At 38.1% G+C, this 57,671-nt stretch carries 51 protein-coding genes, 1 tRNA gene and 1 pseudogene (2 of these 53 cut by a window edge); 14 read left to right on the top strand and 39 right to left on the bottom strand.

The window, feature by feature from the left end; translation table 11 throughout:
• Window positions 1-395, top strand: the 3' portion of a protein-coding gene (locus O1450_RS11525; protein WP_269228523.1) for an SPFH domain-containing protein. 457 nt of this gene lie to the left of the window's left edge; the window shows 395 of its 852 coding nt (coding positions 458-852); the start codon falls outside the window, past its left edge; its stop codon occupies window positions 393-395.
• Window positions 396-789: 394 nt separating this feature from the next.
• Here O1450_RS11525 and O1450_RS11530 read toward each other — a convergent pair whose 3' ends face one another.
• The 6 genes from O1450_RS11530 to prpF all read right to left on the bottom strand — a co-directional run bounded on the left by O1450_RS11530 (window position 790) and on the right by prpF (window position 8,215).
• Complete coding sequence (locus O1450_RS11530; protein WP_269228524.1) at window positions 790-1,155, bottom strand: MmcQ/YjbR family DNA-binding protein; 366 nt, start codon at window positions 1,153-1,155, stop codon at window positions 790-792.
• 47 nt (window positions 1,156-1,202) lie between these two features.
• Complete coding sequence (locus tag O1450_RS11535; RefSeq protein WP_269228525.1) at window positions 1,203-2,114, bottom strand: polyprenyl synthetase family protein; 912 nt, start codon at window positions 2,112-2,114, stop codon at window positions 1,203-1,205.
• 254 nt (window positions 2,115-2,368) lie between these two features.
• Window positions 2,369-3,046 (bottom strand): hypothetical protein, encoded by a 678-nt coding sequence (locus tag O1450_RS11540; RefSeq protein WP_269228526.1) that lies wholly within the window; start codon window positions 3,044-3,046, stop codon window positions 2,369-2,371.
• 9 nt (window positions 3,047-3,055) lie between these two features.
• Window positions 3,056-5,122: a hypothetical protein gene (locus O1450_RS11545; protein WP_269228527.1), complete on the bottom strand. Its 2,067-nt coding sequence runs from the start codon at window positions 5,120-5,122 to the stop codon at window positions 3,056-3,058.
• Entirely contained in the window at window positions 5,113-6,621 is a 1,509-nt protein-coding gene (locus O1450_RS11550; RefSeq protein ID WP_269228528.1) for a hypothetical protein, read from the bottom strand. The genes O1450_RS11545 and O1450_RS11550 overlap by 10 nt, the downstream gene beginning before the upstream one ends.
• Window positions 6,622-7,021: 400 nt before the next feature.
• Window positions 7,022-8,215, bottom strand: coding sequence for a 2-methylaconitate cis-trans isomerase PrpF (gene prpF / locus O1450_RS11555; RefSeq protein WP_269228529.1), 1,194 nt, complete (start codon window positions 8,213-8,215; stop codon window positions 7,022-7,024).
• Between the two features lie 368 nt (window positions 8,216-8,583).
• Here prpF and O1450_RS11560 point away from each other — a divergent pair, with 368 nt between their 5' ends.
• From O1450_RS11560 to O1450_RS11570, 3 genes are all read left to right on the top strand, one after another.
• Complete coding sequence (locus O1450_RS11560) at window positions 8,584-9,942, top strand: amino acid permease (RefSeq protein WP_269228530.1); 1,359 nt, start codon at window positions 8,584-8,586, stop codon at window positions 9,940-9,942.
• 70 nt (window positions 9,943-10,012) lie between these two features.
• A tRNA-Arg gene (locus tag O1450_RS11565) sits at window positions 10,013-10,088 on the top strand.
• 176 nt (window positions 10,089-10,264) lie between these two features.
• A complete protein-coding gene (locus tag O1450_RS11570) occupies window positions 10,265-11,479 on the top strand; it encodes a tyrosine-type recombinase/integrase (RefSeq protein ID WP_269228531.1) in 1,215 nt (404 codons plus the stop codon).
• Between the two features lie 98 nt (window positions 11,480-11,577).
• On the opposite strand, the gene O1450_RS11575 is transcribed toward O1450_RS11570, so the two are convergent.
• The 7 genes from O1450_RS11575 to O1450_RS11605 all read right to left on the bottom strand — a co-directional run bounded on the left by O1450_RS11575 (window position 11,578) and on the right by O1450_RS11605 (window position 16,189).
• Window positions 11,578-11,904, bottom strand: coding sequence for a hypothetical protein (locus O1450_RS11575; protein ID WP_269228532.1), 327 nt, complete (start codon window positions 11,902-11,904; stop codon window positions 11,578-11,580).
• Window positions 11,905-12,212: 308 nt separating this feature from the next.
• Window positions 12,213-12,647, bottom strand: a complete 435-nt coding sequence (locus O1450_RS11580; RefSeq protein WP_269228533.1) for a hypothetical protein — start codon at window positions 12,645-12,647, stop codon at window positions 12,213-12,215.
• Window positions 12,648-12,649: 2 nt separating this feature from the next.
• A complete protein-coding gene (locus tag O1450_RS11585) occupies window positions 12,650-12,784 on the bottom strand; it encodes a hypothetical protein (protein WP_269228534.1) in 135 nt (44 codons plus the stop codon).
• 104 nt (window positions 12,785-12,888) lie between these two features.
• The gene (locus O1450_RS11590) at window positions 12,889-13,809 is read right to left on the bottom strand and encodes a hypothetical protein (RefSeq protein ID WP_269228535.1); all 921 of its coding nucleotides are present in this window, start codon (window positions 13,807-13,809) and stop codon (window positions 12,889-12,891) included.
• 2 nt (window positions 13,810-13,811) lie between these two features.
• Window positions 13,812-14,036: a hypothetical protein gene (locus O1450_RS11595; protein ID WP_269228536.1), complete on the bottom strand. Its 225-nt coding sequence runs from the start codon at window positions 14,034-14,036 to the stop codon at window positions 13,812-13,814.
• A 107-nt stretch (window positions 14,037-14,143) separates the two neighbouring features.
• Window positions 14,144-14,839: an IS1 family transposase gene (locus tag O1450_RS11600; RefSeq protein ID WP_269228537.1), complete on the bottom strand. Its 696-nt coding sequence runs from the start codon at window positions 14,837-14,839 to the stop codon at window positions 14,144-14,146.
• Window positions 14,840-15,029: 190 nt separating this feature from the next.
• Window positions 15,030-16,189 (bottom strand): IS3 family transposase gene (locus tag O1450_RS11605; RefSeq protein WP_269228538.1). Its coding sequence is split into 2 segments (ribosomal slippage): window positions 15,030-15,955 and window positions 15,955-16,189, totalling 1,161 coding nucleotides; the frame shifts between segments, so codons are not numbered across the junction.
• A 72-nt stretch (window positions 16,190-16,261) separates the two neighbouring features.
• Here O1450_RS11605 and O1450_RS11610 point away from each other — a divergent pair.
• Window positions 16,262-17,098 (top strand): annotated as a pseudogene (locus O1450_RS11610) (Fic family protein); the annotation flags it as partial.
• Window positions 17,099-17,285: 187 nt separating this feature from the next.
• Here the strand turns inward: O1450_RS11610 and O1450_RS11615 are convergent.
• From O1450_RS11615 to O1450_RS11630, 4 genes are all read right to left on the bottom strand, one after another.
• A complete protein-coding gene (locus O1450_RS11615; protein WP_269228539.1) occupies window positions 17,286-18,089 on the bottom strand; it encodes a metal-dependent hydrolase in 804 nt (267 codons plus the stop codon).
• A gap of 289 nt (window positions 18,090-18,378) precedes the next feature.
• On the bottom strand, window positions 18,379-19,791 hold the full coding sequence (locus O1450_RS11620; RefSeq protein ID WP_269228540.1) for a glutamine synthetase family protein: 1,413 nt from the start codon (window positions 19,789-19,791) through the stop codon (window positions 18,379-18,381).
• Between the two features lie 132 nt (window positions 19,792-19,923).
• Complete coding sequence (locus O1450_RS11625; protein WP_269228541.1) at window positions 19,924-20,487, bottom strand: phosphatase PAP2 family protein; 564 nt, start codon at window positions 20,485-20,487, stop codon at window positions 19,924-19,926.
• A gap of 111 nt (window positions 20,488-20,598) precedes the next feature.
• Entirely contained in the window at window positions 20,599-21,663 is a 1,065-nt protein-coding gene (locus O1450_RS11630) for an AraC family transcriptional regulator (protein WP_269228542.1), read from the bottom strand.
• A 128-nt stretch (window positions 21,664-21,791) separates the two neighbouring features.
• Between O1450_RS11630 and O1450_RS11635 the strand changes: the two genes are divergently transcribed.
• On the top strand, window positions 21,792-23,252 hold the full coding sequence (locus O1450_RS11635) for a coniferyl aldehyde dehydrogenase (RefSeq protein ID WP_269228543.1): 1,461 nt from the start codon (window positions 21,792-21,794) through the stop codon (window positions 23,250-23,252).
• Between the two features lie 52 nt (window positions 23,253-23,304).
• Here O1450_RS11635 and O1450_RS11640 read toward each other — a convergent pair whose 3' ends face one another.
• From O1450_RS11640 to kdpA, 5 genes are read right to left on the bottom strand one after another with little or no spacing between them, the layout of a single operon-like run.
• A complete protein-coding gene (locus O1450_RS11640) occupies window positions 23,305-24,009 on the bottom strand; it encodes a response regulator (RefSeq protein ID WP_269228544.1) in 705 nt (234 codons plus the stop codon).
• Window positions 24,010-24,020: 11 nt separating this feature from the next.
• Window positions 24,021-26,669, bottom strand: a complete 2,649-nt coding sequence (locus tag O1450_RS11645) for a sensor histidine kinase (protein ID WP_269228545.1) — start codon at window positions 26,667-26,669, stop codon at window positions 24,021-24,023.
• Between the two features lie 12 nt (window positions 26,670-26,681).
• Window positions 26,682-27,317, bottom strand: coding sequence for a potassium-transporting ATPase subunit KdpC (kdpC, locus tag O1450_RS11650; protein ID WP_269228546.1), 636 nt, complete (start codon window positions 27,315-27,317; stop codon window positions 26,682-26,684).
• Window positions 27,318-27,326: 9 nt separating this feature from the next.
• Complete coding sequence (gene kdpB / locus O1450_RS11655; RefSeq protein ID WP_269228547.1) at window positions 27,327-29,339, bottom strand: potassium-transporting ATPase subunit KdpB; 2,013 nt, start codon at window positions 29,337-29,339, stop codon at window positions 27,327-27,329.
• Window positions 29,340-29,355: 16 nt separating this feature from the next.
• Complete coding sequence (gene kdpA / locus O1450_RS11660) at window positions 29,356-31,053, bottom strand: potassium-transporting ATPase subunit KdpA (protein ID WP_269228548.1); 1,698 nt, start codon at window positions 31,051-31,053, stop codon at window positions 29,356-29,358.
• 489 nt (window positions 31,054-31,542) lie between these two features.
• Here kdpA and O1450_RS11665 point away from each other — a divergent pair, with 489 nt between their 5' ends.
• Together O1450_RS11665 and O1450_RS11670 are read left to right on the top strand one after the other, a co-directional pair.
• Window positions 31,543-32,991, top strand: a complete 1,449-nt coding sequence (locus O1450_RS11665; protein WP_269228549.1) for a long-chain fatty acid transporter — start codon at window positions 31,543-31,545, stop codon at window positions 32,989-32,991.
• A gap of 286 nt (window positions 32,992-33,277) precedes the next feature.
• Entirely contained in the window at window positions 33,278-34,507 is a 1,230-nt protein-coding gene (locus tag O1450_RS11670; RefSeq protein WP_269228550.1) for an OmpP1/FadL family transporter, read from the top strand.
• Window positions 34,508-34,592: 85 nt separating this feature from the next.
• On the opposite strand, the gene thrH is transcribed toward O1450_RS11670, so the two are convergent.
• Window positions 34,593-35,210 (bottom strand): bifunctional phosphoserine phosphatase/homoserine phosphotransferase ThrH, encoded by a 618-nt coding sequence (gene thrH, locus O1450_RS11675; protein ID WP_269228551.1) that lies wholly within the window; start codon window positions 35,208-35,210, stop codon window positions 34,593-34,595.
• Window positions 35,211-35,382: 172 nt separating this feature from the next.
• On the opposite strand from thrH, the gene O1450_RS11680 reads away from it, so the two are divergent.
• Both O1450_RS11680 and O1450_RS11685 read left to right on the top strand, forming a co-directional pair.
• On the top strand, window positions 35,383-36,117 hold the full coding sequence (locus O1450_RS11680) for a phosphoadenylyl-sulfate reductase (RefSeq protein WP_269228552.1): 735 nt from the start codon (window positions 35,383-35,385) through the stop codon (window positions 36,115-36,117).
• 449 nt (window positions 36,118-36,566) lie between these two features.
• Window positions 36,567-37,928, top strand: a complete 1,362-nt coding sequence (locus O1450_RS11685; RefSeq protein ID WP_269228553.1) for a WS/DGAT/MGAT family O-acyltransferase — start codon at window positions 36,567-36,569, stop codon at window positions 37,926-37,928.
• A gap of 62 nt (window positions 37,929-37,990) precedes the next feature.
• Here the strand turns inward: O1450_RS11685 and O1450_RS11690 are convergent, their stop codons facing one another.
• From O1450_RS11690 to O1450_RS11715, 6 genes are all read right to left on the bottom strand, one after another.
• The gene (locus O1450_RS11690) at window positions 37,991-38,164 is read right to left on the bottom strand and encodes a PA1571 family protein (protein WP_004664584.1); all 174 of its coding nucleotides are present in this window, start codon (window positions 38,162-38,164) and stop codon (window positions 37,991-37,993) included.
• Window positions 38,165-38,298: 134 nt separating this feature from the next.
• Window positions 38,299-39,753 carry a ribonuclease G gene (gene rng / locus O1450_RS11695; protein WP_269228554.1) on the bottom strand — a complete coding sequence of 485 codons (1,455 nt, stop codon included), beginning with the start codon at window positions 39,751-39,753 and terminating at the stop codon, window positions 38,299-38,301.
• 48 nt (window positions 39,754-39,801) lie between these two features.
• Window positions 39,802-40,362: a Maf-like protein gene (locus O1450_RS11700; protein ID WP_269228555.1), complete on the bottom strand. Its 561-nt coding sequence runs from the start codon at window positions 40,360-40,362 to the stop codon at window positions 39,802-39,804.
• On the bottom strand, window positions 40,350-40,841 hold the full coding sequence (mreD, locus tag O1450_RS11705) for a rod shape-determining protein MreD (protein WP_269228556.1): 492 nt from the start codon (window positions 40,839-40,841) through the stop codon (window positions 40,350-40,352). Before mreD ends, O1450_RS11700 begins: the two co-directional genes overlap by 13 nt.
• Complete coding sequence (gene mreC, locus O1450_RS11710; protein ID WP_269228557.1) at window positions 40,828-41,685, bottom strand: rod shape-determining protein MreC; 858 nt, start codon at window positions 41,683-41,685, stop codon at window positions 40,828-40,830. The genes mreD and mreC overlap by 14 nt, the downstream gene beginning before the upstream one ends.
• A gap of 17 nt (window positions 41,686-41,702) precedes the next feature.
• On the bottom strand, window positions 41,703-42,743 hold the full coding sequence (locus tag O1450_RS11715) for a rod shape-determining protein (RefSeq protein ID WP_004664594.1): 1,041 nt from the start codon (window positions 42,741-42,743) through the stop codon (window positions 41,703-41,705).
• Between the two features lie 133 nt (window positions 42,744-42,876).
• Here O1450_RS11715 and gatC point away from each other — a divergent pair, with 133 nt between their 5' ends.
• The 3 genes from gatC to gatB are packed head-to-tail and all read left to right on the top strand — an operon-like array spanning window position 42,877 to window position 46,195.
• Window positions 42,877-43,194, top strand: a complete 318-nt coding sequence (gene gatC / locus O1450_RS11720; protein WP_004664595.1) for an Asp-tRNA(Asn)/Glu-tRNA(Gln) amidotransferase subunit GatC — start codon at window positions 42,877-42,879, stop codon at window positions 43,192-43,194.
• Between the two features lie 53 nt (window positions 43,195-43,247).
• Window positions 43,248-44,726, top strand: coding sequence for an Asp-tRNA(Asn)/Glu-tRNA(Gln) amidotransferase subunit GatA (gene gatA / locus O1450_RS11725; RefSeq protein WP_269228558.1), 1,479 nt, complete (start codon window positions 43,248-43,250; stop codon window positions 44,724-44,726).
• The gene (gene gatB, locus O1450_RS11730) at window positions 44,726-46,195 is read left to right on the top strand and encodes an Asp-tRNA(Asn)/Glu-tRNA(Gln) amidotransferase subunit GatB (protein ID WP_269228559.1); all 1,470 of its coding nucleotides are present in this window, start codon (window positions 44,726-44,728) and stop codon (window positions 46,193-46,195) included. Before gatA ends, gatB begins: the two co-directional genes overlap by 1 nt.
• A gap of 49 nt (window positions 46,196-46,244) precedes the next feature.
• Here the strand turns inward: gatB and O1450_RS11735 are convergent, their stop codons facing one another.
• From O1450_RS11735 to O1450_RS11755, 5 genes are all read right to left on the bottom strand, one after another.
• Window positions 46,245-46,826, bottom strand: coding sequence for a HEPN domain-containing protein (locus O1450_RS11735; protein WP_250751543.1), 582 nt, complete (start codon window positions 46,824-46,826; stop codon window positions 46,245-46,247).
• A 1-nt stretch (window position 46,827) separates the two neighbouring features.
• Window positions 46,828-48,096, bottom strand: a complete 1,269-nt coding sequence (locus O1450_RS11740) for a GmrSD restriction endonuclease domain-containing protein (RefSeq protein WP_250751527.1) — start codon at window positions 48,094-48,096, stop codon at window positions 46,828-46,830.
• Window positions 48,097-48,263: 167 nt separating this feature from the next.
• Entirely contained in the window at window positions 48,264-48,779 is a 516-nt protein-coding gene (locus O1450_RS11745; RefSeq protein WP_269228560.1) for a hypothetical protein, read from the bottom strand.
• Between the two features lie 122 nt (window positions 48,780-48,901).
• Window positions 48,902-49,672: a hypothetical protein gene (locus O1450_RS11750; protein WP_269228561.1), complete on the bottom strand. Its 771-nt coding sequence runs from the start codon at window positions 49,670-49,672 to the stop codon at window positions 48,902-48,904.
• Window positions 49,673-49,709: 37 nt separating this feature from the next.
• The gene (locus O1450_RS11755; RefSeq protein WP_269228562.1) at window positions 49,710-50,783 is read right to left on the bottom strand and encodes a DUF1176 domain-containing protein; all 1,074 of its coding nucleotides are present in this window, start codon (window positions 50,781-50,783) and stop codon (window positions 49,710-49,712) included.
• Between the two features lie 125 nt (window positions 50,784-50,908).
• Here O1450_RS11755 and O1450_RS11760 point away from each other — a divergent pair, with 125 nt between their 5' ends.
• Window positions 50,909-51,658, top strand: coding sequence for a DUF4850 domain-containing protein (locus O1450_RS11760; protein WP_269228563.1), 750 nt, complete (start codon window positions 50,909-50,911; stop codon window positions 51,656-51,658).
• 57 nt (window positions 51,659-51,715) lie between these two features.
• Here the strand turns inward: O1450_RS11760 and sbmA are convergent, their stop codons facing one another.
• The 5 genes from sbmA to O1450_RS11785 form a co-directional block, all read right to left on the bottom strand.
• Window positions 51,716-52,915: a peptide antibiotic transporter SbmA gene (gene sbmA / locus O1450_RS11765; RefSeq protein WP_269228564.1), complete on the bottom strand. Its 1,200-nt coding sequence runs from the start codon at window positions 52,913-52,915 to the stop codon at window positions 51,716-51,718.
• 229 nt (window positions 52,916-53,144) lie between these two features.
• Window positions 53,145-54,122, bottom strand: a complete 978-nt coding sequence (locus O1450_RS11770; RefSeq protein ID WP_269228565.1) for a patatin-like phospholipase family protein — start codon at window positions 54,120-54,122, stop codon at window positions 53,145-53,147.
• A 163-nt stretch (window positions 54,123-54,285) separates the two neighbouring features.
• Complete coding sequence (locus O1450_RS11775) at window positions 54,286-55,761, bottom strand: alanine/glycine:cation symporter family protein (protein WP_269228566.1); 1,476 nt, start codon at window positions 55,759-55,761, stop codon at window positions 54,286-54,288.
• A gap of 94 nt (window positions 55,762-55,855) precedes the next feature.
• Window positions 55,856-57,091: a sodium/glutamate symporter gene (gene gltS, locus O1450_RS11780; protein WP_269228567.1), complete on the bottom strand. Its 1,236-nt coding sequence runs from the start codon at window positions 57,089-57,091 to the stop codon at window positions 55,856-55,858.
• A gap of 181 nt (window positions 57,092-57,272) precedes the next feature.
• A protein-coding gene (locus O1450_RS11785; RefSeq protein ID WP_269228568.1) for a DcaP family trimeric outer membrane transporter crosses the window boundary here: on the bottom strand, window positions 57,273-57,671 show its final stretch. It continues 939 nt past the right edge of the window; only the last 399 of its 1,338 coding nucleotides appear in the window; its start codon lies beyond the right edge, outside the window; the stop codon is at window positions 57,273-57,275.

Below are 57,671 nucleotides of genomic sequence, written 5' to 3' on the forward strand. Positions count from 1 at the left end.
GGGGCATCACCCTTAAAACAGTTGAAATTCAAGATATTCAACCATCTCACACCATGCAAGCTGCGATGGAAGCACAAGCAGCGGCTGAACGTCAACGCCGTGCAACAGTGACGAAAGCGGATGGTGAAAAACAAGCTGCAATTTTAGAGGCGGATGGTCGTTTAGAAGCTTCCCGTCGTGATGCAGAAGCTCAGGTAGTCCTTGCTGAATCTTCACAACGTGCGATTGAAATGATCACCACTGCTGTAGGTGATAAAGAAATTCCTGTTGCTTATTTATTGGGTGAGCAATATGTGAAAGCAATGCAGGATCTATCTAAATCAAGCAATGCAAAAACTGTGGTACTCCCATCGGATGTACTTAATGCTATCCGTGGAATTATGGGGAAACATTAATTTTAATAACTCAAATGTGTTACTGTTTGTAGTAGCACATTTGATCACATAAAAATTTTAAGCTCATGATTTATATTATAGGTTTAATCCTAAGTTTCATTTATTGTGGGCAAATTTTATCCTCAGAAATACAGTCTCGTAATACTTGTCATATGAAAAATGGTGACAAACCAAATGCATTTGTTACTATTTTCCCAGCTATTCCCTTTTTCCAAATTATATTTTTAATAATCAGTTGGCTATTAAATTATTTTTTCGATCCAATTGCGATCAAAGTTTTATGTACCTTATTTATCTTCCAATTTATTTTTTGGGTTATCAATTTTAAAAAGAAATCAAAAGAGCGAATAAAGAGTTGAGTATAACTGTACTTAAACTCATGATTTCAAAAAAATTATTGATTAATCAATTTTCGATCTTTGACTGGTCGCTGTTTTACGATCAAATCATAAGAATCTTGAATGAGATCCTGAACTAAATCAGCTGTGATATCTGAATTACTGGCAATCGAAATCCAATGCTTTTTATTCATATGATAACCCGCTGAAATTGAGGCATAGAGTTCTTGATATTCTAGACTTTTTTCAGGCTTACATTTTACAGTGATGATCAATTTTCCTGAGTAAGAACCAATCAACATAAACATCTTGTCAAAAATTTTAAATACTTCACAATCTGGGCCAAAAGGTTGTGACTGGATCGAAAAAGCAAGTTTTTGTCCATACTCCAGTGCCAATTGTTCTAGTTGATCTTCATTCATAAACCGTATCCTATTTCATTTTTATGGGTATACAGTCCTAGCTTAGATTAACTTTGACGTGCTAACAAGAATTGTGAAATCTCAACTAATTCTTTGGCATCATCGCCAAAATATGCCAATGCTTCAAAGGCTTGATCATGTAAATTTTGGGCATAAGCTTGAGCCTGTTGCAAACCCATCAAGGCGGGATAAGTAGATTTTTGTACTTGCTCATCTTTACCCGCAGTTTTACCTAAAATTTCAGTGCTCGCGGTAACATCAAGAATGTCATCTTGTACTTGAAAAGCTAAACCAATGGTTTGCCCAAATTGACGCAATTTAGGAATTGCTTGATCTGTCCCATTAAAGATGGTCACAGCACCCATCATAATCGCGGCTTGAATCAACGCACCCGTTTTATTACGGTGAATATTTTCTAATTCAGTTTGATCAACTTGTTTGCCTTCAGCCTGCAAATCCAAGACCTGACCACTTACCATTCTCGAACTGGCTGTCGCTAAAATCTGCATTTGTTTCAAGACAACTGCTGCATCTGTGCCCTGTCCCTGTTCATCAAACAAACGGCTTCCCAAAATCTCAAATGCCATTGACTGCAAAATATCGCCTGCCAATAATGCTGTATTCTCACCAAATGCGACATGACATGTTGGCTGACCACGGCGAAGCAAATCATTGTCCATACATGGCAAATCATCATGCGCCAACGAATAACAGTGAATTAACTCAACCGCAACAGCAGCACGACGTGCCGCCGCAAAATTGTGGTTCGACTGTAACGAAGCTGCTGCGTAGCATAACGCTGGACGGACACGTTTCCCCCCCAACATCACCGCATGATGAACCGCTGACTTTAAAGGTTCTGGAATGGAAAATGCAGCCAATGCTGTCAATAAATCTTGTTGAATACGTTGTTGGGCTTGTTGTAAAACATCCGCATTAACTTGAGAAATAGATGACACGATTGCCTCGGGAAATGATCTGATAAAATAGGTTTAACTCTTGCATCATAACACTATTTAGTTATGACAGGTAATTCAGCCGTTTTTAATGATTTTGTAATTTATCAATTTTTATTGTTTAGCTTACTTATAATAACCGAACCAATAAATTGGCTCGGCTTTATTAAAAACTAATGCTTATCCCACCAGTAACAACTGTTATTGGTGTTTTAAATATTAGTAAAAATTTTAAATTAATTTATCAATTACTTAGTTCAGAGCTCAATATCTTGCGGTTTACTTTTCGAACTAGTAGGAGGTGTGAATTCAACGCCGGCCTTTTTAAAAAGTTGTGGTAATTCAACCAATGCCATTGATGAGTTCTTAGCGATTCCTGTCACATCACCTACTAAGTTTTTAGCCCCACTTACTGTAAATCCACTTGATGTTAAAGATTGTGGATTTGAAATAATCGCTGTAGAAATCTGTGAAGCCCCACCAGCCAAATCTTTGGCCATTAATGTTGCAATACCAAAATTTTGTGCAGCAGCAAGTAAATATTTTTTCTTTTCTGCACTTAAATTTTTAATTTTTTCAATTGTTTCAGCTTCATCTTTTTTACTTGCAGCCATTACTTCATCAGTTGGTTTTACCAAAGAAGCTAGAATAGCCTCTTTTTCTTGTAAATTAGTTGTAGATTTAAGTGCTTTTAATTTAGCCTGAATCTCACCACTCATTTTACTTGTTGAAATCGTAGCAGCTAAAGCTGCTCGGCTTTCTTGAAAAAGTAAGTTAGTCGCACTAGCTTGTGTTAAAAAATCGGTAACATTAACATTGCTAGATGCTGATGTACCAATTACATTTTGGGTCATCTTAGACGCAAAATCTCCAAAACCTGCATGTGCATTTGAAATTGTACCCACTATAATTGTTGCAATTATAAGTTTTTTCATAAGATTTCCTTATTGAGTTGAATCTGCTTTTTGAACAGTTTGTTGAAGTAATGGAGGTAAATCATTTAATAATTGCAAAAGATAAGTTTCCTTATTATTTTGCATCGAAAAGCCTTTTAAATTAATTTCTTGTTTAACACCCTGAGTTCCAATTTTTTGTTGGCTCTCATTAAAAAAACGTACACCTGTCGTGACATCTAAAGTTACACGACAATTTTTATCATTTGCATCACATATAAGAGAGCTAGGTTCTACATTGACTTTAAATACTGGTTGCATACAAGTTTTTGGTTCAAACAATTTAAGATTTAACTGTTTTTTAAATCCTGCATTCTCAGTCATATATTGAATATTATCTTTCAGTGATCGACCTTTTTCTGACTGTACACCTGCGGCATAAAAAGGGTATTTGGAATATTTAGCAAATCCATAATATGTCATCATCGTAAAAGGTTTAAATTGAATGTCACCACTTTGTTCTGTGGGTAAAAATGTACATATTGAACGTGATAGATTTGAGTCTATCGCATTTTGTTGAGTATCTACCTGAATAACATCTCCCGACTTAACAGGAATCTGATCACTTTTACCAATAGGTGCATCAAGCTGTGCCGTGACTTCATTACCATCTCGAGAAATAACAGTTGCTTCCCAAATCGGAATCAAGACCTGTCTAGCAGAAATCGTTTGTGAGTTATAAATATTAATTTTTAACCCTATACTCAATTGTTTACCTTGATCTTGAATAGTAATGATTTGATTATTTGATTTGCTTACTTTTAAATCAGTACGAGTAAATTTTAAATCTTTTTTAAACGTCTCTGCCAATTTAATTAATGCATTTTTTAATGCAACTTCTTTCTGATTTTCAAGTGAAAATCCCATACCATCTGAAATAACATCCTTGATCTCATCATTTGCACGTGCAACATGAATAACTCGACCAGAACTATCAATCATTTCCGCCATGACATCACTATACACAAATTGCTGCTGAGTCAGTTGTCCAACTTTTTGTTCATAACCTATCACAGGTGTGACATATAAACGAATAAAAAATTCTGGTAACTCTCGGCGATTAATATCCTCAGCCTGTGCTAATTTAGTTTCTTCACTAATCGACTGAGCAAGCGCACTATAACGACGATTAACAGGTACTAGCGTAAATGCAGCATTATCTCCAGTTGCATCAGAAAAAATTTGTTCAACCAATTCTTTTGGCTCGTCTCCAAAGCGAATAACATCCATAACAAGTGCTTTAGGTTTACGGATAGACTGTCTAACATTAGAAGTTATTTTACTAAATTCTTTAGCATGACCACTTAACATGATAGGAATAGCAACTGCATAATCTCTATCCGCATGAACCACTCGAATAAGATCACCTTCACTTGAGCTCAATTCATCATTCTTACTAATGCCCTGATCAAATCCCTTATCCAAAATAAGATAAGATTTCCAGCGATCTATAATGGTTGCTTTAATTTCTGAAAGCTTTAATTTACTCTTTGTACTTTCTACAAGTTGTTGTACCAAGATGAGTAAATTGGCTTGGTATTGTGCAATAATTTTTTGATCAGTCGCAGTTTGACCCACATCACTACTTACAACTTTAATAGGCTGAACAAGTGTTTTACTTTCACTAAAAATAACTTCACCTGTTAAAATATTAGTCAGCTTAAATGACACTGTTAAAGGCAAGAATATTTCAGTTGTCGATTGTTTTTGTACAGAATATTCACTTGCACGTACCACATCCAAAGATGCAACATAAGTACGATTTTTGGTATTCTGCTCAATTTGTGTCACAACCTGATTTGGAAAAGCCTGTTGAAGAGCTTTTTCAAAATTTGTTTGTAACTGGGCTCTTAACTCAGGTGTAACTGCCTTTTCAAAATTACAAGATAGTGAAGACTCAATCATTTCTGATGGAGAGCTTAAAAGGCTCTTACATTTATGATGAGCATCATTTAAACCAAATAATCCCTTTGATGGATAAATCTGTAAGTTCGCATAACTATTTATACTGATGAGACTCAATAACCCTAAACTGAATAATTTAGTCTTTATTTGCATTGTGAACCACCAATACATAAAGTAATGGTATTACCCTGTTGTATTCTTTCAGCAGACGCCAATGTTTGATTTACTTGTCGAAGTGCTTTATTTAACTCCACAGTAAGAGGCTTATCACTTTTATAACCCATCGTGATTTCAACTAACTTTCCATCCTGACTTCGAATATTGATATTTTCTGTACCAGTAATCTGATCAAGGGCTTCATATAAATCGTCTCCTAAACGTGTAGATACATTATTGGTGATGCTTTTTACAAAAATCGTGATTTCTTTACCGTACATAGAACGGTTCTTGGCATAGTTTAAAATTTGTGGCCCGACATTACTAACTGCTAACTCTCCTAATTTAGCCGCAACATTGGTACGGCAAGCCTCAGCCGTCGCTCCTGATGCTGATTCAGTCCGTGTTTCCCCACCCATTAATGTCGCATCATCTACAGAATAGACTTTAAATGTCACTGCACCATCACATACATATTGCCCTGTTGCTGATGAACGACCACGATCAAAAATATTACTTGAACCTGCCATAAACCAGTCTGCTTTTGCTTCACGAGCAGCAGCAGCAAATTTAGCCAATTCAGCATCACTTAATAATTGTTGAATCGTCATACTACGCCCCTTTAAGTATTTACTTCTAAATAAATCTGAATCCATTAAACGTAGATCATATTTAGCCGCATTTTGAGCAATACTATTTAAGGTTTGATTGACTTTTTCTGGAACAACACTAGGAGTTTGGTATTCAACATATTTCACAAAGCTTTGAATATTATTTTGTCTTTCTTTTTGAGAATAACTTGCATCTTGTGACGCACTGTAACTCGCAGATGCTGAAGAACTTGATTTATTATTATGACTTGCTCTACTCCCTGCTGCATAAGCTCCAGAACCATACCAGTTGTCATAGCCACCTACATAGCCACTACTAGAGCGCCCTTGAGAAGATGCGCTTTCTCTGGAAGAAGCACTAGCTTTTTCACGACTTGCATACGCCGCTTTTTCATCATTACTATAACTTTGATCATTAAAATATGAGGTGAATTCTTTTACGGGTTTACTATTATCACGAGGAACACCAAAATATTCATCCATCACAATCATAATTGGACTGGTTCGGCTATTTTTCCTTGCTAAACCATAATCATTTAAGATGGTACGGAACTCCTTATCATCAATTTCTAGACTCACACGAGTCACTAAGTTATTTTCATTATCGGGTTGACTGCCCAAATTTGAAAAATAGGCTGGATTCACTTGATTTATAATTTGTGGTAATAACAGTTTTGCTTCTGACAATGATTGCATTCCATTAATTTTAATAATCAAAGCAGATACCGCATCAGCTTTTGCTAAATCAGATGCTGTATTTCGAGTCAAATTTTGATCTTTTTTAATAATAGGAGATTTACCTACACCAATTACACTAACAACTTCGGCATGAGCAATACTTGATATAACCACCCCAAAACCTAAAGCCCACAACCATTTTTTCATATAATACCTTTTACTTTTTATGTGGAAAATTAACACTGCATAAAATAATCTATAAATAAAAAAATATAAAGAAAAATTTAATATTAAATAATACTTTCTTATATAAATTTTCTCAAAAAACCAAAAAATCTAAATTTATTATTTTCAAAACACCAATCATAGATAAATTCATCTAAAAAAATAAAAATCTATAAGGAGAACTATGAATAAAAATGAAATAGGGATATTTAAACTATTTTTATAGTTACATCATTTTGCAACCTATCGCTAAAATAACAAAATATTTATGAGATATAATGTATCACATAGTGCTTAAAGACTTTCTAGGAATAAATAATTAGACCAAAAACGTCTTTAAGCCGAAATATGTTAGAATTTTTAGAAGATTAACTATCTAGAATCATGAGCTAAAGGTATCACCCGGTACACGAACCCAACCTTCCATCAAAACACGTGCACTACGGCTCATGATTGCTTTCTTCACAGCCCACTTCCCATCAATTAACTCGGCTTGAGCACCGACACGCAAAGTGCCAGATGGATGACCAAAACGAACTGCTTCACGTTCGCCACCCCCTGCTGCTAAATTCACTAAAGTACCCGGAATGGCTGCTGCCGTTCCAATCGCCACGGCTGCTGTACCCATCATGGCGTGATGTAACTTACCCATAGACAATGCACGTACCAATAAATCAACATCTGTTACTTCAACAGTTTTTCCACTTGAAGAAGTATAACTTTTAGGTTCTGAAACAAAAGCGATTTTAGGCGTATGCTGACGTGCTGCTGCTTCTGAAATATCTTTGATCAAACCCATATGAACTGCACCATGTGCGCGAATTTTTTCAAAACGCGCTAAGGCTGCGGCATCCCCATTAATACGATCTTGTAATTCTGTTCCTTGATAGCCAATATCTTCAGCATTCAAGAAAATAGTTGGAATGCCTGCGTTAATAAATGTCGCTTGGAATGTTCCAACATCAGGCACAACCAATTGATCAACAACATTTCCTGTAGGGAACATATCCCCACCCTCTTCGCCATCATCAGCGGGGTCTAAAAATTCAATTTGAACTTCTGCTGCAGGGAAAGTCACTCCATCTAATTCAAAATCACCTGTTTCTTGAACCTGACCATTGGTTACTGGGACGTGTGCAATAATGGTTTTTTGAATATTCTTTTGCCAGATGCGTACCGTACAAATCCCATTTTCAGGAATACGATCTGCATCGACCAAACCATTAGAAATAGCAAATGAACCGACTGCTGCAGTCAAGTTGCCACAGTTACCACTCCAATCTACGAAAGCTTGATCAATAGAAACTTGTCCAAATAAATAGTCAACATCGTGCTCTGGCTCTGCACTTTTTGCCAAGATCACTGTTTTACTGGTACTTGAAGTTGCACCGCCCATACCATCAATTTGTTTACCATAAGGATCTGGACTTCCTATGACACGTAGCAAGAGCAAGTCACGTGCTTTTCCAGCAACTTGTGCGGCTTCAGGTAAATCATTGAGATTGAAAAAGACACCTTTACTCGTGCCACCACGCATGTAGGTTGCAGGGACTTTAATTTGTGGTACTGAACTCATGTCAATTTCATCCTTTTATCATGTTCTTAGTGCAAGTGAATGTGAGCTTAAAGTATCGTAGAGTCATCTGAAATGCCATACGACTATACGATTAAAGCAAAACGGAATAGATAAAGCACATCGTGTATATTGAGTAAAGTTGAATAACTTAACAATGGCATGAAAATAAACAACTGCTGTTTAAAAAACAAAAGTCTGATTTAAATGTCTAAAATACCACCACCATATAGTTTACTATTCGTTCAAATATAGGATTTTAAATAACTTTTAAAAACTACTTTCCAGTCATAGCCAAGCTGTACTTTTACTAGGCTAAAACTTTGCAATCTATTAGAATATTCGAATTATTCCTCGTCGAGCTCAGTCCTTTGAACAACGATTCCTCTCAACTTCAGCGTGGACTTAAAAACCGCCATATTCAGCTCATCGCGATGGGTGGAGCTATTGGTACGGGCTTATTTTTAGGTTCTGCACAAGTCATCCAGTCTGCTGGACCATCCATTATTTTAGGTTATGCAATTGGCGGTCTAATTGCATTTCTCATCATGCGTCAACTCGGTGAAATGATTGTCGAAGAACCTGTCGCGGGTTCATTTAGTCATTTTGCTTATCAATATTGGGGGAAGTTTCCAGGATTCTTATCAGGTTGGAATTATTGGGTACTATATATCCTTGTTGCGATGAGTGAACTGACTGCTGTTGCAAAATACATTAACTACTGGTGGCCTCATATTGCGGCTTGGCAATCAGTGTTATTTTTCTTTGTGATTATTACGGCAATTAATCTAACTAACGTTAAATTCTATGGTGAATCAGAGTTTTGGTTAGCTATCATTAAAGTCACAGCTGTTGTGGCCATGATTTTATTTGGTTTATTCTTGCTTTTCACTGCTGATGCAAACTCAACCGCATCATTTAGTAACCTTTGGACACATGGTGGATTTTTCCCAAATGGTTTCGATGGTTTGTTCTATATGCTTGCCTTTATTATGTTTGCCTTTGGCGGAATCGAATTGATTGGTATGGCTGCGGCAGAAGCCAATGAGCCAAAGAAAACAATACCTAAAGCGATTAACCAAGTTGTAGTACGTATTTTAGTTTTCTATATTGGCTCTTTAACAATCCTATTATCACTTGTGCCTTGGAACCAACTTGATTTAGGTGGTTTAGACAAGAGCCCATTTGTGATGATTTTTAGTCAAATGGGAATTGGTTGGGCAGCTCATTTACTTAACTTTATTATCTTAACAGCGGCTTTATCTGTATATAACAGCGGTATGTTTGCCAATAGCCGTATGCTTTTCGGTTTAGCACAACAAGGAAATGCGCCTAAAGTTTTCGCTAAAGTAAATAAACAAGGTGTCCCGATTCCTGCTGTTTTATTATCTGCTTTATTGATTTTTGGTTGCGTACTGTTGAACTATTTTGTTCCAGAAGATGCCTTAGGTCATTTGATGTATGTGGTGGTTGGTGCTCTAGTGCTTAACTGGGCAATGATCAGCTTAACTCATTTAAAATTCAAAGCGATGGTGAAGCAAAAGAATTTAAAAACCAGTTTCCCTGCGTTATGGTCACCAATCAGTAACTACTTAGTCTTAGTTTTCATTGCAGTCGTGCTGTACATCATGTGGCAACAAGGTTTCAAAGAATCTGTGCTGATGATTCCGATCTGGATTGTATTAATGTTTGTGCTATATAAAGCTTTAAAGCTTAAAGCTAAAGACTAAATATCTGATCAAATTCATCAAAAAGTGGTTGCTTAGGCAATCACTTTTTTGTTTATAATCATAAAATTATGCGCTTATAGCTTAACTGGATAGAGCAGTTGCCTCCTAAGCGACCGACGTGGGTTCGAGTCCCGCTGAGCGCACCATTTTGTGGTCTACTTTAGTATTCACAAGAATATTTAAAATAATTAATTCAATAAAAATCAATTAAATATTTAGTTCAAAGATTAATATTCATCTCTATTGATCTACCAAAATCCATGTTTCTTTACGGTAATGTATACGGTAAACTCATTTTACCGTATAAACTGATACCGCAAAAATGCCAAAAGTTGTTGTACCACTTACAGATACAAAAATAAAAAAGACCAAAGCAGATCCTGAAAGTATTCAAAAGCTATCTGATGGAAAAGGTTTATTTTTAATGATCACCAAGAATGGAGAAAAATTCTGGCGTTTTGACTATGCTCGTCCTTATACAAAGAAACGTAATTCTATAAGCTTTGGTAACTACCCTATCATTGGCTTAGCAGAAGCGAGAATACGACGTGATGACGCTCGTACATTACTTGCTCAGAATATTGATCCTCAAGTCGACAAACTCAGAATTGAGAATGAGATATTAAATGCAAATAAGAATACCTTCTCAATCATAGCTCAAGAATGGGCAACCAAACAGAATTTTGCTGAAGCTACAGTTAAAGGACAGCAACGATTATTTGATGTCATCTTTAAGCATATTGGTAAAGTACCTATCCATGAGTTAAAGCCAATGGATATTTTAAAGATATGCCGTATTTATGAAAAAGAAGGCAAACATGAAACCGCAAAGAAAGTAAAAACTAAATGTGGTCAAATTTTTCGCTATGCTGTTTCTCTCGGGCTATGCGAACGAGATGTTACACAGGATTTAAGAGGTGTTTTGACCGTACCTGAAACCAAACACATGGCTGCGATCACTAATCCAGATCAATTCGCAAAACTCCTAAATGACTTAGATCATTATGATGGTTCAATCATCACTCAATATGCTTTACGTATTGCCCCTTTGGTCTTCGTTCGCTCAGGTGAATTACGTCATGCGAAATGGGCTGATATCGACTTAGAGAAAGGGCGATGGGAATATACTCCACCTAAAACCAAGAAAAAAACAGGTGTATCTCACATTGTTCCTTTATCCCCTCAAGTCATTCAAATGCTTAAAGAGCTTGCTGAAATTACTCAGGCAAATAGTGAGTATGTTTTTCCTGCTCTCACCTCGTGGGAACGTCCAATGTCTGAGAATACAATTAATCAGGCTTTACGTCGCTTAGGCTATACATCAGAAGAAGCATGCGGACATGGTTTTCGAGCATCAGCTAGGACTATTTTGGAAGAAGTACTTGAATACCCTGTTGAATGGATTGAGCAACAACTAGCTCATAAAGTCAGAGATATGCACGGCACAGCTTATAATCGCACCAAGCACTTAGACAAGCGTACTGAAATGATGCAGGCTTGGGCGAATTATTGTGAAATGCTAAAATCTGTGCCCTGATGGTAACTGATTAGGTCATCACCATAGGTATAGGTGGCAACAGGTTGCTGGTTTTGCAGTTCCATCAGCACAGACGCATACGGCATGTTGTGGTTATTTTAAACAACTATACGCCCAGTTTTTATATAATTTCTTTCAATAGCTTCCTCTAATGAGTCATCATGTTCAATCACAAAGAATAAGCGATTATCCATATATTCACGGCAGAGTTCATTTTTTTGGATGGCTTCCTCACGAACGGAAAAACAAAATTCTTGGAAGATATACTTCATTTTTTCTCCATAAGAATAAAATATTTCTTCACTCATTAAGTTATCATCAACATAATGCCAAAAACTCCATATCTCCCGATTACTTTCATAAAGAATATTAACTAATTCTTTAGTTAAGTTATATATCTCTATATTTTTATTTGATAAATCCAATCACCTGTAGAGAATATTTCATCTGTGAAATATGAATCTAAATACTTTAGTTCTATAACATCAATTTTATTTAAATCACTCTTTGATAATCTATCTATTGAATTAATTCCAATACATATAGAACCTTGAAGATCATAATCACCCCCATATATAAATATTTTTAAGACCCAATTTTTCTACTACTTTAACTGCCTCAAAATATGCATTCAGTAGAAAAATTTTTTGGTCATTAAGTTTCACCTTAAAGCTATTTAATACTTTATCAAACATTATCCACACCAACTCAATAAGACAAAACCAATCAAGTATTAATTTACTGCTATAATCTCATAATTTTCGTTCACTACTAATTCAACAAGACGCCCATAATCAATATAACAAACATCTTCATTAGCTTCCAATCCTACTACTTCTAAGGCTTTTTTTCCAAAATAACACATTTCTTTCCATTTCTTACTATACAAACATGCTGTTGTATAATTTTTATCCATAGTGTTATATATATCCATCATTTGACCAAATAATATTTCGACCTCGTCAACATCAAAGAATTCGTTCATCCAAGTAGCTTTATAATTTATAAAAGCATCTAAAAATACTGAAACTTCTGAAATTTCTTTAGTTATTTTATAATATTTTTTATGGTCAACAAACCATGCTGTAATTACTTTCTCCTGTCTTTCAGGAGAAAAAGTAAAAACAGAAAGTAAATCCCATACTATATCAATACTTGTTTTAAACATAATTAATTACCCCATTTCATAACATGATAATGAAAAGGATCATCTTTAAAAATATGGATTTCCTCATTTTTAACCCCAGTCGCCCCAACATTCCAACTATGATAATCCATTCTAAAAAGCTGACGATCTTTCCCCATAGATACACCTATGCCAAATAATTGACCTTCTGCATCTTTAGGACCTCCAAATTCAAATTTTACAGGAACCTTTTGGCTTCCAGTGATTTATCTATTTTCATTGATTAATACCAAGAGATAGGCTTAAAATCTATTTCTGACTTTATCTTAAATAAAAAATTATCATAATAAAATATTTCATTTAATTCATTAATTTCTACAAGATTTTCATTTAATGAAAACTGTTCCACAGAATATTTTAAGATCTCATTAATAAAATCCTCTAAATTATTTGACAATTTCCTAATATATAAAAAATCAGAAGAGATTTCAAAGACAGCATACGCATTTTCTTCCCAAAAAATACTAATATTATTTAGATTATTTAGTAAAAAAATTGGTATAAATTTAATATTGGCTATTTTATAATTCTCTAAGATTTCTTTAGCTTTTAGAAAAGTTACACATGGAAGTACAAGACCACCATCAAAAATCTCATGCAAGCCAATAAAAAATTGATTATTGATTATTGATTTTAACTCCTGAATATAAAATCTACTAGCTCCTTTTCCTAAAACATCTTTTCTAAGTAATGAAAAAATTGCTAAAAAATAATACTCCTCTATATCTCTGTATTCAAAATCAATATTATATTTTCTCAACAAATCTTCAAAAATCGAATAATTGCATTCAACCACAATGTTTCTTTCAGATGTCAAAATAATATTTGCATATCTCCTTACAACATCCCAAAAAAAATTACTCTCTTTATTCACAACAAGTAAATATTTAAAACCCTCATAATAAGTTGATATCCTACCCTCCTTAAATAACCATAATAACTCCTGAATTATTGAACATACCTCATCTTTAAAAACCTTATTAAAAAGATAAGCCAATGCAGCCTCAGCATGTAAAGTTCCATCATCCTCACTATCATTCATTAAAAAAAATAATTTTCTATCTTCAAATGAATTAATAGTTAAAAATATTTTCTCTTCAGAAAGAGTTAATAATTTTAGCAACCAAAGTTGATCATTATTCATTATCAAGGTGCTCTTCTAATATGGTAATGATATGGTAAATCATAAAAATAATTTGCATCCTTAACAGGATTCCTACTTTCATGACCCTTATGATAATCCATACGCCATATTTGACTCACGTCCTCCATTTTTTTACCAAGTCCAACTCCTAAACCTGTTAATCGCCCTTTGCCTATTTTATCAAGTCTAAGCTTAATAGGAATTCGATGTTTTCCACCATTCCACATATTAAACTCATAGTCTATTGGAATAGATGATTGTGGTAGATATATGACAAACCTATCAATTTTAACATGGTGGTGTTTCAAAATGTATGCTGATCATTTTAACATCACTATACAAAACCGTGGTTAATGTAAAAGAATCCAAGATTAAAAGCTTTTACATGATTCAATACCTTCTTCGAAAAACAGCATGTTCTTCTTACTGCTCGCCTTATGCGGTGTCTTAATCGGCAGTTGTTTCCTTCTATCCCGACTGTATAATATTTCCCTTCTTGGTCCGGCTTAAAAATTTTGATGAAACTTTCCCAATGATCACTCGATATACAATCATAAGTAATACCCAGTTCTTCTAAACGGTTTTTTAGCCTTTGTGCTGTATGAGCATCTCTTCCTCCCCATACAAAAGCCACTATTTCTCCGCTACTTCTATCATAGACGTACTGTAGCCAATGCTTATCTTTCTTGTTGCCTACAAATGTCCAAAATTCATCAACTTCCAAGCATTTATAATGAGTTCTTTGAGGAATTATTTCATGATTTGATTGTGTAAGCGTTTTAAGTATCTTGCCAATACTAAACCTCGTAATCTTTGCAATATCCCGAATGCCACAACATCGCACAAGCATAAGCAAAATCAATTTGACCGCTTTTGAATGACAGCCTAAATACGTCAAATTATGGTCACCCACAAACTGCCTATTACATTCTTTACAACGATAGTTTTGCTTACCATCGTGTTTAATGCCATTCTTCTTTATACTTGTACTCTGGCATCGAGGACAATGAAGTTCTATTTCGATTTTCACACATTTAAATATAGCTGAATTGTTCCTCGTTGCCTCCTTTTCTTATGAGCATACTTTTTAGAACACCACCTTTAACATTAGGCTTAGATAAATAAGGTCCCCACTCTGCAAAAGATAGTGTCATTAATGTTCCACTATGTCTTAACAAACTTTCTGTTGCATCATCCAAATCAACATTCTTATGTTGATCCTAGACAGTATCGTGGACAACCGATCCCTCTAAATTCTTGAAATATTTCTGTTCAAAGGCTTCTGGACTTAACCAGCCATTTGCAGAATGCCTTCTGATTCGATTGTAGTAAACTTCAATATACTCAAACAAGATAGCATTTGCCTCTTTTCTCGTAGAAAATACACTGCCATGTACTACATGCCCCTTCAGGGTATGGAAGAAGCTTTCGGTCACTGCATTGTCCCAACAGTTTCCTCGTCTAGACATGCTTTGAATACAGTTATTCGTCAATAATAGCGCCCTAAAATCACGACTACAGTACTGACTACCTTGATCCGAATGCACCATGACACCCGTTGGATAACCCTGACGAGCCATTGCATAATTAAACGCATCACACACCAATTGGCGGTCTATTCGATGGCTGGTTTGCCAACCCACAATACGACGGCTGAATAGATCTAGCATCACACATAAATACAGCCAGCCTTCTTTAGTTCGGATATAGGTAATATCCGTTGTCCAAACTTTATTAGGCTGAGTAACTGTAAATTGACGATCCAACAAGTTAGGCGCTGTAGGCAAACGATGGTTTGAATCAGTCGTATGCTTGTATTTACGTGCAATCCTGCTACGTAAACCAAGCTTTTTAAGCATTCTTCCAACGGTTCGTTCGCTCATGCTGTAACTTAAATCATGCATGTCATGTACTAATGAAGGTGCACCCAATCGTGCATGATGCTGCCAATATACGGCTTTTAAATCATTATATTTCTGCGCTAGATTGGCCTGGCGTTTTCGCCAGGCATAATAGCCTGAAGTGCTGACACCCAGGCATTTACAGGCAGAAGATACAGTGACTTCATTCACATCCATATCTTGAATTACCGTGTACTTTTCTTGGCATGATCTGTCAGAAAGTACACATGCGCTTTTTTTAAGATGTCATTGGCTTCCTTGAGCTGTTTGACTTCTTTTTCTAATTCCAAGATCCGCTGTTGTTCAGGAGAAAGTTGACGTTTGCTTGAACCTACTGGATTGGCTTCACGAATCCATTTATCTAAGGTTGAATAACCCACACCTAATTTATGGGCGATTGCAGCTATAGGCTCGTGGGAGTTTGAAAGTGCATGATCAATTGCTTGCTGTTTAAATTCCGGACTAAAACGTTTAGCCATTTCTTGGATCTCCAAAGATTGAAGTTACGTTATCTTTAGAGGGACATGCTGTCCATTATTTTGGCTAGGATCACTGAAGGCTTAGCCAATATCATGCTAGATGCACTTAACAATGTGAACCAATCTCTTACTGTTAAACGTCTCATGCAATGGCACCAATGGCTTTTTAATGATCCTGATTGGACAATGCAACGTTTACGTATTGGTCAACTCAGAGGTTCAGAACCAATGCAGGTTGTCTCTGGTCGATTAGATTATCCGACAGTTCATTTTGAAGCACCTCCCAGAGAAGGACTAGAAGAACGTTTAGAAACCTTTATAAATTGGTTTAATAACAGTCTAACCGACGCTTTGCTTGACCCCTTACTTCGTGCAGGTATTACTCACTTATGGTTTATCACACTCCATCCTTTTGATGATGGTAACGGTCGTATTACACGTACCCTCACAGACCTTGCCTTGGCACAAATGGATGAACAGAGTATTCGCTTGTATGCAGTATCCCCCGTTATATTAAATAAACGCAAAAGTTACTATGAAATATTAGAACAAACCCAAAAAAATGATTCCAATATCACTAATTGGCTTATTTGGTTTTTAGACACCTTAAATGACAGCCTTGAAACGACATTAAAGCAAATTAATCGAACATTGTTTAAAAGTCAGTTTTGGCATAAATATTCAAACTTAGATATTCATGAAGGACAACGCAAAGTATTGAATCGCTTATTAGATGGTGGTGAAAATGGCTTTGAGCATGGTATCAGCGCCTCACAATATCAGAAGGTTGCTAAAGTCAGTAAAGCAACGGCTACCCGTCACTTATCTGACTTGCTCGAAAAAGAGTGTATAATCAAATTGGAAGGTGGTGGGCGCAATACTCGCTATCAGATCAATACTCAATTATAAAAATCGTACTTTTATTTTTTACGGTATATTTTGCGGTAAAATCAACTTACCGCATAAATATTTTCATTATTTTTCAACCATATAAATCAACGTTTCGAGTCCCGCTGAGCGCACCATTTAGATAATTGAGATATAAACGATAGTATCCTTGAATAAGTTAATAATAATTTGATTTTAAAATGAATATTTAATTAGCTAACAACACTTTCGCTTTGGTGAGTAAATCTTGTTGGTTTATCTCAGACGGATGAAAACTAGCTTTATAGAATGCTAAATAATCAGGTAGTAAACGCCACGTCATTTGAGTCAGTCCTAAAAGCGTTTGAGCATTTTTCAAAAGTTGTGCTGGGGAATACAAGGTATTTTTGCGGTCTTGCCAGGCAAGATGACTGGTCATCACAATAGTGCTAGTTATAAATCCGACAGTAATGGTTCGCATACTTCTACGGCGCTGCGCTAGATTAGCAAAAACTTGCTGATATACATCAAAAGCTACATGCTTATGCTCAATTTCTTCAACAGCATGCCAAATCCATAGATTCTTCATGTTTTCTGATAAACCTTTAAACATGACATTTGGATACTGAAGCATATAACCAGCCATCATTGCCGTAAAATGCTCAAGTGCGACCGTTGCAGCCAATTGACGGCGTTGACTCAAAGTCCGTAAGCGAATCATCTCCTGCTCATAAGCCTTTTCAAATTTTTTTAAATGATATTCACTGCTTTGCACCAATTGATTGAACTCTTCATGCGCGCGGGCATGATGCGCCTCTTGACCAATAAAACCTGAAATATCTTTTTGTAATTGTTCATCATGAATTTGATCACGCACATTACGAACAGTTTCTACAAAAAAACGTTCTCCCTGTGGAAAGCTCATAGATAGTGCTGTGAGAAAATGTGACATAAGCGTAGATTCAGTATAGTGCGCTTTGATTTTCTCAGGTTTAAACTGCGTTTGGCGCACCGTAATTGTATTATGTGACATTATGGCTTTCCTTCCCCTAAAACTAAAGCGCAAACAGCTTTAACTACATTAATAAGACCATCAAGAAATCATATATTCAACAGCAAGCCGACAAGAGCTACATCATCTCTTGAACAAGCTTAGATATAAATTTCTACTTAGTTCTAAATTGGAACTGTGATTAAATTATAATCTACTATTCATGCTGTCAATTTGTTTTTCATGTATTTTCTCAATTTGTCCTATAAAGATATATTGTGACCTTAAAGCGGTTATTTGCTAAATCAAGGCTAGATAAAACAATAGATGTCTAAATATCCCAAGACTTTTCAATTGATGTGATTTGACTATGAACGCTTTGGTATTCTGCTTGTTTTACTGTGCACCATAATTCCATAAATTCTTTACCTAAATATTCTGCAAGTATCTTGTTATTTTTAAATAATTTTAAAGCTTCCATTTGCTCAATTGGCAATAAATAATGTTTAGATTTAAACGTAACTTGATGGATTTGTTTCGGTACTTCTAACTGGTGTGTTAAACCATAAAGTGTGCCAATCAAAATCATGGCAATGGTAAGATAAGGATTACAATCTGCTCCAGCCACACGGTATTCCAATCTTTGATTTTCTTGATCAGAGCACGGTATTCGAATAGCGACATTACGGTTATTCAATCCCCAACTCGCTTCTAAAGGAACATGATGACCTTTTTTAAAGCGTCTAAAAGAGTTTAAATTGGGTGCTAAAATTGCCATCGAACTTGGCATTGACCATAACAAACCACTGATGACTTTTAAAAGATCTTGAGATAACTCATCTTTCAGAGGACTAAAAATATTGTTTTGATCTTGATGAAGCAAACTCATATGAAAATGCATGCCACTGCCTGCTTTTAACAAATCTGGCTTTGCTAGAAAATTTGCGCGAAATCCGTGTTTATGTGCAATTTGTTTAATGGTTCGTTTTAATAACATAATCTGATCACATAACTTTAAAAGATCACATGTGTGTTGTAGATTAAGCTCATATTGCCCTGAAGATGCTTCAGAAATAATTCCTGTAATTATAATATTCTGTAGTTTAGCGATAGCTTCAATCTCATCTAAGATTTGTTGATGTGTATCAGAGAGATGAATATCGAAACATTGAGTTATTAATTCTTGAACTTCTTGTTCCCCACTCAACGGCTGCAAATAAAATTCTATTTCTGCTGCAATACAGGGGTGATAATTTTTTTCATGTAATTGTTGGAGTATTCTTTTTAAAATATTACGAGGTTCAATTAAACACTCTTGATGGCGATCATCCTTCATGGTTAATAACAATTGAGCATTAGTTTCAGGCTCTATGGCACAAGGTTGCAATGAACCTAGGATAGGCTGACACAAATGATCTGGTTCACCAATAAATTTACCTAATCCTGTTTCTTCTATCACATTTCCATTTAGACTCATCGCATAAATAGAAATGGGTAAATAACATGCTTTCACCAATTGTGTTAAGCATTTGACATCAATTCTTTTACCTCGTAGATGTCCATTCAAATCATACAAATAAATATCAATATGTTGTGTATTTGGATACTTTTCTAAATAATGATCTACTTCCTCTAAAAATAATCCCTTATCAAGCAGAATATTTTCAGATTTTTGCTCATTTAATTGATTAATCGCATTATTCAAATTTAATAGCTGATTCAACTCTACAAAGACAGCATTCATAAATTAAACCAAGTTCATATTGTTATGAATAGAATAATTTATGCTTATAAATATGTAACGTTAAGATAATATAAACTTATCTAAGCTCAGTATAAATTTAACGTAAAATTCAAATAACCGTTTAGCATTTTGTTAAGCATCATAAGCACTGACTGATGTAATTTTACGAATTCTAAGAGTCAATTCCTTCACGATATAATTGACAGATACAACCAACATCAAACCAATAATAAAAGATCCAATGATATCAAATGGAAAATGAACCCCAACATAAATCCTTGATAAACCAACGACCATACCGACAAAAATACCGAATATACCAATCTTCTTAAAACCTGCTAACCAGTATGAAAAAGCAATGATCGCAATGGTTAAGGTATGCTGACTGGGAAATGATGAACTTGGACCATGCCCAATAAGTTGATGACCTAATCCTATTTCAAACGGACGAGGATGATGGTAGAAAATTTCAGCTAAATCACTCAGGATCAAAGAAAGCAGTACAATTAAAAGTGTTTTAGCGAATAAATAATTATAGATTTTCCATTGGTAAACCAATAAAAATAAAAGAAAACATATAAAAACTGTATTTAAGTCATGTGCTGTAAATATAGCAACTCTATCCACAATCGCATTCTGAGTCGCAAACGAGTTTATGCAATCAAACAAGTAAATGTTTAAGCTTTCAAATATCATTGCATATTTATCTTTTTAGATTCGCTCACCGCAATATATAAGCGAATCATGAAAGAATGATTAAATCTCTATCAAAATTAATTTTAAATAATGCCTAGCTCTTGCATTTCACTAAGCAAACTTTTTACGATATTGATTAGGTGAAATTCCCGTCCAGTGACAATACGCTTTCCTAAAGTTTGAAGTATCTGAAAAACCAAGTCTTTCAGCAATTTCATCCATACTCAGTGTTGTCGCAGCTAGATATTCATCGGCAAGACGTGTTCTCGTGCTATCCAAAATCTCTTGGTAAGTCACGTTCAGATCGGCTAAACGGCGATATAAAGTTCTTTTAGATAAATGTAATTGATCTGCCATCTGTTGAGCAGTTGGAAAATTCCCAACACTGTCCAAGAAAATCAGACGAATCGTTTTGATCAGTTCAGATTCTTCATCATTTTCATCTCCCAACATCCGCTCACAAAAAGACTGGCACATATCCGCAGTAATCGGATTTGCATTTGGACAAGGCGCATCTAACCATGCTAAATCGAAATGCCATTGCATCACCTCTGCATCGAATTCCACAACACAACCAAACACTTTTTGGTATTCATCTGCATATTCAGGGGCAGGATAAGGCAGTAATAACCTTTTAGCTTGAAATGGCGCTTCAAGTACGCACTGAATTAAGGTCTGCATTGAACTAAACCAGAACTCGCAAATTAATGGCAATAAATGTCCTAAAGCAATAATTTCCTTAGCTTCAAAAATTGCAGCATCATTTTGTATATAAAATGATTTTTGTAATACTGGACTGGCTAATTTGATATGACGAATGCCAAGTTCGACGGCTTGTTGAAAGTTACGAGAGGAGTACAGTGCATAACCATACACCCCGAAATCTGATAATTTTTGTTTTTGCCCTGCTCTAAGCCCGATCAATGGATCTTTAGACAAAGATTGGATATTTTGAAATAGCTTCAACTTTTGATATTGAGATATTGTTGTGGTCGCACTTGTCAGCGCATCATGCGCAATACCCGTACCGTCCAACATCTGAGCGATGGAATATCCTTGTTTCTGCATTTCATCATACAAACTGCTTAAACCAAGTATAGGCGTGCCTTGACCGAATAGCGTATGATCATAACGAGCTTCAATATAAATATTTTGCTCAATATTCTGTTTAGGCATTTTTACTTTATCCATTCGATCAGTAGATAATGGCACTAAATTACTTTTTGTTGTCTCAATTTAACATCGACTAAAAATTCAATCAATCATAAAGTCTATTTCTACCCATAAGCATGGAAGGAGCAACAATGACACTTTCTCATTCGCAGGAATTTAGCGATTCAGCAACCAAACATATGCACATGGTATTCGCTCAACAACGTGCTGCTTTTGATGCGAACCCTTATCCTGATCTCGATGCTCGACGTACAAAATTATTCAAACTTAAAAAACAAATTATTCGTTACCAAGATGTTATCGCTGCTGCCATCAATAGTGACTTTAGTTCTCGATCGTTAGATGAATCAAAATTATTGGATTTATTAGGCTCAGTTTTGGAAGCAGAACATGCCATTCGACATTTACGTAAATGGATGCGACCGAGTAAGCGTAGTACTGAATTACTGTTTTTATCAAACCGTCTGGCTGTCCAATATCAACCGAAAGGTGTAGTCGGCGTGATTGTGCCTTGGAATTTCCCTGTTTATTTGGCGTTGGGTCCATTAGTTGCTGCAATCGCTGCGGGCAATCGAGTCATGATTAAACTGCCCGAAATTACGCCTGCCACCAATGCAGTGCTGAGACGTATGCTGGCTGAAGTTTTTACTGAAGATGAAGTTTGTATTTTCGGTGAAGAAATTCTTGATCCTGCACAATTCACATCATTGCCTTTTAACCATATTGTATTTACAGGTTCACCTGCGATTGGTCGAGTGGTGATGCGTGCAGCAGCAGAAAACCTAACACCTGTCACATTAGAATTAGGCGGTAAATCCCCTGCGCTTGTCAGTCGAAATTATCCCTTAGCCGATGCAGCTAAACGTATATTGCATGGTAAGGCAACCAACTGTGGGCAAATCTGCGTTGCACCTGACTATGCGCTTGTGCCGAAAGAGCAAGTGAATCAGTTTGCAGAAGAATGCAAAAAGAATTTTACGGCGATGTATGGCAGTAACATCTGCAATAATTCTAACTATACATCTATCGTCAATGATCGCCATTTCAGACGTTTATTAGAAATCCTAGACGATGCAAAAGCCAAAGGTGCTCAAATTATTGCCTGTGCCGAATACAATCGTGACAAAGATGCGCGTCGTATGCCTGTACATATTGTACTGAATTGCACCCCCGATATGCGTATTCTCAAAGAAGAGCTGTTTGGCCCAGTATTGCCTGTAGTTGCTTACGATAGCCTTGATGACGCGATCGCCTATATCAAAGCAGGTGAACGACCTTTAGCACTCTATTGTTTCACCCATGATTCAACCGAACGTGACTACATCTTAAAACAAACTCATTCAGGTGGTGTCACGATCAATGATTGGGGTTGGCATGTGGTCAACCATGATGCACCATTTGGTGGTATTGGTAACTCAGGTATGGGAACTTATCACGGTGAGGAAGGCTTCCGTGAGCTATCACATGCGAAAACAGTTTTTGCTCGTCATCGCTTCTTCCCAACGCAATTATTCTATCCACCTTATGGCACTTGGGTGCAAAAACTTGCTTTGAGTTTCTTCTTGAAAAAAGGCGACCCAAACTTAAAATAAATGGTTTATTCGTCAGAAAGAGAGTTTTGCAAACTCTCTTTTTATTTTCAATTTAGGATTGTCCTTGAAAACGTAACCCCACGCCTGCAATGGTAAAAATATATTTTGGAGTGACCGCAGAATCTCCAATTTTGCTGCGGAGTTTTTTCACCAAGATTCGAAGATAATGGGTATCTTCTTCATGACTAATGCCCCATAACTCGGTCATAATTTGCTTTTGCGTAACAATCTTCCCCTGATGACGAATCAATAGTGCTAACAGTTGAAATTCCTTTTTTGTGAGAACAATTTCTTCATTTGCGAACGTCACCGCATGTTCAGCCACGTCCACAGATAATTGACCATCATCAAATACAATATTCTGTTCAGACTGTTGTGGTTTATTGCGAAACATTACCCGAATACGGGCACATAATTCCTGAATGCTAAACGGTTTAGTGACATAGTCGTTTGCACCTGCATCGAGCAATTTAATTTTTTGATTTTCATCAGGGCGTGCAGATAACACAATCACAGGAATTTCTGACCATTGCCTCATCTCAGTCAACACCTGTTGCCCTTCCATATCTGGCAAACCCAAATCTAAAATCAGTAAATCCGCACCTCGTGTTGCCAAAATTTCTAAGCCTTTCATACCATTTTCAGCAACATGCACCTGATAACCTTGCGCACGTAAAGCAATGTCTAAAAATTTTCGAATTTGAGGTTCATCATCAATAATTAAAATTGATGCATTCGGATGAGTTGTTTGCGACATAAATAATAATTTTAATCCTGATGCAGTGGTAATCGTATTCTAATTAGTGTGCCCTGACCATCTGTTCCAGCAAAAGCTTCAATACTGCCCATATGTGCGCCAATAATGGCTTTGACAATCGCCAACCCTAAACCTGTTCCTGTTTTACCGCGATCACCGCGTTGCATGGTGTAGAACATATCAAAGATTTGCTCGCGTTCATCTTCGGGAATGCCAATTCCTTGGTCGATAATGTCAATTTGCAGAAATTGTTGCTCTTGCTGAATCTTTATTTCAATCGGAACATTCTCTGGTGAAAATTTGGCAGCATTTTCCAAGACATTAAAAATGGCTTGTTCAATCAAAGCAGGATGCGCATACAATTGCGGAAGTTCTTCCGCCAAAGCAACTTCGATTTTCACCTCAGGCTGATAGCGTTTCAGTCGTTGCGTGGCCGAGCCAATCAGCTCATCTGCACCGATCCAAGCACGACTTAAAGTCAAACCCTGATGACCTAGTCGAGTCATATCCAATAGGTTTTGAATATAACGATCCAGTCGTTCCCCTTCAATGTGAATGGTGTCTAATAATTCATGGCGATCGCTTTCAGGCATCTGTTCGCCATAATATTTAAGCGTATCTGCTGAACCAATCATCGCGGCTAAGGGTGAACGTAAATCATGCGATACCGAAGAAAGCAAAGCTGAACGCAGCTTTTCCGTTTCAGCCACTACTCTAGAATTTTCTAATTGTAAAGACAGTTGTACCCGAGCAACAGTTTGCGCAATATCTTCAATCATCAACTCAGTTAAACGTTGCAATTCAAAACTGATGGTTTGAGCATTTTGATGAAAGCGAATTGCAATCACGCCATATTCTTTCACCAAATTTAACGGAATAAACCACCAATCAGAATTGGTCAACGTATTGGTAAAACGTCCACAGGGTTTCGCATTCTTCTGCGTCCAATCTGCGGCAATTTGATCTTTTTCATTTAAGACAGATGGATCACCTAAAGACTGATTTTCAACTTTTAACCAGACCGTGGCATTTAATGAGGTTTCTAAATGTTGTTTAGCTAGGCTTAACACCTGTTCAATATCTACACAGGTCGATAGCTTGCGCTCTAATTCCTGTAACTGTAACGACAATGAATTTGCAGCACGTAGGCTAAGCACCTGAGCGCGTAATTGGTTGGCTAAACGCCCGACCAATAAAGCTGAGACAATGAACGTGATAATTGTAATCACCCCACGTTCAGCACTAATCATAAAGGTAAAGCGAGGCTCGATAAAAAAGTAGTTATAGAGTAAAAAACAGACGAATACGCTGATAATTGTAATCAACATGCGGGCACGTATCGCAACCAATAATACAGTCACAATAAAAATCAAAGCTAAATCACTATACCCAATAAAATGATCACTGATTGCTGCCACAATCAATCCTAGCAATACAATGATAATACTTTCAAACACTTCACGTTGATTAAATGCTAAACCTTGTTCCAACCAAGATGAATGCGCCACATCTTTCTGCAAATGCTTTTCATTATTTTTGGCTTTTAAAGGCTGAACAAAGGTGATTTCAAAGGGATGCTGTTTCTCTAACAGTTGATCGGCAATATGATCTGAAAATAGGCGCTGCCATAACGATTTTTGAGGGCTTTTACCAAGTAAAATATTCGATGCACCATAATCATAAGCCGCTTGTAAAATAGTCGATGCAATATGATTACTATAGAGTAAATAAGTGTCTGCACCGAGCTTACGCGCTAGATTAAAGGCTTTAGTCACTGCAAAAGCTTGGGTCGTTTCAACCTTACTTTTTTGAATCGAAATGACGCTCCACGTTGCATTGCGCCTTTCCGCAATCCGATGGGCGCGGCGTATCAAATCTTCAGAGAATTCAGAACCATCTATCGCCAACATCACATGATTTTGAATCGGAATAATCTGCCCTTGCGCAACAAATTTTTCTCGATAATCAATATCGACCTGCCCTGCAACAGTTTGAATTGCCAGATCACGTAAAGCTGTCAAATTCGCAGCTTTAAAAAAACCTTGTAATGCATGGGGTGCAACATCGGCGAAATAAATCTTGCCATGATTCATCCGTTCTAATAGTTCGGGAACAGGTAAATCAACCAGTCGAATATCTTTCAAACGTTTAAGTAGTGCATCGGGGACAGTTTCAGTGACCCGAATCCCCGTAATTTGAAAAACCACATCATTCAGACTTTCCAAATGCTGAATATTTAAGGTGCTATAGACATCAATACCTGCATCCAACAACTCATTGACATCTTGCCAACGATATTCATGCCGACTATTGGGTACATTACGATGGGCCAATTCATCAACAAGCACAATTTGAGGCTTTAATTTAAGAATTTGGTCGAGATCCATCTCATCCAACATTCGCCCCTGATATTCCACAGACTTTCTTGGAATAACATTCAGCCCTTGAATCAAAGCTTCGGTGTCAGATCGACCGTGGTTTTCTACGACCCCGACCACCACATGCTGCCCTTGCTGCATCAGTTCATGCGCTCGGGTCAGCATGGCATAGGTTTTCCCCACCCCAGGTGCTGCACCCAAGAAAATGGTCAAACGTCCAGATTGTTCACGTTGACTATGTGCCAACCATGCATCTGCTTTGTTATTACGGTCGATCTGCATAATTACGCTCTATCAACGTATGGTCGATGACAATTGATCTAAGGCTAAATTTAGCTGTAGCACATTGACCCGCGCTTGCCCATAGACGCCGAATTGTGCAGGCTGAATTTGTTGTTGTACCAAATCACGCACTCGCTGCTCAGATAAATGACGTTGCTGTGCCACGCGTTTCACCTGTAATAAAGCACTTTCAGGTGAAATATCTGGGTCGATTCCGCTTCCTGATGCCGTCACCATCTCATTCGGCACGTGTTGCTCAGTAATATGATTATTCTGGGCAAATTGCACTGTTCGCTCTTTAATTTGTTTGTGTAAATCAGGATGAGAGATTGCTAAATTACTGCCTGCCATGCCATCGACATTGTAACTTACCGCACTTGGTCGTCCATGAAAATATTGTTCACTAACAAAGTTTTGTCCTACCAAGCTTGAACCCACAATTCTGTCATCAAGTTTGATTAAACTGCCATTGGCCTGCTCAGGGAAAAGCAACTGAGCTACAGAGACACTAGCCGTAGCGTACAACATGCCTGCAATCAAGAAACCAACTGCAATTAAACCTAGACTCGGACGTAGGACTGAATGTCCTTGACTAGATAATGCCAAGTCCTGTTGATTCAATTGCTCATGACTCAATAAAGTATTCATTTCCAACTCCTAAATCCACAATGACACAACAAGGTCAATCAGCTTGATCACAATAAACGGAAAGATCACCCCACCTACCCCATAGATCAACATATTACGGCGTAACAATTGCAGCGCACTGGCAGGTTTGAATTGAACACCTTTGAGTGCCAATGGAATCAACATTGGAATAATCAAGGCATTAAAGATCAAAGCGGAAACCACCGCACTGCTTGGGCTACCCAATTGCAAAATATTCAGTACCCCAAGTTGTGGAATCGCCACTGAAAATAAAGCGGGCAAAATCACAAAGTATTTAGATACGTCATTTGCCAAAGAAAAGGTGGTTAATGCACCGCGGGTGATCAATTGCTGCTTCCCAATCTCCACAACATCCAACAGTTTGGTTGGATCCGAATCGAGGTCCACCATATTGCCTGCTTCTTTGGCTGCTTGAGTACCTGAGTTCATGGCTAAACCAATATCTGCCTGTGCCAAGGCAGGTGCATCATTGGTACCATCACCCACCATTGCGACCAATTTTCCTGCCGCTTGTTCGTTACGAATACACGCCAATTTGTCCTCAGGTCTCGCTTCTGCAATATAGTCATCCACCCCTGCTTCAGCCGCAATCGCAGCCGCGGTTAATGGATTGTCTCCTGTGACCATGACAGTTTTGATGCCCATCTCACGTAGCAGTGCAAAGCGTTCTTTAATCCCTTGCTTAATCACATCCGACAGTTCAATCACCCCTAAAATATTGTGATTTGAAGCCACCACAAGTGGTGTCGCACCTTTAGATGCCACTTGCTCTACACGAGTTTTAAGCTCTAAGTTGTCTTGAATATTCTGATGGGTAAAATTAAGAATGGCATCGACTGCACCCTTACGAATCGTTTGTCCCGTAGCCAAGTCCACACCCGATAAACGTGTTGAGGCACTAAACTGAATGAATTCGGCATCTTTTGGCTCTTGGATGCTTTCACCTAACTCTTTCCCAAGGCTGATGACCGACTTCCCTTCAGGCGTTGGATCAGCAAAAGAGGTGAGCATTGCTGCTTGGCGTAACTCACTTGGTGTCACACCTGCCAATGGATAGAAAGCAGTGGCTTGACGGTCGCCATAGGTGATCGTGCCAGTTTTATCCAACAACAACACATCAATATCACCCGCAACTTCAACCGCTTTCCCTGATTTTGCTAAGACATTCGCTTTTAAAGCACGGTTCATCCCTGCAATACCGATTGCAGGCAGCAAGCCACCAATCGTAGTTGGAATCAAACAGACCAACAGTGCAATCAGCAAGACGATGCTGATTTTGATCCCGACCATTGAACCAATCACAGGTAAAGTCAGCACAACCACAATAAAAGTAATGATCATGATATTCAGTAAGATACTCAATGCGATCTCATTTGGTGTCTTTTGACGGTTGGCACCTTCCACCAAGGCAATCATACGGTCTAAAAAGCTATGCCCTGCCTCATTACTAACTCGAATAATAATTTCATCTGACAAAACCTTAGTTCCACCAATCACACCTGAACGATCGGTATTGGCTTCACGCAGTACGGGCGCAGATTCACCTGTAACCGCTGATTCATTGATGGTCGCAAAACCCTGAATAATCTCACCATCCGCAGGAACAATTTCACCTGCTTTGACAACGACAAGATCATCTTTTTTGAGTAGATTTGCAGAAATCACTGTCGGTACGGCATTTAAATCGAGAATACGATTTGCAGTTAAATTTTCACGCGCCTGACGTAATGACGCAGCTTGTCCCCGACCTTTGGCTTCTGCAACCGCTTCGGCATAATTGGCGAATAAGACCGTGACCAATAGAATCAAGCTTAGGACTAAACCAAAACCTAAGCTGGTACTCCCCATCAAAGTGGCAACAAGGGTTAAAACTGTTCCTACCCACACACATGCCATCACTGGATTTTTAAATGCGTGTTGAGGCAGCAATTTATGGAAAGTTTGCTGAATAATTTCTTTATTCAAGATATCCATCTGTTGTGTCGCATTTGAATGTTTCATTGTGCTTGCTCCACGCTTAAACTTTTATCGATAAATAGTCAGCAATTGGCCCAATCACCAACACTGGCATGAATTGCAATAAGGTGAGAATCAACACGATCCCGATTAAGGTCAGTGCAAATGTCGGTGACTCAATATGTAAAGAACCTTTGCTTTCGGCTGCTTGCGGTTTGGTTGCTAAACTGACTGCAATTAAGACTGGAATGATCAGCACGCTATAACGCCCTGCCAATAAAGCGACACTGGCACTCAGATTCCACCATACAGTGTTATCGCCTAAGCCTTCAAAACCCGAACCATTATTGGCGTAGGCAGAGACATACTCATAAAACACTTGGCTAATACCATGAAACGCTGGATTTGAAGTCCCTGTCATGGATGGAAAGGCAATGGCGATGGCCGTCAAACCCAGAATCACCACAGGTTGTAATAAAATCACCAGTGCCAATAACTTAATTTCAGTCACTTCAACTTTTCGGCCAAACAGTTCAGGGGTACGTCCTGTCATCAAACCTGCAATAAATACCGCCAGAAATAGATAAATAAAGAACTGTAATAGACCGCAACCAATCCCGCCCCAAATGGCATTGATCAGCATATTGCACAGTTCAACCAATCCCGTCAGTGGTGAAGCCGAATCATGCATCATATTCACAGAGCCGTTATTCACTTGTGTAGTCAAACTCCCCCATAGTGCGGATGCCTCAGCACCGAAACGCATTTCCTTCCCTTCCATCAAAGCAGTATTTGGAGTGAGCGAAGATTTTTCAGCCCACAGGGTCAATAGCGTTGAAGAAAGTGACATCAACAACATGCTGCCAAAAATCATCCACATCAGTTTTTTGCGTTGAATAAAACGCCCAACCATAAATACGGCTGACAATGGGATCAGTAAGATCGCGATCATCTCAATCACATTGGAGAATGGTGTTGGATTTTCTAAAGGCACAGTACTGTTTGGTCCATACCAGCCACCGCCATTACTGCCCAGCTGTTTAATCGCCACCATCGGTGCAACAGGACCGAGCGGAATATGCTGAGTTTTGACTTCTGTGCTTTGCTCTAAAATTTGCGCTGTTGGCCCAGCAGATAAGGTTGCTGGCACACCTTGAAAGGTCAGTAGCAAAGAAAAAATAAATCCTAGAGGAATGAAGAATCGAAATAAGGGACGGATGATATCCATCCAATAATTGCCCAGATTAATACGATTCCATTTGTTTTGTTCTGAGTCTTCTGCTTGAGCGGATTGTAAAAATAATGCTCTTAACATAGCCACCAATAAGGCAAATCCCATAATTGGCGACAAATATTGCAATCCCACAATCACGGTCATTTGCGATAGATAAGACAGTTGAGACTGCCCCGAGTAATGCTGCTGGTTGGTATTGGTCAGAAATGAAATGGTGGTATGTAAAGCCAAGTCCCAATTCATATTCGGGATATGATCAGGATTCAATGGTAGCCATGCCTGTGTCATTAAAATAGTGACACTCGCCCCAAGCAGTAGCACATTACTCAGAACAAAAGCACCTAGATATTGCCGCCAGTTCATGCCCACTTGCTTCACATTGAGAACAGCGTAGATTGGTTGCTCAATCCACTTAAAGAAGCGGTCACTCTTCATTGGTTTGGTTTGCATCACATCCGCAAGATAGTGTCCTAGCGGATAAGCCAACAGCACTGAAAGGATAAATACTGAAATAAATTCCCACATAGCAAATGCCATTTAAAATAGGTCAGCTTTAGTATGGAAATTGAGGGCGTAAATTCTCTATATTGAAAAAACCAGTGGACGTAAATTTTGCGTAAAATTATTCTTAAATTCTGCTCAGTATTGTCAAAAAGTGCTTTAAAGAAAAATTATGGAGAAAAATTTCTCAATTTTTACAAAAAATCTTTGACCTTATTAAAAAAAAAATTAAAAGAAATGCAAAAAAAAATATCATTAATTATTATTAATACTTTATATTTATCACTATATTATGAATAAAAACACAAATGTATAAAAATACAAATAGCATTTTTTTTGTGCATTTTCATGTAATCAATCGTACTAACAAGTTCATTTAGAACATTTACTCTTATTTTAATTATGGTATTTTTGTTACATGAAGTTATATCAAATCTATTTCAATACATGATTTGACAAGCCAATCATAGCTTCTCTACTTAGAAAATCTTGAAGTTCAAGGAAAGATTTAAAATGAAATTAAAACATCTTAGCACTGCCATGATTTTAGCGACGCTACCTGCAACTGGAGTATTTGCAGCTGCATTAGATCGCTCAGGTCAATCTATGTCTGCTTTTTTTCAACCAGGTAACTATTTTGAAGCTGGTCTTTCGGTTCTAGATCCAACTGTTGAGGGGAAAGAAGCCGGTGTAACTGCAACTCAACGTGAAATTGGCGATATGGGTGATGATTACATGTTCCCAAGCGCCGCACTAAAGCTTCAGCTTACTGACAACATCTCTTTTGGTCTACTCTATGACCAACCATTTGGTGCTGATGCAAAATATACGGGTGATAACGTTTTTGTATCAAACTCTAATGACGGTGTATTATCAGCAAAATCTATTGATGGTATCGTCACAAAAAACGCGATTGCCCTATTACAAGCTAATAACCAACCTGTAAATGCGCAAACAATTGCAGCTGCTAAAGCTCAAGTACAAAGTAGCCCAAAATTTCAACAATTAGCTGGTGCTTTAAATGCGGCTAAAAACTATCTTGGTTCAAGCACCTCTTCAAATAGCACTCAAGTTGAAGTAGATACACAGAGCCTTTCTATGGTTTTTGGTTTTCAACCAAATAAAAACCTTAATTTTTACGCTGGTCCTGTAATTCAAACAGTAAAAGGTAATGTAAGCCTTCGTGGTGAAGCATATAGCGTTTACAATGGCTATGATGCAGATATCAAAGAAACAACAGGTACTGGTTGGTTAGCTGGTGCTGCATATCAAATTCCAGAAATTGCACTCAAAGCTTCTTTAACTTATCGTTCAGAAATTGATCATAATGTGAATATTAAAGAAGATCTCTCGTTATTAGCATTCCCTGGTTTAGCAAATGTACTTGCAGGTTTAGGTGTTGATCCAACTAAACTTTCAGCACTATCTGCCGACAAGAAAACTAAAATTACGACACCTCAATCTGTAAACCTTGATTTCCAAACAGGCATCATGGCAAATACCGTTGCCTTTGCTAATGTTCGTTGGGTAAATTGGAAAGATTTTTCAATCCAACCCTATAAATTTGGTGAACTTTCGAAAGTGCTCGGCGGTGCAGGCTTAGTCGCAGGCAAGCCAAATGGTTTCAACCTTGTTGAATATTCAGATGACCAATGGTCTGTGAATGCAGGTGTAGGGCGTAAACTTAGCGAGCAATGGGCTGGTAACGTTTCTGTAGGTTGGGATTCTGGTGCTGGTAACCCTGTAACAACATTAGGTCCAACAGAAGGTTATTGGAATGTAGGTTTAGGAGCTCAATATAGTCCTACTCCTACAACTTTTATCGCTGGTGGTGTTAAATATTTTTGGTTAGGCGATGCTAAAGCTCAAACTGGTGCTCAATCAGGTGGAGAAGAATATGTCGCTGACTTTGAAAGCAATAATGCAATCGCTTATGGCTTAAAGATTGGTTACCGCTTCTAATCAATAGATCGAATAAAAAAGACCATCATTTGATGGTCTTTTTTATTGCTATGCTAAGAACTGGATAGCTTCAAGAATTTATTACAGATTATTCTTAAAATATAGAAAAACATGATTAATCAAAGTATTAAAAAAAATACTAACTAGTATATAAAATTACACTTCTCAAGAAATTTTCATGACTTTATCAGTTCATTTATGGACATTTGTAAAATATTTTGAGCCATAAAAATTATGTTACTTTTCGCAACATTCTTGTTACAAAGTGATATGAGAGAAAATATCAATGAAGCTTAATGCGATTCAGCACGCTCTTTTACTTAGCTTACTCCCAACCACTTCAGCTTTTGCAGCAGCTTTAGACCGTTCAGGTCAATCTATTGCCCCTTTTTTACAAGCAGGCAACTATTTTGAAGCAGGTGTCTCAGTTCTTGATCCAAATGTATCAGGAAAAGATACTTCACAAAATGAGACAGGTAATATGGCAGGTAATTATTACTCGCCAAATGCTGCTTTAAAAATTCAGGCAACCGAAAAATTCTCTATTGGTCTTATTTATGACCAACCTTATGGGGCTGATGCAGAGTACAAAGGCAAAAGTAACTTTATCGAAAGCCGCCCTTTTCCATTTAAAGGTGGTACTTCAGTTACAGTTGATACTGAAGATTTGAATTTAATTTTAGGTTATCAACCAACCCTAAACTGGAACATATATGCAGGCGCAGTTTATCAAACACTAGATGCAACGGTATTATTACGTGGTGAAAGTTATAGTGCGTACAGTGGTTATGATTTCAAAACTGGACGTGATGAAGCTGTAGGTTGGTTAGTAGGTGTCGCTTATCAAATTCCAGAAATTGCACTCAAAACATCTTTAACTTACCGTGCAAAAATCAAGCATGAAATGAATGCATATGAGAATCATGGATTTGCAGGTTTTACAAACAGTCCTGTTTTTGATGCGATGTTAAATCAAATTAACAATGCTCAAGGTACAACTGAAATCACGACACCTCAGTCCGTTAATCTCGATTTTCAAACGGGAATTATGGAAAATACTGTGGCGTTCGCAAACGTTCGTTGGGTAAACTGGAAAGACTTTGCGATTCGTCCATATAAATTTGGAGCCGCTTCAGTTCTACCTCCTATCGTTAATAAGACTGGTAAAAAAGACGGCTTTGATCTAGTGGCTTATACTGACGACCAATATTCTGTAACTGCTGGCGTAGGCCGTAAACTTAATGATCATTGGGCTGGTAATGTTTCTGTAGGTTGGGATTCTGGTGCAGGTAATCCTGTAACTACACTTGGTCCAACTGAAGGTTATTGGAATGTTGGTGTTGGTGTTCAATATAGCCCTGCTCCGAATTACTTTATTGCTGGTGGTGTAAAGTATTTCTGGTTAGGAGATGCTAAAGCTCAATCAGGTTCTCAATTTAATACGCCGAACTACGTAGCTGAGTTTGAAAATAATGATGCGATCGCTTATGGTTTGAAAATTGGTTATAAATTCTAATAAATAGCAAAAGATAAAAGGCGCTTCTAAGCGCCTTTTATTTTTAAATTTCCTTTATCTTTCATAAAAAGCTTAGAAATTTTGATTATTCTGGAATATTACGCTGTGAAACAGAACGAATTGCCTGTTTTAGTGCCTCATAACCATGGAGTGGCTGGAACTGAGGGAATTCAGCAATCACATTTGCTGGCGCATCAAATAAGAAACCATGATCCGCTTCACCCAACATGGTCGTATCATTATAAGAATCACCTGCCGCAATTACACGGAAATTTAAACCATGTAATGCTTTCACCGCTTGACGTTTCTGATCAGGCTGGCGTAATTTATACGCCGTAATCATACCATTTTCATCTGTCTCAAGTTTGTGACAGAAAATCGTTGGCCAACCCAGTTGTTTCATCAACGGATGCGCGAATTCATAAAACGTATCTGACAAAATAATCAGTTGGAAATGTGTACGTACCCATTCAACAAATTCTTTCGCACCTTCAAATGGCCCCATATCAGCAATCACAGCTTGGATATCATTTAAACCCAAACCATGCTCTTTTAAAATATTTAAACGTTGAGTCATCAAAACATCATAATCTGGAATATCACGCGTTGTTGCTTCTAATTCTTTAATCCCTGTTTTCTTAGCAAAGTTGATCCAGATTTCAGGTACAAGTACCCCTTCAAGGTCTAGGCATACGATTTCCATGAATGCATCCAATGTTGATTAAAAATTGCTGTATCATACCATTAAGATTTTCATTTTTTGCGCTGTTGTTAAATAAAACGATTTTATTCTGCAAGATTAAAATCGAAGACAAGCAAATGGCTTTGCTTAGAATGATTTACAATTGTGCCCAAGCCTTTCGCCAGGAACACCTATGACTGTTATTCCGACTATTGACCTTGTAGATGCGCTTGCTGCTGAATATGCAGCTAAATCGCCACGAGAAATTTTAGAGCTTGCTTTAAGCCAAGAAGGCGAAATTGCAATTTCATTTTCTGGTGCCGAAGATGTTGTATTAATTGATATTGCTTCTCGTATTGGTAAACCATTCCGTGTATTTAGTTTAGATACAGGGCGTTTACATGCAGAAACCTATCAGTTTATTGAAACTGTGCGTAAACATTACAATATTAAGATCGAAATTTGCTTCCCTGAATCCACTGCTGTACAGCAGTTGGTAAATGAAAAGGGGTTGTTTAGCTTTTTTGAAGATGGTCATCAGGAATGCTGTGGTGTTCGTAAAGTACAACCTTTACGTAAAAAACTGGCAACCTTAGATGGCTGGATTACAGGTCAACGTAAAGACCAAAGTCCAGGCACACGTAACGAGATTCCAGTGGTTCAAGCGGATGTTGGCTTTTCTGGTGAAGGCAAACAACTGATTAAATACAATCCCCTTGCTAACTGGAGCAGCGCGGATGTATGGAGTTATATTCGTATGATGGAGATTCCATACAACCCTTTACATGAGCGTGGCTTTATTTCAATTGGTTGTGAACCCTGTACCCGTGCTGTGCTGCCAAATCAACATGAACGTGAAGGTCGTTGGTGGTGGGAAGAAGCAACCCATAAAGAATGTGGCTTACATTCTGGCAATCTAAAAAAATAATACATAGCAGATTTGGTATATAAAAACCACTGATTCATCAGTGGTTTTATTTTTTCTGACTCCCCTGTACAAAGTCATATTTTAACCAGACTAAACCGTATATACTTCGCACAACGGTTCAATAATTCTAATAAGAATTATAGGGTCTGCTGACATTTCACAGATGCTTGCGACAGAGGACTTTTTTAGACGATACAAGGCATGACTTATGAGATTTAGCTATTCTAAATGAATAAGGCATAACACAGTAGCGGTAAAAAATGTCCCTGTCCCGAAGGGTTATGGCTAAAACTACCCCAAACTTCGTTATGAAACTTGACAAGGGTATCGCCATTGCCTGCATTTCATGCCTCGTTTGTGTGGTTTTAGCCTATAACGCAAGGCATGGTTGAAACGTCATCAAACCCTACAAGTATCTTATAAAAATTCAATGAGAGGCTATATCTGCTATGCGCCCATTACACCCTATTGATTTTATTTTTCTATCATTAGAGAAAAGACAGCAACCTATGCATGTAGGTGGCTTATTTTTATTCGAAATTCCAGAGAATGCATCGCCGACTTTCGTGCATGATCTTGTTCAGGATATTCGTCAGTCGAAAAGTATTCCTGTTGCACCATTTAACAATCAGCTCACAGGACTCTTCTGGGGAGAAGACCATGAGTTCGATATTGACCATCATTTCCGTCATATCGCATTACCAAACCCTGGCCGTATTCGTGAATTATTAGTTTATATTTCACAACAGCATAGCTCATTGATTGACCGTGCTAAACCATTATGGACTTGCGATATTATTGAAGGCATTGAAGGCAATCGTTTTGCAATGTATTTCAAAATTCACCATGCGATGGTGGATGGTGTTGCTGGAATGCGATTGATCGAAAAATCACTCTCCAAAGACCCAAATGAAAAGCATGTCGTACCATTATGGTGTGTCGAAGGAAAGCGTACTAAACGCTTAAAAGCACCTAAAGCCCCTACTGTAAGTAAAATCAGAGGAGTTTTGGATACGATTAAATCACAGTGTGAAGTCGCACCTAAAGTGATGCAGGAACTTTCACAAACCTTATTTAAGGAAATCGGGAAAAATCCTGATTATGTCTCAACATTTCAAGCACCACCATCGATCTTAAACCAACGTGTGAGTTCTTCTCGCCGTTTTGCTGCACAATCTTTTGAGTTGGAACGTTTCCGCCTTATCGCTAAAACACTTGGTGTAACACTCAATGACGTGGTACTAGCAGTTTGCTCAGGTGCATTACGTGAATATCTGATCAATCAAAATAGTTTGCCAAAAAAACCTTTGATTGCGATGGTTCCTGCTTCATTGCGTACTGATGATTCTGATTTCAGCAATCGTATTACCATGATTTTGGCAAACCTAGCCACTCATATTGCAGACCCAATTGAACGTTTAGAAATTATTCGCCGTAGCGTCCAAAATTCAAAGCAGCGTTTTAGCCGCATGACTGCAAATGAAATCCTAAACTATAGTGCATTGGTATATGGACCAGCAGGCTTAAACATCGCTTCAGGAATGTTACCGAAACGTCAGGCATTTAACTTGGTGATTTCAAATGTACCAGGTCCACGCGAGCCGTTATATTGGAATGGTGCAAAACTTGATGCGCTCTACCCTGCTTCAATCGTCATGGATGGTCAAGCACTGAATATCACCATGACCAGCTATTTAGATAAATTGGAAGTTGGTCTACTTGCTTGTCGTAATACAGTGCCAAAAATGCAAACTCTTCTCGCTCATCTAGAAGATGAAATTCAACGCTTTGAACAAGCAATTGAGAATTGACCACAACAGAAAGTTGTGAATTAAAAAATTCGCTAAAAAATTAAGGGGCTTTCAATAGCCCCTTATTTTTTAATTGTACGACAACGCTGTAATAGTTGATGGCAGGCTAAACGGATCATTGCCGTAGTAATTTGAACCTCTTTACCTTGGCTATCAACCATATAACATGTATTGACTGGATTACTGTCTAAAACATGCTTAAAACCGTGATTCACTAATCTTTCGCTCACATTCATAATTATATACCTCATATTATTTGCTAAGGTACTCAAGATACCTATGGCTCATTCTATGGTTCTAGTATTTAAAATTCATGATAGAAAGTAAAATTTCAGTTGTAACAAGGATTAAGCGAAATTTTGTTACAACTTTAACTCAAAATGATATCGTATTGCTCTTGCGTATATAAATTTTCAACTTGGAATTTAATCACTCGGCTAATGAAATGCTCTAAATCTGCAACTGCTGGGGCTTCTGCCGTTAATAAACGATCAATCACTGCTGGATGTGCAACAACAGTAAAGCCACTCTTGGAATCAAATGCACGGGCATAACGCAAAATTTCTCGAAATATCTCGTAACATACTGTCTCTGCTGTCTTTACATATCCACGTCCCTGACAAGTTGGGCATGATTCACATAATAAATGCTCTAAAGACTCACGTGTACGTTTACGTGTCATTTCAACCAAGCCTAACTCTGAAACTTGGGTGATTTTTGTTTTGGCATGATCACGTTCAAGCATACGTTCAAACTGACGCATGACCTCTTGTCGATGCTCAAGCTCTTGCATGTCAATAAAATCAATAATGATAATGCCACCCAAATTACGTAGACGGAGTTGTCTCGCAATAACTTGTGTCGCTTCCATATTGGTTTTAAATACCGTATCTTCTAAACTACGACCGCCGACATAAGAGCCAGTATTCACATCAATCGTGGTCATTGCTTCAGTCTGATCTATCATCAGATAGCCACCTGACTTAAGTGCGACACGGGTCTGCAACGCTTTTTGAATATCTTCTTCAACATTATACAAATCAAAAAGTGGCTTTTCGCCCGGATAATGAATCAGACGATTTTCAATTGTAGGAACAAACTCCTGCACAAACTCACTTAACTTGGCATGAATCTCACGAGAATCGACATAAATTTTTGCCGTTTCATCACTGGCTAAATCACGGACAATTCGTTGTGGTAAAGGCAATTCTTCAAAAATAAGTTCAGGTGTAGAAACTTCTTTTTGCTTACGTTGAATATATTCCCAAAGCTTACTCAAATAACACATATCTTGTGCGATCGCCGATTCGTCCACACCTTCTGCTGCGGTACGAACAATCACACTACCTGGTAAGCTGTGTTCAGTCTGAATGCGTTCAATCATACTACGGAGACGATCACGCTCTTCTTCTGATTCAATGCGTTGTGATACACCGATATGATTGCCATAAGGCATTAACACAAGATAGCGCGATGGGATAGAAAGATCTGTGCTTAGACGCGCACCTTTGGTTCCCAACATGTCTTTCATCACTTGAACCGTCAACATCTGTCCCGGATGCAAAAGCTCAAAAACATTTGGAGTAGGTTGCGAACGTGACCAGACCATATCATTGATATGTAAAAAAGCAGTCCGAGACAATCCAATATCAACAAAAGCAGCTTGCATACCCGGCAGTACACGTACCACTTTACCTTTATAAATATTACCCACTAAACCACGTTTTACAGTACGCTCAACAAATAATTCATTGACCGTACCATTTTCAATTAAAGCCACACGACACTCCATCGGTGTGACGTTAATTAGCAATTCTTCTGCCATAATCCACTCAAAATTTTATAAAAATTCTTATATCCGAAAGTGTCTACTTTAAATTTTAACGCTTTCTAATAACAGTGCTGTTTCGTACAACGGTAAACCAACCACATTACTATAACTTCCCCGAATTTGGGGAATATATTGAGCTGCGATCCCTTGGATCGCATACGCCCCTGCTTTTCCAACAGGTTCACCTGTTGCCCAATATTTTTCCATTTCGGTATGACTTAACTGTTGCAACTCGACTTGAGTTCTAACCACTTTACTTAAGCATTGGACAGAGCTTGCCACACAAATTCCAGAGTACACATCATGCCATTGCCCAGAAATTGTTGACCATATTTCAAACGCATGTTTTTTTGATTGTGGTTTTCCAATGATCTTACCTGCAAAACTTAAACTGGTATCCGCAGCAATCACAATTGCATCAGGAAATAAACCAAGAACAGCATGTGCTTTTGCTCTCGCCAATCGTTCAACATAGTGTTCAACAATTTCCCTTTCTCGGACACTTTCATCGATATCTGGACTATATATTTCAAAGTCCAAACCTAACTGTTGTAGCAGTTCTTTACGACGAGGTGAACTCGAAGCTAAAATTATACGCGCCATTTTTTTAAGCAGTAATAAACCATCGGCCATCCTATCACGCTAGTAACAAGCGGTTGCCAATGTCGCGCTATTGAAAAATGTGTACTCGATATTGTTTGACTCATCCACAAAAAGGTTAAGTGTGCAATAATTGCAAGTACAGCGATTACCCATGAGTTCGCGAAAGTTAAAATTCGACGTTCACGAATAAAATAACGCGTACCAAACGTAATCAAAACAAAACTTAGTGCATTTAAACCCAAAGGCGCATCTAACAATAAATCAGTGAAAATCCCCACTCCAAAGGCGAACCAAACCCCGCACCAACTAGGTTGATAAAGAATCCAGAACAGCATGGTCATCAGCATAATTGATGGTCGCCATCCTGAAGCTTCGTAAGCAATTGGATAAACTAAAAGAATAGACCCGATAATAATTGAGATGATAATCATCCAAAGTGGATCTTTGCGTTTTTCAAAACTTAATCTAGCGATCGGCATAAGGTTGCTCCTGCGCTAAAGATTCTGAAAATAACACTACCACATGATGACCACTGGCAAGTTGTGCCGCAGGAATAACATCAATTTCCGCAAACTCACCTGAAGTATGACGGCTAACCTTAGAAACAGTACCTACCAAATAGCCAGCAGGAAAATGCTCCCCCAAACCCGAACTAAATACTTTATCGCCCGCTTGGATGTTGGCGCTCGTCGGAACATATTCCATTTTTAGGCGGCCTAAATCACCTGTTCCAGATACAATGGCACGCATTCCTGTACGTTCTAAACGCACAGACAGCGAATGTTCTTTATCAGATAACAACATGATACGGGCACTATGCGGGTACACATTAATCAGTTGTCCCATAATCCCTTTATCATCGAGAACAGTTTGCCCAACTTTTAAGTGATCCACAGAGCCACGGTTAATGATAATAATATGGCGTAATGGGTCGGCATCTGTTCCAATCACTTCTGCAATTTGCATACGACCATCGATAATCAATGGCGTATCCAAAAGCCCCCTTAAACGGTTATTTTCCGCGGAGAGTTCTGAAAGTTTTTGGAGTCGAACTTGAGCTTGAAGGAGTTCAGCCTGCATTGCGGTATTTTCACGGCGCAATTGAGTTTCAGATTTGGTTTGTTGGTTCAGCCATTCTCGCGACAATACAGGATAACTTGCCAGCGCATAAATTGGATTATACGCTGCATACAAGACATCTCTTGCAGGTTGAATCACATAAGGCATGCGCCAATCAAAGAAAAGCACCACCAAACATGAAATAACCGCAATAATAAATGAGCGAAAAGATGGCGGTTGTCTTGAAAAAAGATTCGGTTGCACCGCCTAGTCCTTATGATTTAGCCAACAAAAAGCATGTCATGGTTCGGATTATCAAAGAACTCTAAGACTTTACCGCCACCACGCGTGACACAAGTTAGAGGGTCATCTGCAACAATCACAGGTAGACCTGTTTCTTGCGCAAGCAGTTTATCAAGGTTACGTAATAATGCGCCGCCACCAGTCAACACAATACCGCGCTCTGCAATATCCGAAGAAAGTTCAGGTGGAGTTTGTTCTAAAGCAGATTTTACTGCGCTCACGATGCTTTGTAATGGATCTGCAATCGCCTGTGAAATTTCATCAGAAGTGACTGTAATCGCACGTGGCACACCTTCTGCCAAATTACGACCGCGCACTTCAATCTGAAGCGTTTTGCCATCAGTCACAGCCATACCCACTTCTTTCTTAATGGTTTCTGCTGTAGTTTCCCCAATCACGCAACCGTGTGCTTTACGAACGTAATTGATAATTTGCTCATCAAATACATCACCACCGATACGTAATGAATCGGCATAGACACAACCTTGTAATGAAATGATTGCAATTTCAGTGGTACCACCACCTACATCCACGACCATTGAACCACATGCTTGCTCAACAGGCATACCTGCGCCAATTGCAGCAGCCATTGGTTCTTCAATCAAACGGACATCACGCGCGCCTGCATTGAATACCGCCTCACGAATCGCACGGCGTTCAACTAAAGTTGATTTACATGGCACACACACCACAACACGCGGTGCTGGTGGAAATAAACGCTTTTCATGTACTTTACCGATAAACTGATTCAACATGGTCTCAGTGACTTCAAAATCGGCAATCACACCGTCTTTCATCGGACGAATCGCTGAAATATTCGCTGGTGTACGACCTAACATTTGTTTAGCATCAAGACCAACAGCAGCAACAATTTTTTGCGAACCGCTGTGGCGAATCGCCACAACAGTCGGTTCATTTAATATAATGCCACGGCCTGGTGCATAAATAAGTGTATTTGCCGTACCTAAATCAATGGCTAAATCCGGCGAAAACAAGCCAATTAGTCGTTTTAGAATCACGGGGGCGTTCTCAATTAAACTTTGTATGGATGCAAGGTGGCAACTTTAACGAAATGTGATGCTTTGAACAAGTCAATCGCTTATTATAACGCACGATATTTTGCAATTTTTTGATACTGAATTAGGTAAAGTTATGTCTACATCATCAGATGCTCAGCAGACAACGGACTTAAATGCACAGACCGTTTCAGCGATTGCACATCTTGCTCGCTTGTCTCTAAACGACACGCAATCTACTGAATATGCTCAAAGTTTAAATAAAATTCTTGGCATGATGGAAAGCCTAAAAGGCATTAATACCGATAATGTTGAGCCTTTAAAAAGTCCTTTTGATAATCCGCAACCTTTACGTGCTGATATTGTAAGTGAAAGCAACCATCGTGATGAATATCAAGCGGTCGCTCCTGCAACAGAAGCAGGCTTGTACCTTGTACCTCGCGTAATTGAATAATTTCTATTCGATTAGTCAATATTTTATATTTAGAATGTAAAGAAATTTTTCATATGACAGATTTACATCGCTTATCAATCCGTGAACTCTCTGAAGGGCTAAAACAAGCTCAATTTTCATCACGTGAATTGACCGAACATTATTTAAAACGTATTGCTCAAATTGACCCGAAAGTAAAAAGTTATGTAACGGTGACAGCAGAACAAGCACTTGTTGAAGCTGACGCTGCTGATGCTGCACTCAAAGCAGGTCATGCACATGCACTTGCGGGTATTCCACTTGCGCATAAAGACATTTTTTGTACCCAAGGGATTAAAACCACTGCCGGTTCAAAAATGTTGGATAACTTCATTTCACCTTACGATGCGACCGTCGTTGCCAAAGCCAAAGCTGCGGGTCTCGTGACTTTAGGTAAGGTGAATATGGATGAATTCGCAATGGGTTCAACCTCTGAAAGTTCATATTTTGGCGCGACAGGTAACCCGTGGGCATTAGATCATGTCCCAGGCGGCTCATCAGGTGGTTCTGCTGCGGCTGTTGCGGCTGATTTAGCTCCGATTGCAACAGGAACTGATACAGGCGGTTCAATCCGTCAACCTGCTTCATTCTGCGGCTTAACTGGCTTAAAACCGACCTATGGTCGTGTCTCTCGATTCGGGATGATTGCCTACGCATCATCGCTTGATCAGGGTGGTCCAATGGCACGTTCTGCGGAAGACTGTGCTTACTTGATGAATGTGATTGCAGGTCATGATACCAAAGACTCGACTTCGGTGAATAAAGATGTTGACGATTACGTTGCTAACTTGAATGGCACAACAATCAAAGGCTTACGCATTGGTATTCCAAAGCAATACTTTAATGTGGCTGGTTTAGACGCAGATGTGAAAGCACGTGTTGAAGAATCTTTGAAAAAGCTTGAAGAGATGGGTGCAATCTTGGTTGAGATTGATCTCAACATGACCGAAGCCTATGTGCCAACTTACTACTTGATCGCACCTGCGGAAGCGTCTTCAAATCTGTCACGTTTTGATGGTGTACGCTATGGCTACCGTTGTGAAAATCCAGTGGATTTAATGGACTTGTACAAACGCTCACGTTCAGAAGGTTTTGGTGCTGAAGTACAACGTCGTATCCTGATCGGTACTTATGCCCTTTCTGCGGGTTACTACGATGCCTACTATGTCAAAGCACAAAAAGTACGTCGTTTGATTCAGCAAGATTTCTTGCAAGCGTTTGAAAATGTCGATGTGATTGCAGCGCCATCTGCACCAACGACTGCGTACAAAATCGGTGCCAACCTCAGCCCGACTGAAATGTACTTAGGCGATATTTACACCCTTGCTGTGAACTTGGCAGGTCTACCAGCCATCAACGCACCTGTGGGCTTTGATAAAGACAGCTTACCTGTGGGCTTACAGTTGATTGGTAACTACTGGTCAGAATCACAATTGCTTTCGATTGTGCATCAATATCAACAAAATACAGACTGGCATACCAAACGTGCGGCAATTGCTGAGGAGAATGCATAATGGCTGAAGCTCAAAAGTTAAAGTTAATTGACGGTTGGGAAGTCGTTATCGGGATCGAGATCCACACTCAGTTGGCGACCAAGTCTAAAATCTTCTCTGGTTCATCGACTGAATTTGGACAAGACCCAAATACACAAGCCAGCCTTGTTGATTTGGCCATGCCGGGTGTCTTACCTGTACTCAATGCCGAAGTAGTTGATCTTGCGATTCGCTTTGGTTTAGGTATTGATGCTTATATCGACCAAGCTTCGGTATTTGCACGTAAAAACTACTTCTATCCAGATTCGCCAAAAGGCTATCAGATCAGCCAGATGGACAATCCGATTGTGGGCTTGGGTCATATCGACATCCAACTTGATGATGGCACTGTGAAGCGTATTGGCGTGACTCGTGCCCATCTTGAAGAAGATGCAGGTAAATCAATCCATGACCAATTCGAAGGTATGTCGGGTATCGACTTAAACCGTGCGGGTACGCCATTGCTTGAAATCGTGTCTGAGCCTGATATGCGTTCGGTTGAAGAAGCGGTTGCCTATATCAAGTCGATTCACACGCTCGTGCGTTGGTTAGGTATTTCTGACGGTAACATGGCAGAAGGTTCATTCCGTGCTGACTGTAACGTTTCATTGCGTCGTCCGGGTCAACCTTTTGGTACACGCTGCGAGTTAAAAAACCTCAATTCATTCCGTTTCATTGAGCAAGCGATCAATGTTGAAATTGAACGTCAAATGGAAATCTTGGAAGATGGCGGAAATATCGACCAAGAAACCCGTTTGTTCGATCCGAACAAGATGGAAACACGTTCAATGCGTTCTAAGGAAGAAGCGAACGACTATCGCTACTTCCCTGACCCAGACTTATTGCCAGTGATCATTGCGGATGAGCAAATCGAAGCGGCACGTGCTGCCCTGCCAGAATTGCCTAAAGCGCGCCGTGCGCGTTTTATCGCTGATTTTGCTGTGACTGAGTATGATGCGCATGTATTGACGCTGTCACGTGAAATGGCGGACTTCTACGAAGCAGTTGTAGCTGCTGCGGGCGGTGCGAAGCAAGGTAAAGTCTCTGCAAACTGGGTAATGGGTGAATTCTCAGGTGCTTTAAACAAAGCAGGCCTAGAATTGGCAGACTCTCCTGTTTCTGCTGAGCAATTGGGTGGTATGATCGCACGTATCGTGGATAACACCATTAACGGTAAAATTGCGAAGCAAGTGTTTGGCTTTATGTGGGAAGCAGAGGGTAAATCTGCTGATGACATTATTGCTGAAAAAGGCTTGAAGCAAGAAACCGATACAGGTGCCATTGAAGCGATTATCAAAGACGTACTTGCAGCCAATGAAAAAATGGTCGAAGAGTACAAGTCAGGTAAAGAAAAAGCCTTTAATGGTCTGGTTGGTCAAGTCATGAAAGCTGCTAAAGGTAAAGCCAACCCTGCGCAAGTCAATGAATTGATGAAAAAATTGATTGGTTAAGCTGATCTAATTTCAAAATAAAACCCGCTTTAGAGCGGGTTTTTTAATACTAGCAATACTCTTTTTGAAAAAAATTACAAATTGAATCATATATAAACACAGAATATTCTAAGGAATCTTCAAACAGTTTATAAATAGACTGGATTTCTCTCTGTAAGCTGTAATTATGAATACCTTCATGAACAATTAAATTTCTCAATTGGCCTAACTCTAAAAAAGCATCCTGCTTCAATTTCAGATTGCTATCACTCTTTATTTGATCTGCTATATATTTCTTGAAACTTTCTCCAAATGCACCATAAAAAGGGCCAGCACTTTTGTTTTTCCAATCAAACATAGTATGAAATTTCCTATCAACAGCTTGAGTTTTAATAAAACTCTTAGTTAAAGGGTTATTCCCAGACAAAAAATTAGGTAAAAAATCAAGCCATTTTTTTTCAAACGAATTCGAACATGCTATTACAAAACTTTTAGTATATAAATTGTTATATCCAGAATAAAAAGATGCCAAATCAACATTATCAGATAATAAAATATTTAATGCTTTATTGTCTTGAATATAATTATTATACATTAAATGTATAGTTCGAAATTCTGCTGATTTCAGATAACTTTCACTATCAAAATTCACATCAAATTCCTTTTTCCACAAAAAACTTATGTGATATATTCAATCGATTATTAACATTACTTTTTGATGTTGTTTTATCATTACAAGCGTCTAAAAATCCTTGTTCAAGCTTTAGCTCTTTAATTAAATCTTCTGTAATACTCAATTTTCCAATTGTTTTTTCTCTAACTTTATCTCTATAAAGACCATAAAATATTGCTTCAAATACAGGAATACTAATTTTCTTAATTTTAGTAGCTTCTTCTTTACTATTTGAAAATGCAGAAATATCTATTCCATCAATAGAATCCATAAAGCTTTTCCAGATTACGGAAAAACTCTCTAACTGAGCATCATCAAATTCTTTTGAGAAGTTAGCAAAATTATTTAAAAAACTAAGAATTGAGTTCTGATATAAAATTTTGGATGTATTTGGATAACTATCATGTACCTCTTTACCTCCAACAATTAGCATCGCAAAAAAACGTAAAATTAGTTCAATATCTTTTAATCTATTATCTGGATTTTGTTTACCGAAAAATTTACGCCATATAACATTTTTATTCAAATCAGTTAATAAATTCAAAAACTTACAAGAATACAAGGACATTCTAATTTCTTGACCATTAAGATTAATACCACCACTATTTAGTCGATTAAAAATTTCATATCTAGCCAAATGCTCTTCATCACTAGTTTCCGCAGATTTAATTACCATATTTCTAATCGTTGCCAGATCTAATCCAACGCGATTTTGTATATCTAAAGTCTGATAATTTTTTCCATCTAATGGACTTACTAAGCTTTCAGGAGTTGCCTTAGTTTTTAATTTGAGATTAAACTTCGTAAAACAATCATCATTATTTAAGAAATCTTCTTTAAATAAGAGATGATCGGTAGAGTTTTCAGAATTCCTTAATTGATACTTTGCTTCATTCTTAGGAAATCTTCCTTTTACAAAAAAATAAAGACTTAAAAGTCGTTGTTGGCCATCGATTACCTCAAAATTATTTCTTGATTTTTCATATAGAAAAATTTGTGGTATTGGCAGGCCAATTATTAATGACTCTATTAATTTAGAAGCTTTTTGAATATCCCACACAAAATTCCTTTGAAAACTTGGAATCTTAAATACACCTTTATCCATAAATGCAACTATCGTTGCTACATTAAAATCATTTGGAGTAGTAACCAAATTAAAATTAGATAAGGAATAACTCACCTCTTCATTTTCACTTTCATCATCTAGATCATATTTTTCATCTATAAATGAATTTTCATACGCTTCCATAATTCCTCCTTAATAAATTTAATCTTATAAGTCTTAAGTCAAACCAAACTACCATAAATTTTAATATTATCAACTAGGTAACACTTTCTTCTAGTGAATTTTTTATTTACACCACTAAACCAAAAATAAACAAGACACTGATTATTAATAAAAAAGATGAAATAAAACTACCTCACCACACCCAGCTTATTCCAAATATCAGGCGTTAAAAATTTGGTGACTAATTTATTTAAATCAATATAACGCAGCGTGCCTTGCAACTGCTGTCTGACCGCTGGGTCTTTAACAATATCCTGCCCTGCACTCTGACCTAACTGCTGAAAAGCCTCTCCAACTGCTTTAACACCTTCGGCTTGAATCACGGCTTTGGTTTGTGTAGAGCACTGCTCCACAATCACTCGCTGTAACACCTGTGCCAATTTCTGATCTAACTGATTCTTTTGCTCAGGCGTAACATTACTAAAAGATTTTAAATCAGGGTGCGCTGCTAAAGCCGTAAACGTCCATTGCAACACTGTAGTCTTATCCGCTGCGGTAGTCGCTTTCACCAAACAATCACTCAGTTGATCCACTGTTGGTCCTGCTATAGCTACTTGCGTTGTTCCCCACACAGCCGCAGCCATTAATAAAGAACGACTCAAATGAGAAAATTTACGACGAGAAAAGATATAAACAGGAGACATAAGCACAGTTCCAAAAAGCAATCTTTCTCTTTGTACCACGCACTATACAAATCATCTGTTATGACGCTGTAAATTGCGTAAGCCCAACGCCTTAGAACTTAGGCAAAATGTAAAACTCGAACTTAACCTTGTCCTTGATAATCCCAATTTGCAGGAATATTTGGCTGCTGTGGTGCTTTGTTTAGATCAATATTGAGATTACGACTACCCTTAAATGATTTTTCACCTGAATCTGATGCTGGTGATACTTCTGAACTGTAACGATAACGGAATTGCCACAACATCGGCTTAAGCGGACGAATATCTAGGCTCAAACGATCTTCATCGTGGCATTTACCTTTAGAACTTTTATAATCTTGTTCAGAGAAACATGCCCGAATCATCCGACTAAAACTAAAAGGATAATTTTCAATAAAGCGATGTGTTTGCCCTGAACCCTTTAACTCATAAAAACTAGCACGTTCAATTCCAGCCCCACCACCCGAATACATTTCTGAAAATGTATCAATCACGGCAATGGCATAACGATTTTGATCCATAGGAAATAGTTTAGGAAAAATATATTGGCTAGTCCGTACCATTTCCTCAGAGGGTGCTAATTGTATATGCCACTGATGAGTTAATTTGAGTTCAGTTGTCGATAAACGAAATTGAGCAATATCACTTCCTGACAATAGCCATAGATTTTGATCCGCAGTTTTTAAACTACGCCATTGCGCTTGCTGTGGACAGACACCTTTAAGTTGCTCACATATTTGCGTTTGTTCAACTTGGCTGAGTTGTCCTTTTTTAAACTCTAATATCTGCAATGGCGCAGCAAAAATTGAGGAACTAAAACAACTGAATGAAACAGTTAAAATCAGCCCACGTAAATGAATTTTATTATTCAGCATGATATTTCCTTAGGCTATTTTATATATATTCAAAATGCTATTTTACAACTGCTTCAATTTGATCAAGTTCCCAAACCCCACCCGCAGCAAGCCCTTTACACATGCCTGTCCACATATCTTTGGTATGTACAAATTTCTGACCATCCCAGACCCATTCATCACTCGACCAACAATCTCCTATGCCACGACCTTTTTGTGCACTACTCATCACTCCTAAACCAAAGTCAGAGGCATGTTCCGTCACCAAAGTCGCTTTTCCTGTCAATGATTGATCGAGTACCCATGCACCATAACCTTCGTTGTATGCTGCTCGCCAACACAAAGTCATCGCCAATACTTTATTGTTACTTAGTTTATAAAGCTCGATTGGTTGCGATTCTGTTCCATCACCATTATAGATGCCCTCACAGAATCCCTCCTCTTTGGGGATAGGTTGTGCTGCCATCAAACGTTGATATACAGATTGATACTGTTTCGTTTTAGGTTGTAGCGTGAGATAAGGTTTATCGGCTGTTTTCACCTTTTTCACAACCAGTTTAGGCTGAGCAGCCAGAACCTTAGATTCATCAGTACTGCCCTTTTTAATTAATGCACCCACTGTACCAACACGTTTTTGAAAATCATCCATCTTCAACAGAACAGCAGTCATTCCTGTATCAGAGATTTGCCATTGGACATTTGAATTTTTAAAGACAATATCTGTCTTTTGTTTCGCTTGTTGCAGCAATCCATTGACCTGATTTGTAGAAAGTTTCCCCATGATTGGGAACTCAGTGCCATCAACAGCAACTTGTCCCAAATCTTTTCCATTCACATAAAAATGAATATTTTTAAGTTTCACGGCTGAAAATGATTGCTCCTCAAAATTTGCAAGCGCGAACTCGGCACTGACTGTTTGCTTTGCTCCAGCTTTGCGCGTTAATAACACCGATGCAGGTTCATTTTGCCCGTCTTCATTTTGATAACCCGCAGCGCGGCATGTCCCCGTATTGCTACAATAAATTTCCCAGTCTTGGTGTGAAAATGAAATGCCTTTGATCTCTTGTGCGAAGCTAGTAGAACTTAGTGCCATAAAGCAGCAAACTGAAACTATATTCTTTACTGGTATCATCCTGTATTACTCATATTTATTATCAAACTTGAAAACAGTTTAAAGGGCTGATCTACACTTGTCATATGTCATTTTATTGCAGAAGATACTAGCTTAAAACAAACTGAGTTTGGTCAAATTTAAAAATGAAAAGAACAATTTTATTTCCCACGATTTTAATAAGTATGTTCTCCTCAGCCACTCATGCTGAAATTACGGTATTTAAAGCAAATTTCCCTCAGTTTTCAAATAGTGCAAAAGAACGAAAAGCAGAAAATCAAATTTACCCTCTCGGTGAAGTTTCTTTTGCAAATGATGTTCGAGTGCCTTTTTACGGGGTAACTGCACTCAACCCTGTGGAAAATGGTTTATTAAAAGATTTTAAACAATGTTCAGCGAAAAGCTGCCATTTCGACTTTAAACTGGATGCCATACAAGCGAAACATCTTAAATTATTGGCTATCCCTGAAATTGGTATCGTTTTAGTACCCAAAGACTGGAAAGATATTCAAGCAAGTGCAGGAGCGAATGGTACTGGATCTGCCTTAATTATGAGTCAAAATCAAAAACAAGCAATTCAGCTTTATGATTCATCATTTTGTGTAGGTTGCGGCATGCCAAACGCGACGCTTTATTTTCCGCATCTTTTAAAACAAAGTGTGGAATATGAATACGGCGGTTATCAAGATCCGCTTAAATTACTGAAGATCGTACACCCTTCAAAACAAGTCGCATTCTTTAGTTATCAAATTCCTAAGCTGAATAACAGAACACATGGCATTGCTAAATATCAGGATGAAGACACGTTTAACTTTAGAGAAATCAAAGTCACTTTAGACAAATCACAACAACACGTGGTTGGAACGATTCTAAATTTCTACAATACGACCCATTAATAAAAAGATGGGCATAAAAAAACCTGCTATGTGCAGGCTTTTTTATTAATGAATGACTTAATCTTTATCAAGAATAGATTCAAACGCTTTTAAACGTTTTCGAATCGATAACAGTTCAATAATCGTTTTCCATGAACTAACAAGATACTGGAAAGATGTCCCAACTTGTATAAAGACACCACGAATCTGATTAATTAAACCGAGTGTTAATAATCCCCCCGCAATTGCAGGAAATAAGACGACTAAACTATAGAGCACATCGAGTTGACCATACCATGAGGCTGTTAAATTAAAATACGTATAGTGAAAATATAATCGAAAATAGTTTTTGCGAACACGTCCAAAAAGCTCTTTTAACGTTGCAGGTTGTGCACGATCAGCATGATCTTCACCATAAACTAATTCTTTACGATATGCTGCTTCAACCTTTTGATTATTAAACTGTAGTCCTGGTAATTTAACACCTACCACCATGAGTAAAACTGTACCGAAGATTGCCCATGTAATGGCAGCCCAGACCAAAGAATATTGTAACTCTCCAACCAATGGAATCACAGGAACATGTTTTGAAAGCTGAAATAATAAGGGTAAAAAAGCAATCAGTGTCATCACAGACTTTACAAACTCAACCCCTAAATCTTCCACAATCGTAGCAAACCGCATGGTATCTTCCTGCACACGTTGCGCTGCCCCTTCTACATGACGTAACTGCTGCCAGTGTTCAGTATAATATTCATTCATTGCTGTCCGCCAACGGAATACATAATGACTGGTAAAAAAAGAATTTACGACGGCAAGAGTAATTGCAACCATTGCAATATATAGAAACACCATTGATTCTCTATATAAATCAGCAATATTCCCACCACCATTGGTCAACATTCTCTGAATCAAATCCCAGAATGGAACATACCAAGCATTGACAGCAACACTCACCTGTACTGCAAACCAGATATTAAACAATATGAATGCAGATCCCAATATTGACCAGTTTTGCCACTTGTTATCAGAAAAAAACCGCCAGAACCCTGCAAATAACCCTGTAGCAACTATAAACCACAAATAGAACCAGAGTGATGAAGATTCCCAAAAACGGCTAACCCCGACCGAAAGTTCAGCATCAGCATAACCTTTAGGAAAACCAAGATATTCACCCCAACTATGACCACCTGTATACCACAGCAGCATATTCAGAGCTAACCACACAACGACTGAAATAAAGAACAAGCGTGGGTTAGGAAAAAAAGATTTAAACATCGCGTTTAACAATCCTTGTATTGTTGCTATTGACGTTAGAACGTCATCCTATAATTTCAAACTTAAATTTGTCTGATAAAAAAGTTTAATGAATGGTAGTTATTTACCTGTTTTCTCAATTTTTTGATAGCTTTTTGTATCGTATTTACAATTTGTTTAATTAACATCGACTGGATAGACGAACTTAAATCTTATCGTTGTCTATCCTTAATTTAATATTTTGCGGAAACTATGGCTCAAGGCTACTCATTTTCAAAGCTAAATCCTGTTGATTTAAATCAACTTGCTTTGTTTTGCTTTTAATTACCCATTGAATGTGAGCCAATTTTTCTTTTGCTGCATCAACACCCGCCTGCATGGTCATTTCACGACCTTTGATATCAAAGATATGCGCTTTTTCACGTAGATCAGGCTGAATGACAATATCTGCATTTTTCAATTCTTCTTCAGCTAAACGTCCTTGCATAATGTTGATATTTTGGTTGAATAGCCCCCAAACATTACTGGTTTCGGTATGAATAGGTTGTGCCAAAATATCCACTGCAATCACCACATCTGCGCCTAAATCTCGTGCAACCTGTACAGGAACGGGACTGACTAGGCCACCATCAACATATTCCACATTACGGATCTTGGTTGGTACAAACATACTCGGAATCGAAGCAGATGCGCGTACTGCTTGGCCTGTATTACCATAATTGAATACAGTTTTGGTGCCGTCTTTTAGTTCCGTTGCAACCACATACATCGGGATTTTTAACTTCTGTAAAGGAATGTTTTGGACTTGCTCATTCACATAGTCCTCAACTTTTTTACCATCAAAGAAACCTTTTAAACTAACATTCACTTCTCTTACATCGGTAGCCTTAAGTTTAAGTGCAATATCTCTCAACTCTGCTGCGGATTTACCACTTGCATAAATTGAACCTACAATACTGCCTGCACTTGTACCTACAATAAAATCAGGGCGAATACCTTGCTGTTCCAACACTTCAAGTACGCCGATATGAGCATATCCACGTGCCCCACCACTGCCAAGTACTAACGCAACAACAGGTCTTTTTTCTTGTTGTTTAATATGTGCAAAAGGCTGAACAACTGCTTGTACTTGGGCATCTTCAATTAAAGGTTTTAAATGCGAAGTCGTTTGACAACCCGCCAAAATCACCATTGAAAGTCCAAGCGTCAATAATTTAAGCTGTTTCATATGCTGTCTTGCCATATCTACGTGGTTCTATCTTTTAATTTTAACGCCATTATTGGTGAAATGCTGTATCAATTTTTATGTATATATCCACAATATATTCATAAAAAAAGCCCCTCGAAAGGAGCTTTAATTTGATGAAATAAGCCTTTATAAATCCAATAACTTACCAGATATCAGAATCTACTTTTTTCTTCAATTCTGGATAATTATCAATCTTAAATTCAGGCTCTTTAATCCCTTTTTTAAGCTGAGAGATATAATCCTTCAATAAAATCAATGCTATCGGAGTCAGCAATAGAATTGCAACCAAGTTAATGGTCGCCATCAATCCCATCGATAAATCTGCCATAGACCAAACCAATGGAACGCTAGTGATTGCACCGAAGTACACCATAACCAATACTAAAATACGGAAAACAAGCATAATTTTAGGATTGTTATTGATGAACTGCACGTTACTTTCCGCGTATGCATAGTTACCAATAATCGAGGTAAAGGCAAATAAGAACAGAATAATAGCGAGGAAACCACCACCCCAACTGCCAATCTGACTCTCAAGCGCTTTTTGCGTTAAGGTTACACCCTCAAAACCAGCTTCGTGATACATGCCTGACACCATAATGATAATCGCAGTACATGAACACACAACGAAGGTATCTACAAAGACACCTAGCATTTGCACTAAACCTTGGTTTACTGGATGTTTTACATCTGATGCAGCAGCAGCATTTGGTGCTGAACCCATACCTGCCTCATTTGAGAACAAACCACGTTTAATCCCCATCATCATTGCCATAGAAATCATAGCACCGAAGAAACCTCCAGCTGCTGCTTCAAACTCAAAAGCTTTTGTGAAAATAAGTTTAAAGATTCCTGGCAACATTGGTAGATTGATGATGGCGATGTACAAAGCCACGATAATGTAAAGTAATGCCATGAATGGCACGATACCTTCAGCAACTTTTGCGATACGTTTAATACCACCAAAAATAATCAACGCTGTCATTATCACTAATCCAATGCCAACCCATGAGATTTCTAGATCTAAACCACCCAAACCTAAAGTTAGATTGGCTTTATCCCATCCCCACGCATGAGAAGTTGCACCAATAATCGCATTCGCCTGAACAGCATTAAACACAAACCCATAAGCTAAAATGAGGGAAAGCGCGAAAACAATCCCTAACCATTTTTGTTTTAAACCTTGAGTAATGTAATACGCAGGTCCACCACGGAATAGTTTATTTTGATGATCTCGCACCTTAAATAACTGTGCAAGCGATGACTCCACAAATGCAGAACTCATACCTAAGAATGCAGTAAACCACATCCAAAACACCGCACCTGGACCGCCTATCGCAATCGCAATCGCAACACCAGCAACATTACCCACCCCTACACGACTTGCCAGTCCTGTAACAAATGCCTGAAACGGTGTGATCCCATGCTCGTCCACACATTCTTTACGGCTGCCTTTCATGACTTTGATACTATGAAAGAACAATCTAATCTGTACTGCTTTCGTTGCAACAGTATAGAAAATCCCTACTGCCAGTAGAAAAATGACCAGAAAGTCCCATAAAGGATCATTAAAAAAATTTACCCAAGCCATCAGGGTGTCATTTAATTTTTCATTCATCACTTATTCGCTTTTAAATATTTTATGTACGCCCGTACATATACGATAACAATGGATGAACCAAAAAAGCCCCACATGGGGCTTTTGATCCGACTTAGGCAAAGAATTTCAAAATTAATTGAATTACTGTTGCATTAATTAAATCAACAAAGAACGCACCACAAAGCGGAACAATTAAAAATGCTTTATGTGATGGTCCATACATGTTGGTAATTGCTTGCATGTTAGCAACAGCTGTTGGCGTTGCTCCCATACCGAAACCACAGTGACCAGCAGCAAGAACTGCTGCATCATAATTTTTGCCCATGACACGGAAAGTAATAAATGCTGCATACAACGCCATGGTAATGGTTTGCGCACCCAAAATTACAACCAGCGGGCCAGCCAAATCGGCTAATTGCCACAACTTTAATGACAACAATGCCATCGCTAAATAAAGTGACAAAGATGCATTACCAAACACATCGATTGCACGATCAAAAATATCAACTTTTAATACGCTTTCTAAAATATTACGCAGGATGACACCACCACCCAATGCCCATACAAAGGTTGGTAACTCAAACCATGTGCCTTTGCTATAACCTGTCATAAACTCAGCAAATGCTAGACACGCCGCAAACATACCCAATGTGGTAATCGCATTATCGGCCGTGATTAAACGCACTTGATGTGGATTTTCAAATGGTGCGAGTTCGTCAGGGTGTTGATCTAAATGGGTATCACGATTCTTAATCGCAGTGGATGATTGTTCTTGAGCGAGGCTATAACGATTGATTAATAATTTTGCAAGTGGCCCACCAATGATGCCGCCAATGATCAAACCAAAAGTTGCACTTGCCATACCTAGCGCTAATGCACCCTGAATTCCATGTTGGCTTTCAAGAATTTCACCCCATGCCCCTGCTGTACCGTGTCCACCTGTTAAAGTAATTGAACCTGCAATCAACCCGACCAAAGGATCAATACCTAAAAGCGTTGCGAGGCTCATACCGACAGCATTTTGAATCACGATAAACGAAGCAACACAGACTAGAAAAATAACCAGTCCTAGTCCACCTTCTTTTAACTTCATAAAATTGGCACTCAAACCAATTGAAGCAAAGAAAATCAGCATAAAACTCGTTTGTAATTGGCTACTAAAAACAATGCTATAACCCCACATTGAATGTACCAATAACGAAACAACAGCTGCAACCAAACCACCAGCTACAGGTTCAGGAATATTGTAACGACGCAAGAAATCAATTTGATTGACAAGAAAACGCCCTAACAGCAGCACAATGACGGCTGAAATCAGGGTATAAAAACCATTAAAAGTAAATTCCATATCTTCTTCCGTTTATTTTATTAGTCTTTTAGACGGTTTTTCCATCGTGTAGCTAATAAAATAGTAACTCTCAAAATGAGTGAAAACTCAATCAACTTAATAAAAAGCATACAGTTCTTTGTAAGAACTCAACCAAATGAAGCGATTGGTTTCCACGGATGATTACGTTTATAGGATTAGGCTAGAAGTTGTAGCGAGCCATTGCGCCTACGCGGTTATCCTTACCTTTTAGACCATTAAAAGTTTTACGTTCACCATAGATATACTCCAAACCAAATGTAATCGGAGTAACTGGTGAATACATGATGTTCCACCAACCTTGTTGTAAGATTTTGTTCTGCGTTGTATCCGCAAATGCTTGTTGTGCAAATTGATTATTATCTTTTGCAAACATTGCACCATACGCTAAAGTACTACGCAATTTAGGGCTAACTTGATAAGTTGTACCAACGGTGAGTGCATCAAACTCATTCAGATTCAACTCAAAACTATTGGGATTTACATTAAAAGCATTATTGGTATAGAGCAAAAACTTACTATCACCTTTCACATGCGAATAATCGATCATCGCTTGTAAAGA

Origin of the sequence: Acinetobacter sp. TR11, assembly GCF_027105035.1 — a bacterium.
Classification (GTDB): domain Bacteria; phylum Pseudomonadota; class Gammaproteobacteria; order Pseudomonadales; family Moraxellaceae; genus Acinetobacter.

Coding starts and splice junctions, on each gene's coding strand:
- O1450_RS11625 (WP_269228541.1), bottom strand. CDS start 20,487: ATGATATTTGAAAGCTTAAACATTTACTTGTTTGATTGCATAAACTCG.
- O1450_RS11760 (WP_269228563.1), top strand. CDS start 50,909: ATGAAAAGAACAATTTTATTTCCCACGATTTTAATAAGTATGTTCTCC.
- O1450_RS11550 (WP_269228528.1), bottom strand. CDS start 6,621: ATGAAAAAATGGTTGTGGGCTTTAGGTTTTGGGGTGGTTATATCAAGT.
- thrH (WP_269228551.1), bottom strand. CDS start 35,210: ATGGAAATCGTATGCCTAGACCTTGAAGGGGTACTTGTACCTGAAATC.
- O1450_RS11670 (WP_269228550.1), top strand. CDS start 33,278: ATGAAGCTTAATGCGATTCAGCACGCTCTTTTACTTAGCTTACTCCCA.
- O1450_RS11690 (WP_004664584.1), bottom strand. CDS start 38,164: ATGAATGTGAGCGAAAGATTAGTGAATCACGGTTTTAAGCATGTTTTA.
- O1450_RS11770 (WP_269228565.1), bottom strand. CDS start 54,122: ATGAAACAGCTTAAATTATTGACGCTTGGACTTTCAATGGTGATTTTG.
- sbmA (WP_269228564.1), bottom strand. CDS start 52,915: ATGTTTAAATCTTTTTTTCCTAACCCACGCTTGTTCTTTATTTCAGTC.
- kdpA (WP_269228548.1), bottom strand. CDS start 31,053: ATGTGGGAATTTATTTCAGTATTTATCCTTTCAGTGCTGTTGGCTTAT.
- O1450_RS11755 (WP_269228562.1), bottom strand. CDS start 50,783: ATGATACCAGTAAAGAATATAGTTTCAGTTTGCTGCTTTATGGCACTA.
- O1450_RS11620 (WP_269228540.1), bottom strand. CDS start 19,791: ATGAATGCTGTCTTTGTAGAGTTGAATCAGCTATTAAATTTGAATAAT.
- O1450_RS11630 (WP_269228542.1), bottom strand. CDS start 21,663: ATGCCTAAACAGAATATTGAGCAAAATATTTATATTGAAGCTCGTTAT.
- O1450_RS11750 (WP_269228561.1), bottom strand. CDS start 49,672: ATGCTGAATAATAAAATTCATTTACGTGGGCTGATTTTAACTGTTTCA.
- O1450_RS11540 (WP_269228526.1), bottom strand. CDS start 3,046: ATGAAAAAACTTATAATTGCAACAATTATAGTGGGTACAATTTCAAAT.
- gatA (WP_269228558.1), top strand. CDS start 43,248: ATGACAGATTTACATCGCTTATCAATCCGTGAACTCTCTGAAGGGCTA.
- O1450_RS11645 (WP_269228545.1), bottom strand. CDS start 26,669: ATGCAGATCGACCGTAATAACAAAGCAGATGCATGGTTGGCACATAGT.
- O1450_RS11595 (WP_269228536.1), bottom strand. CDS start 14,036: ATGTGGAATGGTGGAAAACATCGAATTCCTATTAAGCTTAGACTTGAT.
- O1450_RS11700 (WP_269228555.1), bottom strand. CDS start 40,362: ATGGCGCGTATAATTTTAGCTTCGAGTTCACCTCGTCGTAAAGAACTG.
- O1450_RS11615 (WP_269228539.1), bottom strand. CDS start 18,089: ATGTCACATAATACAATTACGGTGCGCCAAACGCAGTTTAAACCTGAG.
- O1450_RS11640 (WP_269228544.1), bottom strand. CDS start 24,009: ATGTCGCAAACAACTCATCCGAATGCATCAATTTTAATTATTGATGAT.
- O1450_RS11530 (WP_269228524.1), bottom strand. CDS start 1,155: ATGAATGAAGATCAACTAGAACAATTGGCACTGGAGTATGGACAAAAA.
- O1450_RS11685 (WP_269228553.1), top strand. CDS start 36,567: ATGCGCCCATTACACCCTATTGATTTTATTTTTCTATCATTAGAGAAA.
- gltS (WP_269228567.1), bottom strand. CDS start 57,091: ATGGAATTTACTTTTAATGGTTTTTATACCCTGATTTCAGCCGTCATT.
- O1450_RS11745 (WP_269228560.1), bottom strand. CDS start 48,779: ATGTCTCCTGTTTATATCTTTTCTCGTCGTAAATTTTCTCATTTGAGT.
- O1450_RS11590 (WP_269228535.1), bottom strand. CDS start 13,809: ATGAATAATGATCAACTTTGGTTGCTAAAATTATTAACTCTTTCTGAA.
- kdpC (WP_269228546.1), bottom strand. CDS start 27,317: ATGAATACTTTATTGAGTCATGAGCAATTGAATCAACAGGACTTGGCA.
- mreD (WP_269228556.1), bottom strand. CDS start 40,841: ATGCCGATCGCTAGATTAAGTTTTGAAAAACGCAAAGATCCACTTTGG.
- O1450_RS11570 (WP_269228531.1), top strand. CDS start 10,265: ATGCCAAAAGTTGTTGTACCACTTACAGATACAAAAATAAAAAAGACC.
- O1450_RS11580 (WP_269228533.1), bottom strand. CDS start 12,647: ATGTTTAAAACAAGTATTGATATAGTATGGGATTTACTTTCTGTTTTT.
- O1450_RS11740 (WP_250751527.1), bottom strand. CDS start 48,096: ATGGAAGCGTATGAAAATTCATTTATAGATGAAAAATATGATCTAGAT.
- O1450_RS11775 (WP_269228566.1), bottom strand. CDS start 55,761: ATGAATGAAAAATTAAATGACACCCTGATGGCTTGGGTAAATTTTTTT.
- prpF (WP_269228529.1), bottom strand. CDS start 8,215: ATGAGTTCAGTACCACAAATTAAAGTCCCTGCAACCTACATGCGTGGT.
- O1450_RS11585 (WP_269228534.1), bottom strand. CDS start 12,784: ATGGGGAAAGATCGTCAGCTTTTTAGAATGGATTATCATAGTTGGAAT.
- gatC (WP_004664595.1), top strand. CDS start 42,877: ATGTCTACATCATCAGATGCTCAGCAGACAACGGACTTAAATGCACAG.
- O1450_RS11680 (WP_269228552.1), top strand. CDS start 35,383: ATGACTGTTATTCCGACTATTGACCTTGTAGATGCGCTTGCTGCTGAA.
- O1450_RS11545 (WP_269228527.1), bottom strand. CDS start 5,122: ATGCAAATAAAGACTAAATTATTCAGTTTAGGGTTATTGAGTCTCATC.
- O1450_RS11635 (WP_269228543.1), top strand. CDS start 21,792: ATGACACTTTCTCATTCGCAGGAATTTAGCGATTCAGCAACCAAACAT.
- O1450_RS11665 (WP_269228549.1), top strand. CDS start 31,543: ATGAAATTAAAACATCTTAGCACTGCCATGATTTTAGCGACGCTACCT.
- kdpB (WP_269228547.1), bottom strand. CDS start 29,339: ATGAAACATTCAAATGCGACACAACAGATGGATATCTTGAATAAAGAA.
- gatB (WP_269228559.1), top strand. CDS start 44,726: ATGGCTGAAGCTCAAAAGTTAAAGTTAATTGACGGTTGGGAAGTCGTT.
- rng (WP_269228554.1), bottom strand. CDS start 39,753: ATGGCAGAAGAATTGCTAATTAACGTCACACCGATGGAGTGTCGTGTG.